The sequence below is a fragment of the Natronomonas salina genome, assembly GCF_013391105.1.
GTDB lineage: Archaea > Halobacteriota > Halobacteria > Halobacteriales > Haloarculaceae > Natronomonas > Natronomonas salina.
The window spans coordinates 1,648,762-1,706,432 of the sequence record NZ_CP058335.1 but is presented as its reverse complement, the minus strand read 5'-3'; the positions used below and the strand labels follow the sequence as shown (position 1 = coordinate 1,706,432).

The following is a 57,671-nucleotide window of genomic DNA, read 5'->3' as shown; positions in this document are numbered from 1 at the left end:
GTACCTGGAACGAAGTCTAGAACTTTTTCGTAGCAAGTCAGCTAACCAAAACCTCGGCAGACTCAATCGTCTGCAGTCTGGGAGAACTCGTCGGGGCGGGACATTGAATCCATCTGCTTACCATGGAAGGCGTAGGCCGCCTCAAACTTTGCGTCCACTATTTCCCAGACACGCTCTTGGGTCGCCTCGTCTGTCGCGAAGCGCGCAAGCATCTTCTTACCCAGGTTGATGTGGTTCCCCTCATCAATCTTAGCCTTGTGAATCACATCCTTAGTCCGCGGATCAACGATGTCCTTCTCCATTATCGCTTTGAACGCCTCGGCCAATGCCGGTTCTCCGGCGCAGTTCAAGGCGGTGATGATCTCAATCGGATCATCCCAGTCTGCCGTCCGTTCAAGCAGGAATAGGTCCTCGTCGGTTGGTTCATAGTGAATCACATTAGGATCACCGCCCAACTCTTCAACCCGTCGCGAAAACAACTTAGAATGTTTGACTTCGTCGCGAATCTGGTCGCCTAGCCCGAGCATGATGTCTATGTTCTCCACGTCGATTTCGTATGCGCCATCATACATCATCGACATTACCCGCATCGGGGGGATGACGCCAAGATAGAACTCCGACCACATGAAACCCTTGAGCATCGGAATGAGGTCGTCGCCGGTTATCGTGTCGTCGGCGTTGAACACTTTCTCAGCGAGTTCCTTCCCGCGATGATTTGACTCGCTAATCACTTCTTTGGCGAATTTGCTGCTATCCATAGCCATGACGAGTAGATTAGCTCATAGATCTACTTATGGTTTGTGGTGTGTTGTCACATACCTTCGACTGCGATCGTAGTCCGCCTTGATCAGTATGCAACCAGATAATCGTCCAGAAATCGAAGGTGGATCCCCTCTATGGCAATATCGCCCGTGACACGCTTATAGTTACCACGATCCACAGGCTCTACGCCCTCATCTCAAAAAGGAAAACGAGCTTCGTTTGTTAATTATTCACAAGGTGAACGACACCAGAGACCAATCAACCGTAAATTGAGAACGGTTCAGCAGCATGGCTTAGTCGAACTGATCGTCTGCCCACTCGGCTTCGGCTTCTGTAAGCTCACCTGATTCGACCCACTCCTCAAGGTGAGGTACGATTGCCAGGTCGTGTTCCGGGCTCTCTTCGGTTATCTGGACCCACTCTGGTTCATCGATAATCTGGAGATAATAGAACTCTGTGTAAACATCGCTCTCTTGGTAGCCGTATCTAATTGCGTCAATCCGATTCCGAACAATGACGCTTCGTCCATAGTGTACGTCAACTAGGATGGGACGCTCACCGCCGGGTAACGCCAATAGCGGTCGATGGTTTGAGTTATCCAGCCGCTGTACTAGGTATGAGTTCTCGTCAAGCCGTTCGGTTTCAGCATTGGTCCAATCCGGAGGTAGTGTAATCGATAGCTTTGACGCTGCATCAGAGTTGGAATCCTGTGACATTTGGTCTCAGCGTTAGTGGCCTGTGTAATATGTGTTTGGGGTGCGAGCGATTCCCCATTGGCTCGAAAGCTCGCCAACCTTGGTTGGCTTACCTATCAAAAGATTATGAGAAAATACATTGGTATTTCTCTGAAGGTGCTCTCATTGTCAAGGTATACTGCCAAGAATCTCTTCGATGTAGTATCAACGAGCGTTGAATCTCCAGCGAGATGAAGTATGGAGGTGGGCATAGATGGAGGCGCTCAGAGGCTGACGAAGAGCGTGAATGGGGGCCCGAAGCTACGAATTACTCAAGCGAGCTGGTCCTGTTGCCGAGATATGGGACCTTCATATTAATGCTCAAGAGAAATTTCCTCCTCTAGTGGGTATGCAGGATTTTTGATTATAATATTACTGCCACTGCGTCTAGAAGATAAGGTGTCAGATTAACGAGGAGATTTCTGGGAAAAAACGCTTCGGATGGGTGATTGGCGATAATTATAAGCAACCGGCTCAACTTGAGGTTGGTATGGGTCAGCAAGAACCAGTCGAACGACCAGCGGATACTGGGCAAGACGCGCCAGACGGTCCGGTAGGCGAACGGGAAGCTCGGGTAGACGCGCTTGGGAAGGTCACAGGCGAGATGGACTATACTGCCGACATCCCGTTCGATGACTTAGCGCATGGTCAACTGGTGCGAAGCACCATTGCGCATGGCTACGTAGAATCCATTGACGTCGACGATGCCCTTGAAATAGAAGGCGTAATTGATGTAATTTTCGCCGATCAGATTCCAGGCGAGAAACGCATTGGATCAATTATCCCCGACCAGCCGCTCCTTAACGACGAGAAGGTCCGCTACCTCGGTGATCCAGTTGCCCTGGTTGTCGCCGAAAATGAAGCGACCGCTAGGCAGGCGGCAGACAAAATTGTAATTGAGTACGATCGCTTGCCGAAAGCCCTCGATGCGGATGAGGCGTTAGCAGAGGATGCGGAACCAATTCATGAAACGGGGAATCTCATCGATGAATACGGCTTTACTCGAGGCGACCCCGATGCAGCCTTTGAGGATGCGGACGTGACTGTTGAGGAGTCATACCAGAGTTCGATGATCGATCACGTCCCACTGGAACCCGAAGCGTCGACGGCGAAGCGATGTTATGACGATACTGTCGAGGTCTGGACGAGCACTCAGCATCCCCATGGCGACCGGCAGAGCATCGCCCGAGTTCTCGATATCCCAGAACGAGACATTGAGGTCAACCGCCCGGCTGTTGGCGGTGGATTCGGATCGAAACTTGAGCACAATCAACCCTGCTACGCTGCGGTTGCAGCCTGGATAACCGACCGTCCTGTCCGAGTCAAGTACAAGCGCGACGATGAGTTTCGCGGAACGGTAAAGCGGAATACTCTTACACTCGATTACCGGATTGCAGCCGACAAGGACGGTAAATTGCGAGCAGTTGAGGCCGACATCACGGTAGACGGCGGCTCCTATCTCTCCTTCTCCAGTGGAGTCGCAGTTCGGTCTTTAGTCCACTGTACTGGGCCGTACTACGTCGATGCAGTCGATGCTAGTGGACGGGCTGTCTACACGAACAAACCCTGGGGTGGGGCGATGCGCTCTTTCGACATGTTCCAAACGACTTTCGCTATCGAGTCTACACTGGACGTATTGGCGGAGGAACTCGGCTTGGATCCAGCCGAACTCCGCGAGCGAAACGCTTTCGACGGTTCAAAGCCCGCATCAACGACTGGTCAAGAGATTGAGGCCGCTGGGCTACCCGAGACCATCAAGGACGTTCGGACTGCGCTAGAAGATATCGAGATCGAACAGCCCGAAGACCCAGCCAAGCGCCGCGGAGTTGGACTGGCATCAATGTGGTACGGATGTGGAGAAACCGGCCATCACCATCCTTCGAGTGCATTCTGTGAGATCCATTCCGATGGCACGGCTACAATACAGTGCGCTGCTGCCGAAATCGGACAGGGTTCCGACACCGCACTCAGTCAGATTGCAGCGGAGACTCTTGGTCTCGATATTGATGACGTGAAATTGGTCACCGACAGCACGGTCGCACCTAACGCTAACGAAACATCGGCCAGCAGGCAAACGTTTGTCTCGGGAAATGCTGTCAGGTTAGCAACTGAGGACGCCCTAGGGACAATCCTAGAGAAGGCCGCTGGAATTTTTGAAGAACAGTTTGATGTGCGTGTCGCACCAGCAGACCTCCGTGCTACCGAAAGGAAGATTGTCGCCCCCTCAACTGACGAAACAATACCATTCGAGGAAGCAGTTCTTGCCTGCAATAATGATGGCCTCCTCCTGACCGGGACCGCTTCTTACACGCCCCTCTTCGACTTCGATATCGAGACTTTCAGGGGAAGCCCCTATCCCACCTTCTCCTTCGCTACTCATGGAGTTGTAGTTGAGGTTGATGTTGAAACCGGAGTTGTTGAAGTCGAACAAATCATCACTTCCCACGACGTAGGGACGGCGGTGAATCCGGCTCTTGTTGAGGGGCAGATCGAGGGGGGTGCGGTAATGGGCATGGGCCACACACTGATGGAGGAAGTCGAACTAGACGACCAAGGCCAAATTCTGAACGCCTCGCTTATGGATTACCACATCCCTCAGAGCCGTCAAGCTCCGGATATCGAGACCCACCTTGTTGAGTCAGCTAGTGACGAAGATGGACCATACGGCGCCAAGGGTGTCGGTGAGTCCGCCCTCATTCCGATCGGGCCGGCAATCGCCAATGCCGTAGCCGACGCTACCAACTCGCGAATCACCGAGTTACCTCTCAAACCTGAACGGGTCGTCCGTTCTCTCCCTAAGGACATTATCTACCAATAAGGACCTCTACTCGGCCTATTTTCACAAAACACGGTATTGATTCACATCTGGAGACTCTCCTCCCCATCTCGACTAACGGCTAACAACAATAATGAGAACCGCCGAAAGTCGTATTTTATCGCTGGTTAAATGCGCTCAACCAGTTCTACTTGGAACCCTGCAGTGTGTCGCTCCTCAACGAATATAATTCGGGTATCACCCGCGCCGGGCATGGGTTCATCGCTCTGGAATACAACTCCGTCTTTACGGAGATATTCGACGGCCGCCTCGATATCGTCAACTCGATAGGCTATGTGCTGATAACCCGGCCCATGACGCTCGAGAAACGTCTTTACGTTTCCTGGGCCGGCCGGCTCGAGAAACTCCAGATATACTCCATCGAAATCTAGGAAGACCGCCCGGATGTTGTACTCCGGAAGGTCCTCGTCTATGACTACCTCCTTGCCGAAGCGTTGGTAGAACGCCGTCGCCGCATCGGCGTCCCAGACTGGAGCACCGATATGGTCGATATCCTGCAATCGGATGTCGTCGTCGCTCATTTAGTGTCTCTGATTTTCAATCCAAGTTTTCACTCGCAGCGCGAATGGTCTCAAACTCAAGCAGCGCCTTCTCTTGACCACCGTCAACATCAATGACGCCACCGTTAACGAAACTCGCCTGCTCGGAGGCCAAGAACGTGACAACGTTGGCGACTTCTTGTGGTTCACAGATACGACCGAGCGGGATGCTGTTCTCCGCGACCTCCATCGCCTGATCAAAGGTAAGGTCCTGTTCGTCGGCCATAATCTCGACAAGATAGTCCCACCGGCCCGTCGCAACTGGGCCCGGGTTAACTGCGTTGACCCGAACGCCCTTCCGGCCGTACTGCTTTGCCAGTGCCTCCGTCATGTTGATGTCACCCGCGTTGGCTGCACCGGGTGCTAGCTCGCCAGGGCTGGGTTTTGTCCCGTCATTGCCCACCAAGTTGACCAATACACCTTCGCTCTCAACAAGATGAGGCATTGCTTCCGTCGCTCCGCGGACGTGTCCCATCAGCTTCAGATCAAGCGCCTTGTACCAGTCGTCCTCGTCAAGGTTCTCTAATAAGCCGCCTGGTGCACTACCGGCATTGTTCACGAAGATGTCAATCTTGCCGTAGTGATCAACTACTGAATCAACGAAAGCCGCCACGTCATCGCGGTCCGTAAAATCGGCGGTCTTCGGCAAACATTCAACACCGTGTTTAGATTCAATCTCTTCGGCCGCCTCTTCAAGCGGCCCAGGACTCCGAGCACAAATCGCCAGATCTGCGCCCTCTTCTGCTAGGGTGTTCGCAATCGCATTCCCGATTCCTTGACTTGCACCTGTAACGACCGCAACTTTACCATTAATTCCTAGGTCCATTGTGCTACCACGACCTTGGAAACACGCTGGTACTACAAAAATCATAGGGTAGCTAACAGGATTATGATATATTCTGGGGGCCGTAGGAGGGCCTAAGAGGGCCAGATATGATTGCTTTACTGACGCTATGAACCTATTGTGTCACTTTCAAGGCTAATTTGTAACCATTGCTATCTCAGTCGTCGCCTGATAGTTCATTTGGTTCAAGAGACGTATCTTCAATCTGCTCGGCGGCACCGAGGACTGCATCGTATATCTTAGCATAGCCGGTGCAGCGACAGAGGTTCCCTTTAATGCCGTGCTGGATTTCTTCCCGTGTTGGATTGGGATTCTCCTCAAGCAGAGCAACTGACATCATGGCGATGCCCGGCGTGCAATACCCACACTGCATCCCGAATTCATCCACGAATCCCTGCTGGACGGGGTGGAGTTCGTCGCCTTCTTCGGCCCGATCAGCGAGGCCTTCTATCGTCAGCACATCTGTGCCCTCGGACTGGCCGGCAAGACGTTGACACGACTTTGTGGCCTTCCCGTCGACGATTACGGTACAGGCTCCACACTTACCGGTCTCGCAGCCGCGTTTAGTCCCTTTTAGTTCAAGCTCCTCACGTAATAGCTTTGAGAGTGGAATGGTCGGGTCAACATCGATCTCCTTCTTCTCGCCGTTAACGGTGAGTGTAATAGTCATGCGGTCCCCTCCATTGCGCGCTCCGCGGCAGTCTGCAACGCCTTCTCTGTCAGCCGTTCGGCCAGGCGGTTCTTATATTCTACAGAGGCATGCTCTTCACCTACTGGTTGGGTGAATTTATCTACGTGTTCTGCTACTGCGCGTTGGCGTTCGGTGTCGTCTATGGACGAACCAACCAGCGCTTCTTCCATCTCCTCCATTCGAAGTGGGGTAGGACCCATGCATCCGACAATGATTCGGGCCTCAGTGATTTCGGACCCTTCGACGCTCAGCCGCACGGCGACGTTGACCAGTGACATATCACCTTTTCGCCAAGCGAATTTCTCGAAAGCAACGCCGGACCCTTCGGGGGGACGCGGGATGCGAACTCCCGTAACAAGCTGGTCCGGATCGAGGACAGTTACGTACTCGGCCACATAGAAATCCTCGAGTGGGACGTACTCGGTGGTCTCTCCGTTTGAGCACTCGACTTCGGCGTCTAACGCGATCATTGTCGGGGGATAGTCGAGAGAGGGGTCGGCATGGGCGATTGATCCTCCGATTGTGCCCCAATTGCGGACTTGGCGGTCGCCGATTTCTTTCGCAGTTTCCACCAGCGCGTCCCAAGGAGTTTCAGCTAGATCGCTTTCTATCAACTCTCGGTGAGTCGCGAGCCCGCCGAGATATAGTTCGGTATCGTCGGTGTCGATTTCGTTGTGGCCTTCGATTGCAGAGACATCCACGATGGCCTCCTTATCAATCACGCCCTGCCGGAGGAGTGGCATCAGGCTCTGTCCACCAGCGATAATTGCGGCATCGTGCTCCCGTAAGAGGTTCGCGGCTTCTGCGAACGAGCTCGCTCTGTAAAACTCGCTGTTGTTACGCTGCTCTATCGCCATGTTGAAAGTGTATTTTGAGGCACGCACTATAAAGGTATGTCCTGTGGTAAGACACAGCAAGGCCAAATAGTAGTGAGGGCTGTCCGGTGGGTGACAGAAACTTCCCTTTCTCGTGGCTCCTCTTTACAAAGTCTCGACTTGCCAGATAGTGAGGTCGTCAATGGTTCATCAGGACGAAATTATATATGCAACACCTCGCAATAGACGCATGGCATGAGTAAGCACGAATCCGTCCCCGAGGAGACGGTCGACCGGGATGCCGATGAGGATACTGACGTCGTCGGGTCCTCTGAGGAGCGTCTCGACGCAGTGAGCAAGATCATCGGCGAAGCCGAGTATACGTACGACATCGAGAAGCCCCGGATGCTACACGTTGAACTCGTCCACAGCCAGCACGCTCACGCAAAAATCATTGATGTAGACACTAGCGAGGCTGAGGATATGTCGGGTGTCGCCGCGGTGGTCACTGGCGAAGATGTCCCCGACAATCGCTTCGGCTCCGGGATTGACGATGAGTACATCTTGCCCAAGGCGAAGGTCCGATTCGTCGGCGAACCCGTGGCTGCTGTCGCCGCTGAGACTGAGGAAATTGCTCGCAAAGCAACCGACGCAGTCGAGGTTGAGTATGAGCCACTTGACGCGGTGTTCGATACTCAAGAGGCACTCAAAGAAGACCCACCAGCCGTCGTCCATGAAGACCTCCATGACTATGGGACAAGCGACGTTCTCAAACCTCGACTGGATCCCAACCGACCAAATCTTTACGCAAACCACCGAATCCGGACTGGCGACATAGAGAAAGGATTTGATGAGGCAGACCACGTTTACGAAGGATCTTTCGACACAGAGATGATGCACCACGTCCAAATGGAGCCTCATGTTAGCGTCGCCAAGTGGACGCCAGAGGACGAACTCCGGATGTGGACGTCCACGAACACGACCTACCGCGTGAAGAATATGCTCGCAGCCGCCTTTGACGTGCCCTCATCGTCGATCAACCTAAAGGTCCCCTACGTTGGCGGGAGTTTTGGTGGCAAAGAGGGAGTGACGGAACCGATCGCGGCAGCAGTCGCGAAACATACCGACCACAGGCCGGTGAAATTGGCCTTTTCGAGGCAGGATCAGTTCATCGAGGGGACATACCGAACACCGTTCGAGACGGAGGTGAAAATCGGTGTCACGGATGATCAAGAGATTACCGGGATGAAGATTAAGACCTATCTCGGGGGAGGGGCCTATGCCGGTACGGGATTTCTGGTTACTAGAAACTGTGGATTCGCTGCAGTTGGGACTTACGATATCCCGAATTTGAAGTTCGATTCATACGGTGTCTATACGAACCTCCCCATTGCGGGGTCCTTCCGTGGTTTCGGCAACTCACAGCTTATCTTCGCCATTGAGTCGCTAATTGAGGACATCGTCATGGACCAAGGTTGGGATCCAATCGCCTTTCGAGAGCAGAATACAATGGAGGAGGGCGACGAGAACCCAGCTGGCGAGGTGATGAAAAGCATGGGGGCGAAGGAGTGCCTTGACCGTGCGGCTAAAGCCATCGACATGGACGCGCGCCAACGTGAAGCAGATGATGACGATTGGCTTCGCGGGGTTGGGCTTGCGCAAGGAAGTAAGTATAGTATGGCTCCAACAGCTTCGAGCGCGTTCGTGAAGGTCCACGGCGATGGCCGTATTGAGGTACGGACCACAGCCGAGGAAATTGGTACTGGGTCGATGACTGTTCTTGCACAGATTGCCGCTGAAGAATTCGGAGTTGACCTTAGCGATGTGCGTGTCCTCCGTGGAGATACTGAGGTTACTCCATATGATGACGGGTCAATCTCCAGTAGACTCACGTTCAACACAGGTAATGCTGTTCGGAAAGCTTGCTTTGATGCTAAAGAGCAACTGTTCCAGCACGCTGCTGCGAAATTTGACGTAGAACCAGAGGACCTTGCTACTACCGGTGGCGAAGTGTATGTCAAGGGTGAGGATGATGAGAGCCGGATGCCTTTCGCGGACCTGTTTGAGCCGACTGTATTCGCCGGCGGCGGGTTCTTAAAGGAGGGGGGCGAGATTCTGGGGAAAGCGACCTGGCACTCCCCAGTAAAGAATGTTGATCCGGAGACCGGGCGTGGCGACCGCCTTACAGCATTCTATACACATGGTGCCCAGGCATGCGACCTTGAAATTAACAAGTACACCGGCGAAGTCCGGTTCAACAAGTTCGTCTCGGTTTACGACGTCGGCAACGCGATCAACCCCAAAATGGTTGAGGGGCAGCTTGAAGGTGGTATTAGTATGGGTATTGGGTCCACGCTATATGAGGCGCTGACACACGACAATGGTCGCATTAACAACGCGAATCTTTTGGATTACAAGGTCCCGTTTTCGACCGAGCACCCGTTGAATATCCACACCGAAATAGTCGAATCGGCCCATGAAGACGGTCCATACGGTGCAAAAGGGGTCGGCGAAGCGGTCCTGATTCCTAGCGCTGCGGCCATTGGGAACGCTATCAAAGACGCAACTGGAGAACGACTAGGGAAGATTCCATTCACGCCAGAAATGCTACTTGAAGCCGTCGAAAACGGATCTGGCGCGTCGTCCGAATAATAACGGTATCGGCAATCACCGTTAGACCGTATTGTGGTTGTCTCGGTCTCGGACGGACTGTTCCGCGTATTTTCCTACTTATGAAGTCTCGAACTATTCAGCCTAGGAGTCCACCAGACTCCTCTTCCTCTTTCTCCACCTCCCCGAGTTCTTCTTTGACGTTTTCTATTGTCTTGTTGGTTTGACGCATACCGACACTTTTGACGATCCGGCTGCCCATGTTCATGATGCGACCGGTGACGTCAACGTTGTTTTGCCAGTAAATGTCCGTTATTCCGGGGTCCTCCCCCTGTGACAGACGGACTGTAACGTTCGATTCCATTCGGCTGTCGCCTTCTTTGGCGTTACCTGTAAGTCGGAACCTTAGCAATTCTTCCTCTACTGCCTCAACGATCTCTGCATTCACATTGAATGTCACTGAGATGTGGGACACCGAAACACCAATCTCCGCGGTGTAGTGTGTGTCGTCGACAACTTTGATATCTTGGCAGTTGGGGATGACCGACCCGATTTTCTCGGGATCCTGGAGGAAGTCCCACGTTTCCGAGGGACTGCTCGCTACACTGAACTCTCCTTCAAATTCCATGCAGGTATGCAGAGACGAACAAACGACTTAATTCTTCTCCTGATTTCCATCTGTTGTGACAGCTCCGACAGAATTAATGTAGGATTCATTATAGAAATACACGACCTAAGGGTGTGTTGAAGTGTTGGTTCTATTACAATAACTCCAGCCGAGTCACAGTGACTCGAGGTCTGGAAGTAACTCTTTTCTGATGTCGTTTAGATGTTTCGTAGTACGCCTGACGTTGGTAACTATTGACGGGGATACCTCGGTAACCAGGGTATTAGGGTCGTTACCAAGTGTAGCGAGCTCCTCGCCACGAGGGTCGATGACGGTTGAGGCACCGAAGTGCAGTTGTCCATCCTCGGTGCCCGCGCGGTTTACACCAACTACGTATATGGAGTTCGAGACAGCTATACCGGTGAGTTCCTTTACCCAAACTTCGTCACGATTCTCTTCACCGAAGCTGCAGGTCGGAACGAACACCACGTCGGCCCCGCGGAGTGCTTGAACACGAGCGATTTCCGGGAAGTGTCTATCAAAACAGATCATCACCCCGACAGTCAGATCACCGATATCAAATACGGGCGCACCGAGGTCTCCAGCAGAGAAGTAATAGGTCTCGTTATAGCCGGGCCGCTGGAACGGGTGGAGCTTCCGGTACTTCCCAGCGAGATCGCCATTAGCATTGATAATCAGTGCCGTATTGTAATAACGGCCGCCTGGATATCCTTCCTCGAATACCGGAGCAATGACTGCTGTATTGGTCTCGGCTGCTGTCTTGCGGATTTGGTCGACGAACTTGCTATCGTCGCGAACAGCGAGATCGAAATTCTCAGGTTTCTGTTCGGCCGGGAAATACGGGGTTGCGAAATACTCGGGAAGACAGGCGATATCGACGTCAGCGGCTGTTTCACGTATTATGTCCATCCCCCGGTCGAGATTTGCCGCGGGTGTTGCATCCGGTCCAGCCTCAAATTGAATAGCGGCGACTTTTGGAGTCATTCGTCCTTAACCACGAAAACCCGTGCTGGGGCTCCATCACCGTTAGCCAATCGCATCGGAATGACGTAGGTACGGAACTCGTCAGGCAATCCCTCACAGTTGACGACGTTCTCAACAATCACTTTGTCCGCTTCGAGGAGGGTATAGTGATTCCGGTAGCCCTCATCGCCTGGGTCAATTGCAGCATCAGTAATTAGGCCGCGAGCGCCGCTCTCAACCACGTATTCTGCGATTTCCTCTGCATAATAGGGGTTCTCCTCATAGAATGTCTGTGTCCCCTCGTGTTCGTCACTCCAACCGGTGTGGACAAAGAGGAACTCTTCCTCTTCGAGCGAGCTTGGCAGACGATCTTTCACCTCTGCAAGCGTAATTTCCATATTCGGTTCGGCTATGTCGCGAACGTCGGCGCGCTTGGTTGGTCGAATCGTCTCTGTTAGCGGAATATCACCAATTTTGCGTCCGTTAGCGTCAAAATGGTAGGGTGCGTCCATGTGCGTACCGATGTGAGTCGTCGTCGCCATGAAGTCACTCTCATAGTCCGATTCCTCATGTCTTACGACCCTCCCTTGCCGGAACGTCGGCAGCTTCGGTGGGACACTAGTCTCCTCATCAACACGGATAGATAGGTCTTGAATCTCCATCTCCGCCTCGAAGTCTACTAGCGAGATATAAATAGATTCCCTCCGACCATAACCGGCATAGAACATCCATCGTCCCACAGGAAAGTTCAGTAATTACCACCCACTCTGATGTCCGTCCTGGTGGATATTTACTCGTCGTACGCTTCAGCAGCGTGCTCTACAGCGTCGAAAATCTTGGTATACCCCGTACATCGACAGAGATTTCCTTTCAAGTACTGTTTGATCTCTTCCCGACTCGGATTTGGGTTTTCCTCTAGTAGTGCGACTGAAGAGATGATGAAACCCGGAGTGCAGTAGCCACACTGGAGACCGAATTCCTCGATGAAACCCTCCTGAACCGGATGGAGATCGTCGTCGGCAAGGCCTTCAACAGTTGTGACTTCCTTACCATTGGCTTGGTGGGCTGGCACCAAACACGACTTGACTGGTGTGCCCTCGATGAGTGTCATGCAGGATCCGCACTCGCCGACTTCGCATGCCTCTTTGGTCCCCGTCATCTGTAATTCGTTCCGGATAGCGTCCCGGAGTGGGACTCCGGGTTTGACCGAGAACGTCTGTTCCTCTCCGTTCAAATCAATCGTAATCTCGTTAATTTCACTCATTGTGAAGCCTCCACGAGTGGTGGCGCCTCTGACCGCTCAAGCGCCGTTGAAATCGCGCGTTTCGTCATAACACGAAACAGGTGTTTCCGGTATTCAATATCGTCGCCAACATCGTCTATTAATTCGAGATCGCTGATTATTGCCGTAGCGACTTCGTCAACGATTTCCCGATCAATTCGATTCCCGATGAGCGTCTCCTCTATTTCGCTAGAAACGCGTTCCGGTACTGGGGCGCCTGCACAGTAGGCCAGGCGGGCATCAACGCACGTCTCACCATCGTCCTCGTCTGGAATGATTAGCGCAGCGATACCGGCAGTTGACCAGCCGCCCGGTGCTTCGGTATCGCTCGCATATGTGCCGCCGGAATGGGCAGGCGGCATCTCGAACTCAATTCCGGTGACGATCTCGTGAGGCGCAAGTTCGGTCAGGTAGTAGTCAAGGAAGAACTCCGTCAAGTCGTGTCGGCGCGTCTCCTTGCCATCAAAGCTTACGACCTGGGCATCAAGACACTGGAGTGCCGGGGGCAGATCCTGTGCCGGATCCGCATGAGAGACGCCGCCGCCGATCGTCCCAGCATTGCGTACAGGGACGTCGGCAATTGCCTCTATAGCGTCTCGGAGCAGGTCAAGCTCGGTACACAAATCCGTCTCTAGCAACTCAGAGTAAGTCACTAGGGCACCAATTTCGACGCTCCTGCCGGATATCGTGACCTGATTTAGATCAGGGATATTAGTGATGTCTACAAGCCTGTCGGGTGAAATGAGTCCCTGGCGCAATAGGGGCATCATGCTTTGTCCGCCGGCGACGATTTTTGCTTCATCAGCCTCCTTCAGGCGGTCCACCGCATCTGAGAGCGAATCGGGTTGATAGTACTGCACTTAATCACCCATGTGATTGCGTCTCAATACTGGAACGTAAATGTACCGGCTAGGCTGCCTGCGATATTCTCCATGTGGATATTCCTCCTCCTCCTCGACCGTTCCACAGTGGTGAAGCGCCTTATCAGTACAACCTGGCGGCAAGATGTCAGCGAAGGATACTTTCCTTCGATGGGCCCACAAACTATAAATAGATGCATAATATCTCTCTTTACAGAAGTATGAGTGAGAATCACAACCCTCGGGTAGAGGGACATAATCGAGACGTTACACGACGGTCAGCACTGAAAGGACTCACTGCACTCGCCGGGGCTGGCTCTATCAGTCTCGCCGGTTGTACGGAAGGAGGAGGTGACGACGATGATTCGATAAAGATCGGGTTGCAGGCTGATCTCACTGGTGCACTGTCGATTTACGGGTTCTGGCACCGTCGTATACTCGAAAATTACGTCGAAAGTATTAACGAAAACGATGGGATCGATGGACGCCAGGTTGAACTGCACGTTGAGGACACAGAAACTGACTCAGAGGCGGGCGGCCAGGTATTCAGGCGATTAGTTCAGCAAGAAGATGTGGATTTCGTCATCGGGTCCCAATCGTCCGGGGTTTCAATCGCGACGAATCCGTTGGCCAAACAGATGCAAGTCCCGTATTTTCCGCTGGGCGAGGCACCCTCTATCACCGGCTCGGACGGTAACCGTTGGGTCGTCAGGAATAATCACAGTACGGAACACGCTGCTGAAATTGCTGTCGAACACGGAATGGATAGTGGGTCACGGTGGACAATTATCTACCAGGACTACGCATTCGGACAGCAATATCGGGACACGGTTTCCGCTGCCGTTGAACGACGTGATGGTGAGGTATTGACCTCCATTGGCGTTCCAGTCGGTGAGAGCGACCTGACCTCTTATCTAAATAAGGTTCCAGACGATACGGAGGTTCTGTTCAATGCACTGATAGGTGCCTCATCGTTGAATTTCCTACAACAGAGTGCTGATCTCGGAACACCAGGCCAACGACTTGGCGCGATTGCCTCTATTGAGGGCGTGGACATCAGTCAAACCGGTGAGGGTGCACAAGGGGCGGAGTATGTGACCATGCTCCCGCGTGAAGCGACAAATACCGACGTTGATGGCGTTGATAGACTCCGTGAGATGGCTGATCCATCAGGAACGGATAACATCTATCTTGGTGGCCACATTAACGCCTCCTATGAAGCCCTCTCATGGATAGAGGATGCCGTGATGGAAACTGAATGGTCTGGGGAGGACGATAACCAAGCGTTCATTGAATGGTTTGAAGAAGGCCCCTCCGTTGAAGGAGGGGATCGCTATCCCCAGGGACCGAAGTTTTTCCGCGGAGAAGACCATCAGGCATTCATGGATATGCACATAGAGCGAATTGAGGGTGGAGAGCTGGTGAACGCCACGCGTGTCAGCGTTGATGAACCTACCTTTGAAGCGCGTGCGAATTTGGCAGGCCAAGAATTCTAAGGGGTCTTATTTGAAAGCTGACTTCCTATAGTGAAGGGCGGAGGGTATTCGGTAGACCAAAATAGCTGAAATTCGCTTTTCTGCCTGAGTTTGCTATACCACCATCAGAAGAGTTATTGCACCTTAGATACGCTATGTGATGAAGGCACATACCACGGGGTGTGTGACCTAATCAAATTGAGGGTCAACAAAACATGAAGAGAGCACGAGAATTCGTTAACAGGCGTAGCGTTCTCCAATCACTCGGTGCAGGCAGTGCCATCGGACTGGCTGGTTGCCTCAGTGGTGGTGATAGTGATACTGATGACGGAATTAAAGTCGGATTGCAGGCCGACCTTACTGGATCACTGTCAACCTATGGGTTCTGGTTCAGACGGGTTCTGGAAGGCTACATTGAGGAGATCAACAGTAACGGTGGAATTGATGGCCGAGATGTGGAACTGTTTGTAGAGGACACAGAAACCAACTCGGAGGCTGGTGGTCAGGTATTTCGACGCCTCGCTCAGCAGGAAGGAGTTGATTTTATTATCGGCTCATTCTCCTCAGGCGTGAATATTGCATCGATTCCACTTGCCAAACAGATGCAGGTTCCGTACTTTCCAAGCGGTTCAGCCCCATCAGTTACCGGCGAGGATGGGAACCGCTGGACAATTCGGACCGCACATGACATAACACAAAACGCTGCATTAGGTGTAGAGTGGGGGTTGGAGAATCTCGGATCGAACTGGACAATCATGTATCAAGACTACGCGTTCGGCCAGCAATGGCGGGACGCGATAAAAGAGGTCATGGGTAACGAAGGCCAGATTCTTGATACAATTCCAGTCAGCGTTGGTGAGACAGATCTCACACCGCACCTAAACAGCGTCCCGGATGAGACAGATGTCTTGTTCACGGCACTTATCCTCCCATCTTCGATCAGCTTCCTGAAACAGAGCGCCGATTTGGGTATTCCAGGGGAGCGATTTGGTGACATATCTGGAATCGAAGGTACGAACATTGAAGATATTCAGGACTCCGGGCAGGGGGCCTCCTTCATTACTGGACTCCCACCAAACCTGGACACAGAGGGGAATAATCACCTTCGGGAGGTTGCGGACGTTGAGGGCACAGATAGGGCTCTTGTCCGCCAGTACTGGGTCGCCTACGAGGCGCTCTCGTTCATCCGAGACGGAATCGAAGCATCGGGCTGGTCAAGTCAGGAGGACCATCAGGCATTCATTGAGTGGTTCGAAACGGGGCCGTCAGTCGAAGCCGGAACGGCCTACCCACAAGGTGATAAATTCATCCGTGGCGAAGACCACCAAGCCTTCATGAACCGCTACATTACTAGGGTCTCCGGTTCGGAACTCGAAACGGTGTCGAAGATGGAGCTAACGGAACCGCCACTACCAGCGAGGGCGAACCTAGCTGATCAGGAGTTCTAATCCAGTACTTCGATTAGCCGATGGCCATAAGATCTACTCGATGAGGAGTTGTTCGCTCCATGGGAACGTTTCGCAGCTACCAGATGGCTCACCCCGATTGACTCCCAAGGGGATTTCCGACGGAAAGTGAGTAGTCGTTACCTCGTGGACATTCATATTATAAGAACCGATAAAACAAAAATGGGTCTCTGTGATTGAATAAATGAATGGTTGATTTAGTCGGTGCTGGACTCGCGGTATCAGCCGCGTTATTCCTCGCAGTACAAGTAGGCTGCGTCCGCGTGGGAACAGATAGTGGTCAGTCCAACGATGCACTGATCGTCGTCTTACTCGTGAACATCGCCGTGCTTGTTCCAATCGGAATTGCCGTTGGTTATCCGGATTATACCCTACCTCAGAATGCATTGCTCGCCTTCACTGCTGCCGGGCTGGTCGGTACGATGATGGGTAGGGCCTTCGAGTACGCAGGTATCGAACGGATAGGGGCGAGCCGATCAGAACCGATTAAAGCCTCTCAGCCGATTCATGCAGCTATCCTCGCAGTCCTCGTCCTCGGAGAGACGCTGACGCCACTCATGGGTGTCGGCACAGTATTGGTCGTAATCGGCGTTGCCATCATTTCGTTGGAGAGCCGCAGTTCTTCGGACGGACTCGATTCACTCTCTTGGTCTTACCTTGCCCTGCCGTTGGCGTCCGCTTTCCTGTACGGCATTGAGCCGATCTTCGCAAAAGTTGGCTTGGCGACGGGAACTTCTCCTTTCGTCGGCCTCGGCGTCAAGACGCTGACCGCGACCGTAGCCTTCTACGCATACTTGCGGTACCGGGGGACGTTACCTAGCCGGAGCGCGTTTCAATCGACGAACACGAAGTGGTACGTGGCGGCCGGGCTCGCGAACTCGGCGTTCCTACTCAGTTACTACGCGGCGCTTGCAGTCGCCCCTGTGGTGCTTGTTCAGCCAGTCCTGCAGACGAGTCCGTTGTTTGTCATTGTTATCTCGTACGTGTTCCTTCAGCGGCTTGAACGGGTCACTTGGAAAATCGTTGTTGCGGGTGCAATCGTTGCTCTGGGCGCTGCTCTCGTCGCGCTTCAGGTCTAATGCTTGATCAGTCTTCGAGCCCGTTTTTCTGTAGCCCGCCGATGCGTGGGTGTGGCCGCCCGCCGTCGGTTACAACGATAATCAGGACAAGCTCATCGGCCGCAGGCGCATCCTCAATTCGGACCGGCATTGCATCGTAGTGCGTCCGCACATAGGCCTCATCCTTGTAATGGGTCGGCACGTCAAGCACCGCACCGGGTCCTCCACGTTTCTTTGCGCTGGGGATGATTGCGTCTCCACCGCCAACGACTTCTCGTAACGGCGCCCCGAGTTCGGGGTGGAGCATCGCCGCAACGTGCTCAAGCTCACCGTCGCTGCCGACAATACCTCCTTTCCCATAGCTCTCGACGATTTTCGCCCCGCCGAGTCGATCGACGGCAGACTCGGTTAATCTCTCACCAAGGTCGGCGCCCCACTTGGTAAGTAGAGACAGGTCTTCTTCTCACGTTCCTGAGTAAGGGTTATCGAGGACGGCCACTCCGGCAACTTTCGTGATTGGGTTATCAAGCGCTCTTTCCCCGTCACGGTACGTTGTCAATTCAACCATCGCCTGTGTCCGAATACTTGGTTTCATCATGTTCCTTCGATTGTTGTCGTCGTTTTTGCAGGAGCGGTGTTTCGACTCCCATGGACCAAGACCTCTCCATCAACGAACACCGTATCTATTGCTGGATACGTCCCTGCATTCAGTGTCTCGAGAGCTGTCTCAGCCTGACTCCCTTTAGGGGCTCCCATCAATATCATGTCTGCTGGCCGCCCCTTCTCTATCCTACCAGTGTCGAGATTGTGATGTCTAGCTGTGTTTCCGCTAGCCAAACAGATGACAGATTCGGGGGCTATATCGGTCATGCCGGTCAAAAAAGCGGCTTCCAGCAGGACTCCGAGCGGAGTTACACCGGTTCCCGAGGGTGTATCGGTACCGAGTTGTACGCGATGGAGGTCATTCCGTTCGTCAGCCATCTTCAGAACATCGACTGCGACCCGCTGGTTCCCCGCAAGTACCAAGTCTAGAACGATGTCTGTCTCGATGACCAGCTTTGCAACCTCGTCGTCAGGAATGGGTGTTGGGCCACCGTTGACGTGGGCGGCGATATCGGGTTCAATGTCGACGAACATCTCCGCGTTCGTAGATTTCACGCCTGGAAGGCTCGTGCCACCGCAATGCATGAGAACTATCATGTCCCGCTCGTGCCCCCAGGTCACCAAATCTCGAGCGCGATCGCGGTCTTCAACTGGCATAAGAAATTTCAGTCGTTCGACACCCTCACGGTAGACGTCCTCAATGTCTGCTTCGGTCATATCTCCGTTGAGAATCAGGGTACCACCTCGGACCTTCACACCCCCCGGCCTCTTCTTGGAATAGGATTTTCGGGCGAGTGTAGCGAGTGACTTTGCGCTCTCGATGTCGTCGGGGCGGCCAGGGAGGTGCGGCTCTCCATTCGAAATCATGGAAGTAATCCCACCGTGAAGGTAGCTTTCGCACCATCCGACCGTCTGCTGGCGGGGCGTGTAGTCGCCGAATACGGGATGGACGTGTGAGTCAAGGAGGCCCGGTGTCAGGGTGAGGCCGTTTGCGTTGATGGTGGTTTCAGCCGTTGCTGTCGTCGTACCCAGCTCCCGAATCCTGCCACCTTCGATGTAGACCGTCTCCACATCGAGTATAGGTTCCTCAAGACGTCCAGTGACGACTTGGCCGATGTTCGTCACAAGTGTGCTCATGATCCAGTTACCTCTCGTTCGCGGATGTCTTTTTCTGGTCCTTGTGGAGCGAATATCCAGAGCTTTCGGAGCGGCTCAGTTCCGGCATTCACATGTTTGTGATACACACCGGGCGGAATCACTGCTGCTTGTCCCCTCGTGAGCCGGTAGGTTTCGTTGTCGGTGATAATCTCGGCTACACCGTCGAGAATATATACAATTTCCTCAACTTCCCGAACGTGTCGTGAGCCTTCCGCATCAGGTTCGAACGTTACGACGCCAACACTCACATTCTCGACGCCAATGGTCTCATCGGCCAGTATCTGGCTTGCAAACTTTTCGTTTCCGAACTTCGGCAGTTCATCAGTGTTCTGCACGACGATTTTTCCGCCGGTTAAATCTGTCATGGTCGGTCAATCTCCTGGGACTTGCATTGGTAACTCATGCCACGGTATGGCTTTAGAGAGATGAAATATATAGCTTGTTCATGTCCTCCATGAGTCCGATCATCGGTGGTCCCCAAGTGGTATAGATGTCAAAATCTTCCATTGTCCAGTGGTCACAGTCCATCCAGTTGACCGAATTTTCCAGCAACCTTTATACCAATAGCGTTGAAACTACTCGACCAGGTCATGAGTGTGAATAACAGTGGCAGGTGTATGATTACCAAGCTTGGCGTAATTTGGCAGGTTCGAAATCTATTGTCGAGATATGGGCTGCTGATTGACGGAAATCGCGTTGTAAGTCGCTCAGACGGGGAAATCTACTAAAGATATGGCGCTGGAAAGTGACCTCGCAGTGGCGCTTCTGAACGGCGTCACTTGGGGATTGATTATTGCATTAATTGCCCTTGGATTAAATCTGATTTATGGGCTGCTCGAGATCGTGAACCTGGCACACGGGTCGCTGTATATGTTGGGTGCGGTCATCGGATGGTTCACCATTGGTGCTACAGGGAGCTTCCTTGCCGCGCTATTGATTGCACCCCTCGCCGTCGGTGTGATTGGGATGACAGTCGAGCGTGGAATCCTCCGGCCCATTGAGGACGACCTCACAATCACGCTAATCGCAACCTTCGGTCTCTTATTGATCCTCGATCAACTAGCCTTGATGACATTCGGGCCAGGCACTCGGTCGGTGGCGGCTCCGATTGCCGGTACGATCTCGTTTGCGGGCATCTCCTACTCACTGTACCGTCTAGTGGTGGGTGGCGTCTCAATCGGACTAATGGTTTGTCTATACCTGTTTCTCTTTCGGACTCGATACGGTACTTGGATGCGCGGAGTCCGCCAAGACCGCGACACTGCTAGTGCGCTCGGTATACCAACCTCTAAGGTATACATATTCACGTTCGGCCTCGGTGCATTCTTAGCCGCGCTAGCCGGTGTATTACTGGCACCCATCGTCAGTGTTGGCCACCTGATGGGACTGGATGTCCTTGCCGTCGCTTTCATGGTTGTGATTGTCGGCGGACTAGGTTCCCTACGTGGTGTCCTCGTCGCCAGCTTAATATACGCGGTAGTTGAGAATGTGACTACTATATTCATGACGCCAGTTGAGGCGCGCATCTTGACCTTCTCGCTGATGATCGCATTTGTGTTGGTACGCCCAGACGGTATCTTCAGAGGTGCTTCAGCATGACACGTACGTTCGATACCCCTCTCGGTACGCTGACGCCAAAACACGGCGGCTGGATTCTCCTCGCAGTAATCGCCATAATCTATCCCTTTACGGTCGGGGACTTTCTGTTATTCTTGGCCGCATCAATCCTCGCGTTGGGTCTATATGGGGCATCATTTGATTTGATATATGGTTATACGGGGCTGTTGAGTTTCGGACATGCCGTATTCTACGGAATCGGAGCGTACGCAGCAACGTTCGCAATCCAAGACTACGGCCAGGGACTCCTTTCTGGTCTCATTGTTGGATTCCTTCTCACAGCGATAATCGCTATAGGCATCGGGCTCATTGCGATTCGAGTGAGTTCGCATGGGTTTGTGATTGTCACAATCCTGATTGTGTTGATCGCGAACCTCGCCTCCGTGAGCATGACATCCATCACCGGTGGCACAGACGGGATTAGCGTCCTACTCCCCGAATTCACACTACCATTACTCGGAGAATATTCGATGTTTGATCCGATGTTCCGGTACTTTTTCGTACTTACTGTAGTCGCCGTCTCTCTTCTAGTCATGAATCGACTGGTGAACTCGCCGATTGGACTCGTCTTCCGGATGATTCGAGACAATGAACAGCGAGTGCGGATGCTCGGCTACAACGTCACAGCCTACAAACTGATCGCATTCAGCGTCAGCGGCGCATTTGCCGGCCTTGCCGGCGCGTTGAGTATGTACGTTACTGGTTTCGTGAGCGCTTCACACTTTGACCTGATCGTTTCCGGAGATGCGGTCGTGTACACTCTCGTAGGTGGCCGTGCAACCCTCATCGGGGCTATCTTCGGTGCGATTCTAATTGAGGGTGCCTCAAACTACGTGAGTGGTCTCACAGACGCCTATCCATTGATCATTGGTGCATTGTTACTGGCAACAGTGATTTTCGAGCCGGAAGGCCTTGTCGGCGTATACGAAAGAATCCGCGATCGGTTGACGGAATTCGGTATACTGCCAGGCTCCGATGAGGAGGAGCCACCGGCCGAACCTGATAGTGATTCGAACGCGCCAAAGGAGGTGACAACCGATGAGTGAGACCATACTTCGGACAGACGGACTTACCCGAAAGTTCGGTGAATTGACCGCCGTCAACGACGTTGACCTTGAGATCCATGAGGGCGAAATTCGTGGAGTTATCGGCCCGAATGGGGCCGGTAAGACAACTGTGTTCAACATGCTTTCAGGAATGCTTGACCCAACGTCTGGCAAGATCTTTTTCCGCGATGAGGAGATTACAGATATGCCACCTCACAAAATCACCAATCGGGGGATGGCGTTAGCATTCCAGATCACCAGTATATTCCCCGAACTGACGGTCACCGAGAACGTCCTGGGAGCGCTCAACGGACAGAAGAGCTTCCTCAATCCACTGGAGCGGTATGGGGATGACGAGGAAGGAATCAAACGTGTTATGGAGATTCTTACCCGCGTTGGGCTTGCTGAACACGCTGATGAGACTGCCGAGAATCTCTCACATGGTGATCAGAAGGTCCTTGAGATGGCACTGGCGCTCGCAAGCGACCCCGAACTGCTCCTACTTGACGAACCGGCCGCTGGGCTTTCAGCCAGCGAGACGAGAACCGTCGTTAATCTGCTTGAGGAACTTCGCGGGGAAATCACGATAATGCTCATCGAACACGACATGGATCTCGTAATGGAATTAGTTGACAATCTGACCGTGCTTCACCACGGCGAGATTATCGCTGAGGGGTCGCCAGCGGATATACAGGCGAACGAACAAGTTCAGGAAGTCTATTTCGGGAGGGACTACTGATGCTCGACGTCGATTCTATCAATACTTATTACGGGAAAAGCCATATACTCCATGACGTGACCTTCGAGGCGGGCAACGACGAGGTCGTAGCGCTACTGGGGCGCAACGGCGTCGGAAAGACCACGACCATGAAGTCCATAATTGGACTGACGCCGCCGCGAACGGGCACGATCAGGTTTGACGGTGAAGTGATCTCTGGCGACTCGCCAAGCAGCATCGCAAACCGAGGGATTGGCTACGTCCCGCAGGACCGGGGTATGTTTCCCGATCTGACCGTAGAAGAGAACCTCGTAATGGGCCTAGGTACGGCCTCTCGCGACGACGAGATTCTCGAACAGATCTTCAAACGGTTCCCTCGTGTTGAAGATCGTATGCACCAGAAAGCCGGAACCCTCTCTGGTGGCGAACAACAGATGGTGGCAATGGCCCGCGCACTAATGCGGGACCCGAAACTTGTGCTGATGGACGAGCCCACGGAAGGGCTGATGCCATCCTTAATCCCCGAGATTGGTGAGATCACCGAGGAGATTGCCGAATCGGGGTACAGCATCGTCATTGTTGAACAGAACGTTGACCTGGTGCTGGACATCGCCGACCGCATCTACCTGATGGATAACGGCCGAATCCACGAACAAGCGACACCCGCAGAATTGCGTGAAAACGAAGCGATACTGGAAAACTACCTTGGAGTTGGAATCTAATGATTGACTTAGAACTCAGTCCGATATCGAGACGCATCGTCGAAGAATTGGCAACCGTTACGGCCGACGAGGAGGTACTCGTCATCTCTGACCCCGAAAAGGTGAGTGTTGGACGCGCCATAACCAACGCGGCTCGCTCAACTGGCGCGAATGCGACACTATCGATAATGCCGAGGTTGGACGCACACGGAAATGAACCGCCGGGTCCCGTGGCCGCTGCGATGAAGGAAGCCGACGTGGCCTTCACCGCGACGACACATGCAATTACTCACACTCAGTCTCGACTAGCGGCCTCAGATGCTGGTACTCGCGTTGTCGTTCTCCGGGGCGTCACCGAGGACATGCTGATTGAAGGAGGCATGAACACGGACTACGACCAGCTTAGGGAAGTCACCGCCGCTACCAGAGATGTCCTTAATGCTGCAAGCGAAGGACTTGTCACTAGCCCTGCCGGGACAGATATCCACCTAAACCTTGACGGCAGTTCGGCATTCTCACTAGACGGCTACTTCCATGACTACGGGTTCTCAGCGCTGCCCGGAGGCGAATCGCCGACCTGTCCTCAAAAGCCGGACACGAACGGGACTGTCGTTATCGACTACTCGATGGATAACATCGGCCAACTTGAAGACCCGATTGAGCTAACCTTCGAGGATGGCACTTGTACTGACATCGCGGGTGGTAGCGAGGCCGATCAGCTGCAAGAAATCGTCGACGGTGCCGACGAAAACGCTAGGAATCTCGCTGAATTCGCCATCGGGACAAACCCTGATGCTCGCCTCATCGGTAATCTGGCCGAAGATAAGAAGAAAAGCGGTACGGTCCATTTCGCTATCGGTGACGATACTAGCCTCGGGGGCACTCTGGAAAGTGAAATCCACTTCGACGGACTTGTCCTTGAACCGACGGTCGAACTTGACAGCACCGTCATCCTCGAAAACGGAACCCTAGATGTTGACGGCATTCTCGAACTCGCTGAAGAGATTCGGGATTAATTCGTCAACTAACGCGTCCGTTTCGTCGTCCTGTTGTCCCTGACATATTCGCTATCGAGATCTAGATTCGAGGTTATTTGTCGTCTGAACGGCTATGGATTGCGCCCTCGCGATCCGAGAGATGTTTCGGGTCACGGTTGTTCGCCACAGCCATCAGTTCGGCCACAATACTGTGTGCGATCTGGTATGGTGTGCCACCACCCAAATCGAGGCCAATCGGTGTGTATATTCGATCGAATCCGGTCTCCGTAGGTGGTTCTATAGACTCCTCGTCGGCCATAGCTTCCTGTAGTTCCCTGAACCGCTTACGCGGTCCCATGAGACCGATATAGGGAACTGGCGTCTGGAGAAGTTGCTCAAGAGTTATCTGGTCATCTACGAAGTTGTGAGTCATAACGACAACGTAGGTATTCTCGTCGAAGGAAATCTCGTCACCAATTTGGGCAGGCGATGTTGTACTGACAGTGTCTGCAGTAGGGAACGAATCTGAACTCGTAATCCCGCGATAGCTGATGACGTGGACCCGGAAGTCGACGTTTGTGGCCAGTTCGGTAACAGGCCGTACATCGTGCCCTGAACCTACGATAACGAGCTTGGGAGCAGGTGTGAGTGCATCAATGAATACCTCCACCCTTCCTTCGTCGGTCTCAATACTGACGACTCCGCTACGTTCTTGATCGAGGTAGGACCGGGCCTCGGGTTCAACTGCCGAATGAAGCCATTTAGGGGTGTCCTTGTCTGCTGAAATTCCGTGGCCAGGGCGATAATTGATTCTGCTTCCAGTCGGCACATCGCCCTTGAGGACCGTTACAATGCCCACGGGTTCGTTAGCTTCTATGGCATCAAAAGCTGGCCGATGCCTCTCTGTCAGAGGTTCAAGGAGGACGTCAATAACGCCGTTACAACCGACGCCTAGGCCCCATATATCGTCATCGTCCTCCATCATATCGTAGGTCTCGACGCGTGGCTGGCCATTCGAGAGAACGTCAGCTGCGAGGCGACTAATCTGATCTTCTAGGCACCCTGCAGTCACACTTCCAACACCATCCCCGTCTGGTGTGACGAGCATCTTCGCACCTGGTCGTCTATAGGCATTTCCCTCCACATCAATCACGGTCGCGAGAACTGCTCGTTTCTCAGCGTCAAGTAGTTCCCGAGCTCGCGCATACACCTTCGACTCAGGAACGCTCCACCTGCTGTCCGTCATTCAAACTCAAATTGTTTCCACAGACTGTAAGCGTTTTCCCCTCTTCCTGGGTACGACTTAAGAGATACAAACCGGTTGTGATAGGCTCTTAGATACATCATGGGTTATTATCCGCGTGACAATCGAAGGCATCACATTTGGTATCCCCCACCATTATTACCGGTCGAATTCAAGGGGTTGCATGCTCGACTACGTCGGCATAGAGTCGGATGTGTCCGCAGAAGAGCGGATGATACAAGAGACGGCCCGCGACTTCGTAGAGGACAAGGTCCGCCCCGACATCGGCACCCACTGGATAAAGGGAAGCTTCCCGACCGAATTGATCACTGAAATGGGCGAAATGGGCTTTTATGCGCCAAACCTGCAGGGTTACGGTTCACCCAATATCTCAGAAAAAGCGTATGGCCTGCTAATGCAGGAACTGGAGGCATGTGATTCGGGTCTTCGCTCAATGGCTAGCGTCCAAGGTGCGCTTGTGATGTATCCGATTTACGCCTACGGCAGCGAGGAACAGAAAGAAGAGTGGCTACCAAAACTCGGTAGCGGTGAATCAGTTGGTTGCTTCGGTCTCACGGAGCCAGAACACGGATCAAACCCAACGGCGATGGAAACCCGCGCCGAAGATTCCGACGGCGGCTATCTGCTGAATGGCTCGAAAACTTGGATCACAAATTCTCCCATTGCGGATGTGGCAATCGTCTGGGCGCGAGATTACACTGATTCTGACAGACCCATTCGCGGCTTCCTAGTTGAGACAAATCGGGACGGCGTCTCAACGAACAAGATCGAGGAGAAGCTTTCCCTCCGCGCCTCCATCACTGGTGAGATTGGCCTCAGCGACGTGTACGTCCCAGAGGAGAACGTCCTCCCGGACGTCCGGGGGATGAAGGGCCCGCTCTCCTGTCTGTCGCAGGCGCGCTTCGGCATCGCGTGGGGCGCCGTCGGCGCCGCCCGCGACTGCTTCGAGACCGCACGCGGGTACGCCCAGGACCGCGAGCAGTTCGGCGGCCCCATCGGTCGCTTCCAGATCCAACAGCAGAAGCTCGCCGAGATGGCCACCCAGATCACGCTGGCCCAGCTGCTCGTCTACCGGATCACCGACCTCAAGGAGCGCGGCGACCTCCGGCCCCAGCACATCTCGATGGCCAAGCGCAACAACGTCCGGATGGCCCGCGACCAGTCCCGCATCGCCCGCGAGATGCTCGGCGGCAACGGCATCACCGCCGACTACTCGCCGATGCGTCACATGGCGAACCTCGAAACGGTCTACACCTACGAGGGTACCCACGACATCCACACGCTCATCCTCGGCGAGGACCTCACCGGCCTGAAGGCCTACAAGTAACAATGGTTGGAGAAGCGAAAGACGCCGAGACCAATACTGGACCGCTTGATGGACTGACGATTCTTGACGCCTCCCGGGTCTTGGTGGGTCCATTCTGCACGATGCAGCTTGGCGACCTCGGTGCAGATGTTGTTAAAGTTGAACGCCCCGACGGAGGAGATCAAACCCGCGGTTGGCACCCACCAAAATATGGTGACAGTGAGGAGAGTGCCTATTACATGAGTATCAATCGAAACAAACGCTCGATCACGCTCAATTTAGCTAGTGAAGACGGTCGAGATTTATTCCGCGAACTCGCAGCGAAGGCGGATGTGGTCGTCGAAAATTTCCGCGTGGGTCAAATGGACAAATGGGGATTGGGTTATGAAGACCTTCGAGCGGAGAATCCCGAATTGATCTATTGCTCTCTTTCGGGCTACGGCGAGTGGGGGCCAGACTCCTCCCGGCCAGCCTATGATATCATAATGCAGGCCGAAGGCGGCATGATGTCTATAACCGGTCCGGAGGACGGGCCGCCGGTCAGGGTCGGAGTCGCAATCGCTGACATCGGGGCGGGGATGTATGCCGCACAAGCAATCCTTGCTGCACTCCTGGACAGAGAACTCGGAGATGGTACCGGCCAAAAAATTGACGTCAGTCTCCTTGATGGACAGGTCGCTTGGATGACCTACATGGCTTCAAATTACTTCGCAACTGGCGATCCGCCAGAGCGAATGGGGAGCAAACACCCAACGATCGCGCCCTACCAAGCGTTCCCTACTACCGACGGTTACGTCGTGGTTGCGGTTGCCTCCGAGAATATCTGGCCGCGGTTCTGTGAAGCCATAGACCGGGCTGACCTCCTTGCGGACGAGCGGTTTGAGAGGAATAGTGACCGAGTCAATAACCGATCGGCACTTGATGCGATTCTTGAAGCCGAACTCTCGGAGTACACGACGGAAGAGCTTCTCAACCGGTTTGACGATCATGAGGTGCCAGCCTCGGACGTGAAGGATATGGACGAGGTCTTCGACAATCCACAAGTTCAAGCAAGAGGGATGCACCGGACTGTTTCCCATCCGTCGGCTGGTGAGGTTGAGATGGTTGGAAGTCCTATGCACTTCTCGCAAACGCCGACGTCAATCAGGCAGTACCCGCCTGAATTAGGCGAGCAGACTGCAGCTATCCTCCGAGAACTCGGTTACTCGGATGCGGAGATTGAACGATTCCGTGACAACGACGTGTTATGAAGTCCGTAGCTGATCCGCCCAATGCGAGGACCCATCTTAATCGAGATAATGGTCAAGTTTATAGTTTTGATGCTTGTTGATTTTCACAATGACACAAGCCCAGTGCAAAATCGATATCGTTTGCGATCGATACGGTCTTGATAACTCTGGGAGCCGATACACCTCTGTTGACGATCGACTCCTGAACCGCTGGACCGGTGGTGACGGCCGCAGTCCAGATGGGTATCGAACTTTGACGGAATGGTTCAATAAGCGACTATTGAAATCCGTATATGACAAACACGGTCGAAATACAACAGGCAAGCGGATAAGTAGCGATTATCAGGCCCTGAGGGGCGACGACGATCTTCTTCGGGAGGAGGTCATGGATGACCTCCGAGCTGATGGAATTAATCCAGAACGAGTCTGCAGTGACATGGTGTCCTATAGCACAATGCGCGAACACCTCAACTCCTGTCTTGAGGGGGAGAAACAGGTTGACCAATCTAATTCCGATTGGGAGCAACGAAGCCTTGAAATGGCGAAAAATATCACTCGATCAAAGGTACGAGAAGCGCTTTCGTCGCTAGACACAAAGGACGTACTTCCAGAAGGCGACGAAGCGGACATTGAGATTCAGATTCTCCTTAGTTGCCCGGAATGCCCAATCCGTATTCCGATTGCGGATGCGGTTGAGCGGGGTTTCGTCTGCAAGGATCACTTCCAAGAAGCGCCGTCAGTGGAGGTGGAGGGCTGAGATGACTTGGAACCTCAATTTCAAGAACATTGCGGGGATCCGGTCTGGGAGCGCGACCCTTGAACGGGGAATAAACGCCGTCCGCGGGACCAACTGGCAAGGGAAATCTAGTTTTGTCACCGCAATCGAAACGGTGATGGGTACGGAGAAAGTTCTAACGGAGGGCGAATCAAGTGGAGAAGTTGAACTCCGGACCAATGCCGATAGCTATAGAGTTGAACTCGCCCGCGAAAATAACACGATTACTCGATCGGGTGATCCGTACCTCTCCTCTGAGAAAGCGCGAGTGACCGCATCTTTGTACGCATTCTTGGACGACAATAACGCCGTCCGTGATGCGGTCCGTCACGAGGATAATCTCGAATCGGTGCTCACACGGCCGCTCGATTTTGAGAACATTGACGAACAGATTGCGGATCTCAAACAGGAGCGTAATAGTGTCGAGACGGAACTCAAACGCGCGGAAAAGGCGGCCGAACAGTTGCCGGAAGTGGAGACAACAATCCAGCAGCTGAAAACCCAGCTTGAAGATCTCGAAGCGGAGCGCGATGCCATCCGTAAGGGGGATGATGATCAAGGGGCAGTCTCCGATAAACGCGACGAACTGAGCGACGCAAAAGCAGAGCGAGATGAAGTCGAACAGCGAGTTGAACGGCTTGAGCAGACTATCAAACGAACCGAGGAAAAACTCGAGGAGAAACGATCCGAATTGGCCGCCATAGAGGTTCCTGAAGAAGAAGAGGATTTATCCAGCAGGATTGCCGAACGCAAGCAGCGCCTCGACAAACTTGAACAGGAAGCGGAATTGCTCCAGTCTGTGTACGCTCCGACGAAGCGCCTCATCGATGAGGATCGTGTTGACTTAATCACAGATGTCGACCGAGACCTCCTAGAGGATAACATCCGTTGCTGGACGTGTGGATCAAAGACGAGTAAAGCGGCAGTTGAGGAGAATCTCGATCAGCTCAGTGATCGCATCTCGGAGCTTCAGTCAAAGGCGGAGGAGTTCCGAAACGACGTAACCGATCTTCAGGAGCGGCAAGAGGAAATAAAAAGAACTCAACGTCGTGAATCCGACCTTGAAGACGAAATTGCGTCACTTGAATCCACGCTTGAAGAGAGGAAAACGAGTCTAGGTGAAGCGCGAAAACGTCGAGAGAATCTGATAGATCGAATAGACACCCTTTCGGAAGCCGTTGAGACTCAGGATTCTGAGTTAACGGATATAGAGAGTCAGATTAAGTACACTGAGACACGGCTTGAGGAGGCCCAAGAAGAGATGAAGACACTCGAATCACGGGCTGAACGGCGTGAACAACTTGAATCCGAGCGCGAAAATCTAACCGAGGAAATCAACCGTCTTCGCGACCGCAAAGCAGAGATAAAACGCCGTACTCGGGAAGCTTTCGATGACGCCATTCAGGAGATCATTGACACATTCGACGTCGGGTTTGAGATGGTCCGTCTTACTTCCGACTATGAACTTGTGGTCGCGCGAGAGGGTCGTGAAGCGGACCTGTCTGCTCTGAGCGAGGGCGAACTAGAGTTGATCGGAATCGTAGCAGCGCTAGCTGGCTTTGAGGCCTTTGACGTGACAGACAGAATCCCTGTCATGCTGTTGGACGGACTTGGGGGTCTCGCAGACGAAAATCTCGTGACGCTCGTCGAATACTTAGCTGACCGGGTTGAAATCCTAGTCTTCACCACCTATCCCGAAAACACTACGTTCGAGGCTAATACAATCAATCCGCAAGATTGGTCTGTTGTCTCGCCCCCAGTCTCGCAGTAACTCACCGTCTGTATCCGAAATCTTGATCATAGTCAATGGTTGAGACGTTCATTATTGCTCCAAAGTAATGGCACAGTCAGATTTCAATAATCATGATATCATGATATTAAATATAACGACATAGTTACTGACTGGAACAATTTAGCTGGTATCTCGGAAATGGAGAATTGATTACATTCATATCAGGGAAGCTTTCCCGGTTATCCTGAAGGATTCACTAGAAACTATCAAAATCGCTTGTTTCGATGTGTTATTTTCTCCCCCCTGGTGATATTGACACCAGTCCACTCGGACTAGAAATAGAATTAGTGTGCTATGGTATAACACTATCTGCCGGTTCTAATGGACTTCCCCAGGTCTCAACGACCTTTGACATGATCTTCTAGAACAGACGGGTTGAGATGGATATCACAAAATTCTCCTCTATCTGAATATTTATTGCAGATATGATAACAATCAACGATAGACCCATCTGTGAGCAAACCTATGAACCAAAGTCCGTGTGTGATTGCCACGGCTACATTGTATTTTTCAAACAGCTGCAATCATCACACTCTACCCGGTGATGAGACGTGATAATTGGAATCCCAGGAGAGACTGCAAGAGATGAGACACGAGTTGCACTCATACCATCCGTAGCAGAAAAATTCCTTGAAGATGGCCATGATGTATGCGTTGCTGCGGGAGCTGGCGTGGCATCCGACTGGTCTGATGCCGATTACCGCGAAGTCGGTTGCGACGTCGTTAACGACCGGGAGACCGTGTTCGAGCGCGCCGACGTCGTCCTGCAGGTCCGCGGGTTGGGCGCTACGCTGGGCGACGACATCGACCCCTACCGGGAGGGCCAGGTCGTCGTCGGACAGCTTGGCCCATATGACCTCGACGAGAAACTAACTGTCCTTGCCGACCGCGGCGTCACGGCGTTCGCCCTCGAGCTTATCCCCCGGATTGGCCGCGCCCAGAGCATGGACGCCCTCTCGTCGATGGCAAGCATCGGCGGCTACAAATCCGCTATTGTCGCTGCCGAGGCACTGCCGAAGATGTACCCCTTGCAGATGACCGCTGCCGGCACCGTCCAGCCTGCAGAGGTATTCGTCATCGGCGCCGGCGTTGCGGGACTGCAGGCCATCGCGACCGCCGACCGTCTCGGCGCCTCCGTCCGCGGCTACGACATTCGCCTGGAAGTCAAACAGGAAGTCGAGAGCCTCGGCGCTGACTTCGTCGAACTCGACCTCGAGACCGAGGGCTCCGGCGACGATGAAGGATACGCTCGTGAGATGGACGACGAGTTCCTCGAACAACAGCGCAAGGAACTCACCCGCGTCGTCGGCGAATCCGATGTCGTTATCACGACGGCTGCCGTCCCCGGCAGACCAGCACCGGAGTTGGTCACCACGGAGATGGTCGAGGGAATGGATTCCGGCTCGGTGATCGTCGACCTGTCGGCGGCGACCGGCGGGAACTGCGAGCTGACTCGCCCCGACGAGACCGTCGAGCACGACGGCGTCACAGTCTTCGGGCCGACGAACCTGCCAGCCACCGTTTCCCACCACGCCAGCCAGCTGTACTCGAACAACGTCTCGAACTTCCTGGAGAACCTCTTCGACGATGATACGAACGAGATCAATACCGACGACGAGATCGTTGACTCGACGATGCTCACCCATGACGGCGAAATCCGCTGGACCCACCCCGCGGAGCGAACGGAGGACAACGATGACTGAGCGCACATCGCCGGTCGACCCGGCGACGGCCGAGGGAGGTATGTAACCGTGCCCGACGTCATCACCCACCTGACGCTGTTCGTCCTCGCGGCGTTCCTCGGCTACTCCATCATCACGAAGATTCCGGCGACGCTTCACACGCCGCTGATGTCCGGCGCCAACGCCATCACCGGCATCACGCTCGTCGGCGCGGTCGTCGTCGCCGGGTCGGGCTCCTCGACGCTGGCGACGGCGCTGGGATTTCTGGCGGTCGTCATGGCGACCATCAACGTCGTCGGCGGCTACCTGGTGAGCCACTTCATGCTCGAGGACTTCCACGGAGGGGGTCGCTGACATGGCGGAGCTGTTCTCGGAGGCCGTCCTGCGGCTGATCTACCTCGTCGCGGCGATCCTCTTCATCCAGGGGCTCCGCGACATGACCCACCCGCGGACCGCGGTCCGGGGGAACCTCACGTCCGCCGGCGGCATGTTCGTCGCCGTCGCGGCGACGGTCCTGTGGTTCGAGATCCTCTCGCCGGCGGTACTGGTCGGCGGGCTGGCGCTCGGCGGCCTCGTCGGCGCTGGGCTGGCCGTCAAGGTCGAGATGACCGAGATGCCCCAGCTCGTCGGCGTCTTCAACGGCTTCGGCGGCGGCGCGTCGGCGCTGGTCGCCGGCGCCGAACTGATCGAGGTGCAGGCCGCGACGTTCCCCGCCGACATGGCCGTCGCGGCGGCCGCCTCGGGCATCATCGGCGCGGTGACGTTCACCGGCAGCATGGTCGCCGCCGGGAAGCTCCACGGCGTCGTCACCGGCTCGGCCATCCGGTATACGGGTGAACAGGTCGTCAAGGCCGTGCTGCTGCTGACCGCCCTGCTCGCCGGCGCGTACCTCGTCGTCCAGCCCGACCTCCTGGCGTCGACCCTCCAGGGGGAGTTCGTGCCGGCCTTCTGGGTGCTGCTCGCGGCCGCCTCGGTCCTCGGCGTGATGCTCGTCATCCCCATCGGCGGCGCCGACATGCCGGTCGTCATCGCGCTGCTGAACGCCTACTCGGGGCTGGCCGCCGCCGGAACCGGGTTCGTCCTGAACAACACCGCCCTGATCATCGCCGGCACGCTCGTCGGCGCTGCCGGGATGATCCTCACTGTCATCATGTGCGAGTCGATGAACCGGTCGCTCGCGAACGTGCTGTTCGGCGGGTTCGGCGAGGAGGCCACCGCCGAGGAGATGGACGACATCTACGAGGGGAACATCACGGAGACCTCCCCGGAGGAACTGGAGATGCTGCTCGATACCGCCCAGCGGGTCGTCATCGTCCCCGGCTACGGGATGGCGGTCGCGCAGGCCCAGCACGCCGTCGCGGAGCTCGCGGAGCTGCTCGACGAGGACGGCGTCGAGGTCGAGTTCGGCATCCACCCGGTCGCCGGCCGGATGCCCGGCCACATGAACGTCCTGCTGGCTGAGGCCGACGTCCCCTACGACATGATGAAGGAGCTCGAGGAGATCAACCCGACGTTCTCCCAGACCGACGTCGTCATCGTCACCGGCGCCAACGACGTCGTGAACCCGCGAGCCAACGAGTCCGACGGGAGCCCCATCTCCGGGATGCCGGTCCTCAACGTCGGCGAGGCCGGCACCGTCGTCGTCAACAAGCGGAGCCTCAGCCCCGGCTTCTCCGGTATCCCCAACCCGCTGTTCGCCCAGGACAACACGGTGATGCTGTTCGGCGACGGCAAGGCGACGATGCAGGAGGTCGTCGGCGAGTACAAAGAAAACCGGTGATCTCGCTAGTTAAGCCATATTACAGATAGCCTCAAATGCTTTCTCTTGACAGTTTTAGGAGACGTTCCTTGTAGTCGATTTGTGGCTGCCACTCTGAAATATGGCAGTGCTGGCGCGTCGTGTTACACTGGCCCTGCCCTGGTATCAATTAATGAGGATTTCGAGGATACAAGGTTACATCGGATTCATACAGCAAATCAATTAAGTGAGGGCCAGCGGTACCATGCGATGACGACACTTAATCCTGCAAGAAAGATACCAACTAGTATTGCAAATATTGGATACCATCCTCGCCGAAATGAGATTGATCCAGTAGTGTATGATGGCCCATATAACGTAACCGATAATACTGTCGCGCCGAATGCTATCAAAGCAAAACCAACGATAATTCCATAAAGGCTGACCGATGACGACATGTAGCCTATCTGTCGGGAGATGAATATCCCGCCGAGTACAAAGAAACCGCACAGAAGTACTATAATCCCATGATTGAGCGTTAATTCTGTACTTAGAGTTGGACCAATCTCTGCCGAAGCATTTGTAATTTGGGGGGATGGAATCAGGAAAACGACGAAATGAAGTAATGTAGACATAGCGGTCTTCTGATCTGGTTGGAGTAGTATATCTCGAATCTGATGGTTAGCCCAGACTGTCTGCATTAGTGAATATAGTCCACTGTAGGATTTTATACCCTTTGATTGGTTCTCAAAAGGAACAAAAGGGAATTTGATATTAACACTAGATGTAAAATTCATCCCGCCACCTACATCTCGGAAATCGTTTCAACTAGGTTGTCAAAGAGAATCCCGACCAATTACTTATCATCGTGTCCAAGGTCTCTATACCCTCCACAGCAAGGGTTTCGTCATGAGGGAAGAACAGGAACAAGTCAATGGGTGCCGATGCCCTGAGGTGGTTTTGATGTCCTTATCATGGATTGAGACAGGCTCCTTGATATCATTGCTAGGCGCAGATCGTCGCTCTTGGAACCCGCGAAATCTCTACTAACACCTAACATCCGGCCATTAATAGAGTTGGTCGAGACATAGCACGCGGTCGCGACCGAAGCTTATCCGCGATTTGTACTGTCATCTATCTCCAGTAGTGCATTCAGCGAGCGGTTGAATAGCGTCGCCATATCGGGGTATCGCGTTCACATCGGATGAAATTACCCGTGTCTCACCGAATAAGACACGTACGAGGGGTAGTTGCGGTCGGCTCACGTAGGTAGTCACTTGGCAGTGAATGATGCAGATGTACAGCCTGTGACGGACCGAATGCAGGACAATTCGTGGTCGGCGAACCTCGAGTTCCCGCAGTACGCGGACGACCAGGCATTGCTCGTCGAGCACGCCAAAGACGCAATCCGGCAGACGACCGCCGGCCAGCACGTGAACCTGGTGACGCACAAAGCCCACGGCCACCCCGACGACTATCTCGTCGACGCCCTGCAGGCCGAGTTCGACGCGGTGACGCTCAGGTACGTCGAGCAATGCGGGTGTGGTGGCCAAGTCATCCGCGCGACCCCGTGACTGGGACGGTTATCACGCCGCCATCTACGATTGCCGGGCCGCCAAGAGCACTGCCCCGACCAGTATAATCAGTGTCGTCAGGCCCGTGAAGCCAGGGCCGTCGCCCACTACTCCATCTCCGTCCTCGTCCTGATCGGTATCACTGGGCGTGACGGTCTCGGTATCCGGCTGTCCGGCAGGCGACTCCGGATCATCGGTCGGGGAATTCGCAATCGTATTGACTTGGTTGCCCCCTCCCGTCGTGTTCGAACCCGGAGTCGACTCGGTGTCGGGGGACAGAGTATCGGAATCAGCTTGCATACCCGGACCGTTCGTCCCACTGGTCGCTGTGTCCGTCTGACCGGCCGCCTGGGGACCGCCCCCACCCGAAGGAGAGGTTTGGGTCGTCCCCGACGACTGAGGGCCGCTGGGCGTCGCTGTCGCGTCCTGCGTTGGTGTACTATCCGGGCTATCGGCCGTCCAGGTGCCTGCGCCAATGGTCGCCTCGAACCGCCCGTCCGACGTGCTGTACTCGCCCTGTTTATTCCAGGCGTCGTCCGTCTGCTGCCAGAGCTGGCCGTTCGCACCGCCAACGTCGAAGGTCGCGTCGACGGCTGTCTCGGAACTCCCTGTGATGTTCATCGTGTCCGTCGCCGACCAGTCCGTCTTCTCCGTCTCGATCGTCAGGCCCTGTCGTTCGAAGTCGACGGCCAGCCCGCCACCAAGCGTGACGTTCGTCGCCTGGACGACGGCAGGGTCACCCTGCTCGCCATTGCTCGTGTCGGACGTCGAGATCGCTCGCCCGGCGTTCTCGTCGATGTGGACGTTGGTCAGGTCGACCTGGTCGTTGCTGCCCGAGTAGTAGACGGCCTCGAGGCCGTCCTCGGCGTTGGCGGTGAACGAGCTGTCCTCGAAGGTGGCCTGCGTGCCCATCGAGGAGCCGGCGACGAGAACGCCGTTCCCGCCGTTGCTGGACGCATCCACGTTCGAGAACGCCGCATTCATCGAGTGGCCGACTGAGATGCCGGCGCCGTCGTTGGCGGTGAAGTGCGAGTTGGTTACCTGGACGTCGCCGCCGTCGATCATTTCGATCCCGACGTCGTTTCCGGTCGACTGGACGTCGTCGACGCGGAGGTCGATGATCATCTCGGTGCTGATTCCCGCGCCGTCGTTGCCGGTGAACGTGACGTTCCGCAGTGTCCCGCTGTTCATCCCCTGGGCTCGGTAGCCGTCGCCGTTGTTGGTCACGGTCGCATCTCTGAGCGTAAGGTCGCCGTTCATGTGCTCGATACCGGTGCTGCCCCAGCCCGCGACCGTGATGGCGTGGATCTCGACGCTGCCAGCGTCCTGGCCGGGGTCGACCGCGATTCCGGTCGTACCGTCCATGCCGGGGCCCTGAAGCGTGTGGCCGTTGCCGTCGATCGTGACCGATGACTCGTTGTGTTCGATGGTGAGGCAGGTCCCGTCCGTACTGGCCTCGAAGTCGCTGCTCAGGTGGTAGTTCCCCGGTTCGGTGATCGCCGTACATCGCTGGATCTCGCCGTCGGGCCCGATAGCGCTGTCCTGGGGTGTGGGCGTCGATCCATCTTGGGCGCTCACCACGGGCACGCCCAGCGCCACCGTGAGGACGATGGTGAGGACGATCGTGAGCCGTCGGCTCAGCGCTGGTGTCCGCTGGCGGGGGAGTTGGCTATTGGGAGGCATGGATTCGAGGAGGCGTACTGGCCGTCGGTTACCAGGTTAGATGTGGTCTGCTAGCCGTATAAGCGAATTTGACTGTTAGTTACGAATTCATCTGGTATGTTTGTCTGTGCGATTGGTAACCACGGTCGGGTGTTGAGGTGCGGGAAATGAGGGAATTTCGTCCGGCTAGGTGACTCAACGAGGAAGGCAGACGAGGGAGTGACCGAAGACTGCGAGGAGGGGCGAGGAGAGGCTACGTAGGGATGGAGAATCCGACCGCACGGATACGCTCTCTCGGCTCCGGGTAATGCGCCCCTCACCTGTTGCAGTTCGATGGCAAACTCTGGATCACGTAATGTTGAGGAAGGGAGGTTCTCAGCCGTCAAGAGCTCTCAAACCTGATTCTGGACCTTATCGATCTTGCATTGGACACAGAGGTCGTCTGCGAAACACGCGACGTTATCGTACGGGCATTCCCGTTCCTCGACATCCACGGAGAGTCGCCGCTTGGCGTGTTTCCATTCGACCTCCCAGTCTTCGATGTTCATATCGACCGAGTTGAATACGGCCTCGTTGTCCTTGTCGACGATTTCGACGACATCGTGGGAGTGCCGTAACTCCTTGACCGTCTCGATCGCTTCCTTGAACGATGCACACTTCTCTCGCTCTCGCGACCCGTCGTCGTCGAACGTCCGCACTATTATCGACCCATCGTACTCCTCTGTCGGATCCAGGCCGTTTGCCATATCTCTAAGAGTGGAATCGTCTACAAAAACATTCGCGACGGCTGTAGTCCGCTTCCGTAGACCTGAGACAGACCCTTCAGAGCCCCTTCTTTACCGTTGATTGACCAAGAGCTGCCAGCGGATCTGATCACCGTCGATATCGATACAACGAGACGCTGGAGTGGTGGTAACCCACGAGGCATCTGTCCGCGGATTCCGCTGGAGTGCTCGCCCAAACTTTCTTGCTCGTTACCTGCGACTCCGTGTTATTCATGGATTCTCGGCAGCTGTATACCGGGCCGCGATATCCTCGACTCGAATCTACTGCGTTCGACGCGCTCGCGGGCACGGTGGGCGACCAGCCCGAGAGTGTGCTCTATCTCGCGCGGAGCGACCACACCGAACGACTGACGCGCGAGCGCTGGCGTAAGTACGGATCGCCGCTGTCGCTGCGGGTGGCGACGTTTGAAAGTATCGTAAACGGCTGTTTCGAACGAGATGCGTACATCGGTCATAACCAATATTTGGACGCAACACTACGCGATCGCCTATTCGAACTGGCTGTTGAAGGAATCGATGATCCAGAAAATCCGCTTGGATGTAGCAATCAGTTGGCTTCAGAGGGTCTCTGCACGAACGTCAAGGATCTACTTTCACTCCTAAAGTTCGCCAATCTTCAATCACCAGAGGAAATCCGTTCTAGACTGCTAAACGAGGGGTTGGAATCCCATGCTGAATCTATTGCTCAGATTGCCAAAGCCTTCGAGAATATTCGACAGGAAATCAATAGCGGCTCCGACTGGACAGATCTAGCAGACCGATACCGACACACCCTCGAGAGCGACACCGACCTCACCGAGTGGTTCCCTTCGGTCGAGGCGGTCGTCCTCGGCGGGTTCTCGCTGTTCTCGCCGCTGGAACGCCAACTCGTCGAAGCGATCACCGACGCCTGGCCGACCGTCGCGCTCCTGCCGCAGGTGACCGACACCGACGAGGCGGTCGGCGTCGATCGGGGTGCTGACCGTGGGCTTCGTGCCTATCGGGAATTGGCCTTCGAGCGGGAGTACGTCCCACCGGGCGACGCCGAACGTGGCCGAACCGCAACGCCACGACGGATGTACCGGCATCGCGGAGCCACTGAGTCCTCTGATGACCCGGAAAACGTCGACCTCGTTCAGCCGGAGACGGTTCCCCAGGAACTCCGATACGTGGCCTGCGACATCCGGTCGCGGATCGCCGATGGGACGGACCCGGGCGATCTCGGAATCGTCCTCGTCGACGGCGGGGCGTATCACGAACGCCTCGTCGAGACGCTCGCGAAGTACGACGTCCCGGCGACGCTGGCCATCGAACGCCCGTTCGGTGCGACGGCGCTCGGCGAGGTACTCTCGGAACTCTTGTCGCTCGGCCAGTCGGACCCGACGGTCGACTCCGTGACGTCGCTGCTCTCGAATCCGCTCGTGACCATCGGCCAGGATGACGACGCTATCGACCACCGCGAAATCACCCGCGTAGCGCGACGCCTGACGTCTCGCAGACTGGAGACCGCCTACGACCACCTGGACGCCGACACGGCACAGGCGATCCAGGAGATCGTCGACGACGCGAAATCGCTTCGCGCCACGTCGCTCGCGGACCTCCCGTTGGCGGTCGACGAACTTCTCGACCGGCTGGGCGTCGTCGATAGCATCGAGTCACTCCCGCAGTCGCCGCACGGCCGGACAGAGACGGATGCCGCGAACAAGCTCGATCGCGTGCTGGAGACGCTGGCACTCACCGACGGCGTTGCGGACACCGACCGAGGTGATGCCGTCGAGCGCCTCGACCGCGCCCTCAGCGGCGTCTCCCTCGACGCCGAGACTGGCCGCGAGGACGACACCGTCCTCGTCTGCGACCTCGATGACGCTGCACCCCGGGAGTTCGAGCACGCCTACGTCCTCGGGCTCACCGAGGGCCATGCGCCGTCGAATCCCGAGCGGCCGTTCTACTTCCAGCCGATAAACGAAGCCCACGAGGACTTCGAGCAAGCCGACCTCCAGCAGCGGGCTCGCTACCACTTCGGCGTCCTGCTGGCCAGTGAGGCTTCGCTCACGCTGTCGGTCCCCGAACGCTCCTTGGAGGGCGACCCGTACGTCGAGGCCGACGTGATCACGGAACTGCGCCACGTGACGGACCTCGACCCCGAGTCGGTTGCCTCCGAGGAGACGCCGCCGGGCTGCTGTGAGGACGTCCAGCGCTCCCTCGGTTCGGTCTTCGCCCACGACGGGACCGACGAGTATGCGCCGCTCGTCGATCAGGCACGCGAGACGGGCGCGTTCGACGATGCCCAGCACAGACGCTGTCAGGACGGCGTCGCCTGTGGGGCCGCCCGGGCGTGCGACGAGCTCACCCCACACGACGGCCAGTTGAGTCCAGAGACCGTCGCGAGCCTACACGGGCCGGCCGTCCGGGAGCCGTACAGCCCGAGCCAACTGGAAACCTACGCCACGTGCGGCTTCAAGTACTATATGGGGACGGTGCTGGACATCGAGGAGCCCGACGACATCGGCCTCGAGCCGGACGCCCGCGACCGCGGTGGATACGTCCACGACGTCCTCGAACACTACTACGCCGACCTGCAGTCGGCGCCGGGTGAGCCGGTCGAGATCGTCGCCGACCGCGAGACACGCGAAGCCCACCTCCTTGACGTCGCCCTGGAGCGCCTCGAGGAACGCTTCGACGAAGAGGCCACCGCATTCCAGTACGAGTGGCTGCTCGGCGTGCTTGCCGGCCTGAGCGACCCGGACAGCAATCCCTACTACGGGACCGGCAACTACGACGGCGCCGAACGGGGCTTGCTGGTCCGGTTTCTCGACCACGAGTTCGAGGAGGTGGCGAAGGCGACGGCCCGTCCGGCGTGGTTCGAGGCCCGCGTCGGAAAGTCGGAGTATGGCCCAGCGCTCCGTGAGAAGCCTGTCGTGGTCGATACGCCGGCCGGCCCAGTCCCGATCCACGGGATGATCGACCGTGTCGATGTCGTCCCGGGGACCGACCCGACCCAGCTGGTCGTCCGCGACTACAAGACCGGCGGGACGCCCAGCGAGACCGACACTCTCGGCGGCTTCAGTTACCAGCTCCCGATCTATGCGCACCTCATCGAGGACGTCCTCGATGACGTAGAGGTCGTGGGCGGGGCGTACTACCAGGTCAGCCCGCCGCGTGACGTGAACCACCGGAAGGGACTCGTCGCCTCCCAGGAGCACGCGGCGTGGCAGGGCAGCGACGGGGTCGACACGCCGTTCACCCGGTTCAGCAAGCCGACCTTCGAGACCCACCGGGCGTACCGCCAGTTCGTGGAGTCAGTACTGCCGGGTCGACTCGGGGAACTCGCCGACGGGATGACGGCGGGCCACTACCACCCGACGGTACTCGACCCCGACGATGCGGGCTGTCGGTACTGCGGCTACAGCGATACCTGTGACGTCCGGCCGCATCGTCGCCGCGACGTTATCGACGAGATCGACGACCGCGGCGTCGCCGCGTACGTCCCACTCGCCGCTCGCGATGCGGACTCGAGTGACTCCCTGGAGGTGCAGTGAGATGGTCGACTTCGAGGACCTCACGGATGAGCAACAACGCGCAGCAGATGCCCTCGACCGGAACGTCTCGCTCACCGCCGGCGCCGGGACGGGGAAGACGACGACGCTGACCCAGCGGTACGTCCGGATGCTGGAACGGGGACTCGACGACGAGGTACCGGAGGACCCGGAGGCGCCGCTGACGCCCGACCAGATCGTCACGACGACGTTCACCGAGCGGGCAGCGAACGAACTGAAGGCGAACGTCCGCGAGGCCATCAACGAGCGTGTCGAAGACTCCGATGCGGCGACGTATCGACAGTGGCGGGAGATCGCCGACGGTCTCGACGAGGGATACATCCACACACTGCACGGCTTCTGTGCGCGACTGCTCCGCGAGCACGCCCTATCAGCCTCGACGGTCGACCCTGGCTTCGACACGCTCGAGGAGCACGAGACGCGGGCACTACTGGAGGACACGGTCGCGGCGGTGCTAGAGACCCACGACGACCACGAGGCGGTCCGCACGCTCTCCCGGCAGTTCGACCGGAACGGCCTCCAGGCCGTCCTCGTCGACCTGCTCCAGGAGCGTCCGGGTTGCGTGACGTGGGCCAAGCGATGGGCGGATGCGACCGAGGCCGACTATCTCGAGTTCGTCAACGAGGAACTGCACCCCGTCTCGCCCTCCGTAGCTGCCGAGCGGTTCGCCGACCCTACATTCTGCGAGGCGGTCGCCGCGGTCGAGGCTTTGGTCAACTCGCCACCGGCGGCACTCGAGACCGGCGGGCAGGCCTGGGGCCGTGCGCTGGACGTCCTCGAGTGCCTCGACGGCGTCGACTACGCTTCCGGTCGCGAGACTCTCGAGGTCCGGGACAGCTTCGTCATCCTCTGTGACCAGCTGACGACGGGCTCCGGCGACGAGTACAGCAGCTATACGGGGGCCAAGGGGCGCTGGAGCGGTGCGGACGAGGAGAAGGCCGTCTTCGACGACGCCATGCAGACGATCGTCGACGTCGTCGAACCCGCCGACCACCTCGTCTCTGGCTCCATCGAGGCCGACAAGAACAGCGTCCCCTTCGTCCGGGCGCTCGCCCAACTCGCGCTCATTGCCCACGAGGAGTACACCGAGCGCAAGCGCCGGCGGAACGTCGTGGACTTCACCGACCAGATCGAGTTCGCCTTACAGTTCCTGTGCGAGGAGGCCTCCGAAGACCTCCGAGCACAACTCCGCGAGCAGTTCGCCTACCTGATGGTCGACGAGTTCCAGGATACCGACCCGCGGCAGTGGGAACTCGTCAAGCACCTCACGGCGCCGAACCCCGAAGCGTTCGATGCGCAGAACGTGTTCGTCGTCGGCGACGCGAAACAGAGCATCTACCGCTTCCGGAACGCCGACGTCACGCAGTTCGACGCGACCGAAGCGGAGCTCGAACGGGCGAACCCACCTGGCGCAGTAGCTGGCGAGGACGATCAGCTCTCGACGAACTTCCGGACGCTCCCCGACGTCTTGGCGTTCGTCAACGAAGTGTTCGACGAGGTGTTCGAGGCGGACGGTCCTGCGTACGAGGCTGCACCGCAGCGACTCGAAGCCCACCGGGACGACCCCGCCGACCTCGCAGGGATGGAATACCTCGCGGTCCCGACCGATGAGGACTATCGGGCGCGGCGGTTCGCCGACGACCACGAGTTCGCCACGGCGCGCGTCGAGCACGATGCGGAACTCGAGGGGATGGCCCTGGCCGCGCGCCTGACCCAGCTCTTCGACGAGCCCGCACAGATCTACGACGAAGACGGTGACGTCGACGATTCCGAGCCGCGGGACGTCGAGCCGGATGACGTTGCGATCCTGCTCCGCAGCCGAACCCACCTCAAGCGGTATGAGCGGGCGCTCGAGGCGGAGCATATCCCGTTCACCGTGGCCTCCGGTGTCGGGTTCTACGAGACCACGGAGGTAACCGCACTGGTGAACCTGCTGAAGGCACTCGCCGACCCTGCCGACGAGCGGGCGCTGTACGGCGCGCTCCGGTCGCCGCTGTTCGGCCTGTCCGACGACACTCTGGCGCTCCTGAAACGGGATGGCGAAGCGTTGTGGGACGCTCTGGGCGAGGCTGACCAAGAGGAACTTGCGGACGCCTACGGTCTGCTCTCGGCGTGGCGGTCGCGAGCCGGACTCGGCCCTGATCCCGAACAGCACCTCGATGGATCGTGGGCCGCGTTCCTCTCGCAGATTATCGCCGACACGGGGTATCTCGCGAGCGTCAGCGCCGACGAGCGAGGGCGACAGGCGGTCGCGAACGTCGACAAGTTCCGCGAGCAGCTCCGGGCGTACACCGAGGACGGCGTCACCAGCCTCGCAACGCTCGTCGACCGCATCGAACGGCAGCGCGACCTCGGCGGTGGCGAAGGCGAGGCCACCATCCAGGGCGGCGGCGACGGCGTTCAGATCCTCACCGTCCACGACGCCAAGGGCATGGAGTTCCCCGTGGTCGTCGTCCCGGGGCTCGATAAGGGCTTCAACATGCGTGCCGCGGTCGGCGACGGCCGTGTGGAGTTCGAGGAGGTCGACGACGAGGCGTACGCAGTCGGGCTGAAGGCGCCCGACCCCGACGACCCCTTCGACATGACAGGGACGATCGCCCGAGAGGCGCTCAAGGAGCGACGCCGGGCAGAGGAGCGCGCCGAGGAGAAACGCGTCCTCTACGTGGCCTGTACCCGGGCGCGCGACCGGCTGCTCCTCTCCGGGACGCACGACCTCGACGGCGACGGTGACGAGGTCCTCACGATGACCGATGTGAAGGATGGTGACCCGGAGGAGGCCGGCAGCTGGCGTGATTGGGTGCAACCGCACGTTCTGACGGACACCGTCCTCGAGGCGCTCGAGGAGCGTGACCGGATTACCAAGACCGTCGGCGACGCGAGCGTCACGATCTCGCTGCCCACGCCTGCTGCGGACTGGACTGGGAATGCCGCCGCGCCAGACCTGCAACTGGAGCTCTCCGAAACGCCGTCGCAGCCGCCGCGGCAGTTCTACCTCACGCCGACGGATCTCGCATCACTGTTCGACGGGTGGGGGTCGCTCGTCGTCGACGAATGGACGAACACCGTCCGCTACCAGTCCGAAGAGGAGACCGATGCGTCGGGTACGGGTGAGGAAGCGGGGCCGCCGGATGACCTTGAGTCGACGGTCTTCGGTGAGATGGTCCACCGGCTCTGCGAGCTCAGGCCACCGTCCGACCAGTGGGATGCGGTCATAGAGCGGACGCACGAAGCCGAGGACTCCGAGGTGGAGCTCACCGACGCTATGCGCCAACGAGTCCGCGACCACGCCAGTCGGGCCATGGAGTTCGTCGATGGACTTCACGAGCGCCACGAGGTGGCGTACACGTACGACGAACTCTCAGTCACGGCGTCGTTCGACCACGGGGAGGTCTCGGGGCTGATCGACCACCTCGTGGTTACGCCGGACGCCTACCACGTCGTCGACTACAAGACGAACGACATCACAGAGGCAGAGGTTGAGGAGAAAGCTGAGTATTATCGGACGCAGCTTGAGGCCTATGCGATCGCGCTTCATCAGCAGGATTCCAATCGGGACGTTCTGGCAACGTTGTACTTCACCTCGCCGGAGGTACCGCACGAGTTCGAGTGGGACGCGGATGAATTGAACGAGTTACGCTCGAAGACGGTCGATCGAATCGCTAGTGAGCTCGACACGTTGGAGTCGAGATAGTGGCTCCGCTTCACGGTGTATCCGGACTCGTCTCATTCCAAACTCGACTACGGTCGCATCGCGGAGCGTGAGGTCGCCGTCCACATGCTCGATACCAGAACTACTCCAGCCCGCCCCTGTGATGGCAGGAATCTCGACGCTACCAGCGTTCTGTCCGGGGTTGACCCTGATTCTGGTTGTACCGTACTTCCCCTTGGACTAAACTTTATAACAGAAAACGGGGCCAGAATGTCGTGTCCCGATAGACAGAGCCACGCAGGTTGGTGCTGGTCTGTACCTTATACGACCTGCTGGCTGTGGATATTGGGGAATACCAACCATGTCAGAGCAGCCGACGATACGACGACCTAACGACCATCGGAATCGAAATATCCATCAGCACATCCTTCGAGTTGAGGTATAGACCAAATGGCAAACCGACTGCAGCCGTTCCCGTGGTACGGTGGGAAGTACAAGTGGCTCGACTTCCTGCTACCAAAGCTCCCCCACAGAAAACGGTACGTGGAACCGTTTGGCGGGAGTGCCACCGTGCTGTTGAACCGCGAACCGGCGCCTATCGAGGCGTTCAACGACCTCGACGAGTACGTAATGACATTTTTCGAGGTACTTCGCGACAACCCTGAGGAGCTTATTAACTCGCTTCAAAAAACGCCGTACCATGAGAGTGAGTTTGAGCAGGCAGTCGACACTGATCCCAGTGAGGTTGACAACATTGAGCTAGCTCGTCGGTTCTGGCTCTCTTCAACGATGGCATACAACTCGGCGGCCGGCAGTGGGAGCTTCTCGTACTCAACGACTCAATCTCGCCGCGATATGGCGCAACACACCTCTCGATTCAAGAGCAAAATTGAGCACTTGGAAGCTGTTGCAGACCGACTTCAGCGAGTCCAGTTTTTCAATAGAGACGCACTGGACGTTATCGAGCGATTTGATAGACAGGATACGATAATGTATCTTGACCCACCTTACCCGCTGGGCACGCGGGGTGGGAGCGCGTACCGCCATGAAATGGCAGCTGAAGAACATAAAGCGCTGCTGGACGTGCTGCATGACTGCGCTGCAGATGTCGCGATTTCTACCTATCAGAGCGACCTCTACGATTCGCTGTTGCTAGGAGGCTGGAAGAGACTTGAAAGTGCGGAAAAGAAAACTGCAGCCTCGAACTCGAACCAGGGACGTGTCGAGTCGCTTTACGTGAACTACGAGATACCTTCCGAGGGTTTCGAGAACCCCGAGACACCCGTTCAGGCGGGTGTCGAACAATTTACGGAAACTTGAGAAGCACAACTAGGGGATAGACCTTAGTAGCGTTTTTTCCGCTGAGATGACGCAAGGTACTATATCTGGAGGACCTGATGCACCCTATATGTATGTTCGCCAGTCGGAGCCACCGACTGATGACTTTCTCATTGAATTCTTTCGGACGGCTCGGCCGGGGTCGATTCCCGATGATGCATTTCTCGACTTAGAGACGATACGGTCCGACTTAGAGTATCACGGGTTCGCCGACCAGAGCCCTTTTGAAACCATTGACGCCTTACCGACGACCGAGAATGAGTTCGTCAATGAGCTTGCCCGGAATATAGCTGAGCACAGTGCACCAAAGGAACTCGTCAAGACATGCTTCCTCCTGGTCGGACACAGTACGAAAAAGGACGTGTACGTTTCCACAAACCGGAGCATTCCGATCGCCGAAGACGCGGCTGTTGCGAGTGGGAACCTCGATCAAGCGCGTACAATCGCTGAGACGCTGTGTGACATTGGGCTCCATAAGGTCCTACAGTCTGGGGCTGATGCACGAAGCATCGCGCTTGGCGTTCGGATAGGCTTCCAAACCGATGCACGAAAAGGGCGAAGTGGTACATTGTATGAAGATGCCGTTGAAGAGGCGTTACAACCGATTGTTGATTCACTCACGGCCGATGGGTATGATATTTGGCTCGATACACAGTACACAACCGGGTATAAACCAGAAAACAAAGACCAGGAGAAGCAAGTCGACTTCGCTATTTTCCACAAGGAAACGCTGCTTGTTGCTTTCGAGTCGAACTGTTACACGACTGGTGGAAGTAAAGTGAGCTCAACCGAACGTGAGTACGACGACCTCTCCTCGAAGATGCGTGAGAATGAAACGGCGTTCGTTTGGATTACCGACGGCTATGGCTGGGAGTGGAAGGAATCCTCGACGCTCAGGGAGGCCTACGAGGACGTCCACGACCTGTATAATCTTGCAATGGTGGAGGAATCTCTCGAAGACGACCTCCGGACCTACTTCGGCGATAAGTTCCAGGAGAACAACCAAAACACGCTGGATGGCTACTGAACAGTTGAGGCAAAGCGGTTCTTGAAATACGATCCTATTGCTACGCACTGCCGAACCGGGAAACTTTGTTGGCCAAGCGTTGTTGACTGCGTTCCATACCAGTCCAACTCCGATACTGCTGGCATACCCCCTCAAAAGTTTCCTCAGGCCTCCCCACTTCACGGTATAGGTGTATCGCGCCACCTATACCGATTTACGTGCCATACCGTGCGGAGTAGTTTACACCGGAATCAGGGGGCGACGAGAGTATAACTGGAGAGGAAGCGAGCTGGTCGTGATCATAGTCCTCACTGGGGTTTGGGCACTCCCCAATCATGTAGTGGTTTTCTCGCTGAAGGTATCCTCCTCCCTTTATTGCAGATCTCGAAGTCATCCTATCGTTTTTCACCCTAATGCGAGTCGCTCAACGGTTCCCATCTAGTCCATTAGACGATGGGATACGTTGTATAGTCCTAGCCACCGATGTGGGTGTACCAAATAATGAGCGCCGAGGAAAGTCCCCCTTTACAGCGTAGACACCTGCGTCAAGTGGCCTGTTACGACGGTTGCGGTGTGATTACACAAATAGAGCACGAGCTGTTCTGTTTTCCCCACCCTTCGAGTATCTCTCCGGAGGATATATTTATTAACAAGATAGTGACTACAAACCGATTCAGGAAGCACAGCACCAATATACCCTGGCTCTAAAAATCCTTTAATGGCCGATACGTCCCCTATTCCGCCTGTTGATAGCGAGGTTCCAGAGGGCTACGGACTCTATCACGCTGACACTCGGTCTCACTACGATACACTTACTGAGCAATTCGGTGATGTCGATGGCCAACTCATCGACACGACGATTACGTCACCACCATACGGCGATGTGAAGGACTATGGATACGATGAAGAGCTACAGATTGGTCTTGGAGATGATTACGAAGATTATCTTGAGGAGCTCCGCAGGGTTTACAAGCAGACGTACGACCTGACGAAGCCGGATGGCTCCCTGTGGGTCATCGTGAATACGTTCAAGAAGGGTGGGCGGACTATCCGACTTCCGACAGATATTGCTGATATTTGTGAAAACCTTGAGAACAAAACCAACTGCGACAAATGTGGAGCCCCACTAACAAAGGATCGTGAAACCGGGGTCCACTACTGCACTGATGATGAGTGCTCCTTCGAATACGATTCGATCGCTGACTCATGGGTGCTGCAGGATATCGTTATCTGGGATAAGGTTCGCGCACTGCCGTATAGCGGAAAGGGCAAGTTTCGAAACGTTTTTGAGTATATTCTTTGCTTCAGTAAGCAGAACGATTTCCACTTCGACCTAGATAAGATCCGTATCGCCGATGCTACAGAGTTTAAAGACTGGTGGATTAATTATCCAGAGCGGTATCACCCCCGTGGAAAAGTCCCGGACAACATATGGGAGATGGTGACACCGACTCAGGGTGGCTGGGGGAATATGACGATAGACCATCCCGCCCCCTTCCCGCGACCGCTTGTGGAGCGAATTATTCAATTAACAACTGACCCTGGCGATGTCGTCTTTGACCACTTTGCCGGTACTGGGACAGTACTTGCTCAAGCTGAGGCAATGAATCGTTGGCCCCTCGGCTTTGAGCTAAGTGACGATTACGTCGGAGCATATTCGACACTTCGCGAAGAGATAATCGAAGAGTGGAAAGAGCGACAAGCTGAGGGAAATACTCTCGAGGAAGAGCAAGCACGCCTGGCACAGAAGATATGGCGGCTACGGCAACTCGTGTTTCCACGGAAACTCTTGCAGTCGCTGCCAGGGTCGTCTGAAGAGCGGGACTTGGGTGAATTGAACATCAACACGGTGTTCCTGGATGGCTGTGCAGATGACGAACTGCTGGCGGCTCGTGAGACAGAACGCGTTCCGCTAAAGACAGCCATCATTGTCGACGACGATACTTCGGAAGCAGCACGTGTCGAGCTCACAGAGTCACTCGCTGCGGCTCAAGAGGAAGACCCCTGCAGTGCAGTCCCTGTCGATGCTGATGTGTCCGTCCAGACGGTGAGTGAGTTCGTCGGCGAGACCGCGAACGAGTTTGAAGCTAGCCCACTGTATCTCTACGACAAAAACGATTACAACTACCCCGCTGGAACCATCACTATTGAGACGTGGGATGCGATGGTACAAACACCGGATGGCTGGCGGCAGAACCACGTTGCATACGAGTATCCACCGGTTATCTCCAATCTATACCTGAATGTTGATTCTGACGGTAAAGAAGTTGTCACTGATATCGAAGAGGTCCGGGCAAGCGAGGGTGGCGCCACGCTGACTGATTTTTAATCTTCTAATCACTAACCTCAAAAGCGTCGCTGAATCGGGGCACGTCGTGTGCAGCACGCTGTGAGGCAGCCCCCCAAAGTGCGTTCAGCTCGATACCCGTCGCCCGTCCTCGTTTTGCGTTCTCGAGGCCAGTTGCAGCAGTAAAAAGTTCCATACAGCCGCTCATACCGATCGACCATCCACGCTTTTCGGCGTAGTCCAGTGTGGGGTGTGCGTCAGGGGCTACGCGGGATGAGCGCGGAGATTGACTCGGATTATCACGGTCGTATCCGCCTCCGTGTTTCGGGCAGGTCCCGAGTAGTCGGGTGTGCTTCTCGCTGGGTGTATCGCCGTCGAGAATTCGTTGCTTGCAGATTTCAAAGTTTGACTGGAGAATCTCTGACCAGTAAGGATCAGTCATCGGCTCCCACAGTGTCCACCAGACAATTGGGTAGGTCGAACGATCCTGGCCGACTATGTGGAGATACCAGATGATAAGCACACGACTGAGCTTCTTGCGTAACGCGGGGACGTCAGTCCAGTGGTTTGCATCCACAACCTCGTTATAGTCGCACATACACAGTACGAGCCGCTCCTTCGGTCGCACGAGATCATTATTGCCAGTCAATCGGAGTGGCGTGACCTTCAGTTCTATACCGGTTTTGCTAAAATCTGGTCCCGCGTCGGAGTTGATTGGGATATTAAAATATCCTTCTTCGATAACGTTCGCAACGCCGTGTTTTGAGCTTGCACGACTGTCATCAGTCATACCGTGAATCTGCTCGTCAATATCTCCAAACGTTCGCCCGAGCAGGGCATTCGTCGCGCGGAGAATATCGTCTTCATCTGCATCGGACCCTGACGGCAAATTCATCATCGTGGCTAGCACTGGTGGCTAGACAGTACATTAAAATAGCTTTTCTCTAGCACATATGTTTCCAAAGGAATTTATCCTCATCAGTGAGGCTGGCTTTCTGCGTCTGCTGCATAGAGAATCCCGGTGGTTCATATCTCTGATTTTGTTGAAATCCTCTTTATGCCGTGGGGTTTCACAAAATGGATAATCGCTATCGCTTCGGTCGCGAGCCGAAAGAAGAGCGACATTCTCCCATGTCAGAAGCGGAGGGTTTCAACAGAGCCATAACTCCGGAATTCAACTTACTGGCTATGTCCACAGAAGGCCTTCCAGACGACTACTACCTCGGCCTTCTCGATTCACTCCTTCGGGTGCGATTCCATATCAGAACCGAACCTGAGCTGCAGTTTCGCCCACAGCCCTCGGTCCGAATCGGGGGGCACGGAAATGACCAGGTGATCGCACTCATTGGAGAGCTACTCGAAAAACATAAAATTGACTTCGAGCTTGTTGCGCCAGACGGGGGCCATGAGTATTTCAGTATCTACAGACATGCAGGATTTGAGAAACTCTACAATTTTGTCGAAGGACGCTCGGCCAATGCCGTCAGAGAGCTCGGATTTCTCGTTGGTACGTATCGAGACGAGATTGCGCCTCGGGACTCTCTCTCAGTCGATGAAATGTATCGCCTCGCACGAACAGTCAACGAGCTCCACTACGGAACGACGAGTTCAGGTCGGGCCTCTCTCACTGACCCGGAGCAATTTCGCGATAAATATGATGTCAGCGACGTACAGCCGGAAACGCACGTGATTCCGAACACTGGGTTTCGAGACGGCTATCCAGTTGAGTATATCGGCGGGATCATAGATGCTCTGGCCACCTTTCGTCCCTCTATCAGCCGTTCAAGCTACGGCATGGGTTACGTGATGACTCCGCAAATTCGTCTTTACCGAGGTGGTGTCCACCCGGCGTTTGGTTTATCAGTGCAACAGTTTTGTGAACAGCAAAACCTACCCTGCACTACGACTGATGAAATGCAGTACCTCAATACCATAATTGATGGTGCCGCAGCAATCGACGAGTTCGCACCTGTTGTTGGACCGTATCTTGTCGCGAAACGTGACGAATTGGCCTATCTGCATGGTGAGCTAGTCCCCCGATTCCTCAATGAATCTCACCACACGAAACAAAATTTCTATGAGATTGTCATTGATTTTGAGCCACTAGCTACCCGCGGTAGCCGTCGTCAGAGAAATCGAAAGTATACACCAGAACACTTCGAGGACGTCTGGTCGGAGGATATCACACCCGTTGACCGAACTTCATCGTCTGATGAGTCAGCCGACTAACTCTTGGCGGAGATTTCGATCAGCATCTGTCGCAAGCTGGACATCGTACTCGTTTTCTAAGTTGAACACACGTTCGATATCGTCTACTGCTGCGGCATAGTTGCCCCGCTGTTTGTGTAACCGTGCACGGAATCGGTAGCACTTTGCGAGCTGCTTTTTTGCGTCATACCATGGCAGGCCCTCTTCAGCCAGGGTAATTGCCTGACCGAGTGCATCTAGGCAATCTTGGGTTGGCTTATGACGTTTATATGCACGAGCCATGCGGTATTTCGCATCCGAAAGCGGAATCGCAACCGCTCGTTTGTGATCGTCACCCTTGACACAATCATAGAGACGCCTCAGTGCGTTATGAGGGGGCTCAAGCTCAGATTCGCTCTTTAGATTCGCGAGGGACGTGTCCAATATCGTCTCTATAATGCGTTGTTGCATGTCCTGGTCGCCGCTCTCATAGGACTCTATCAATCGGTCTGCCGTCTCAGCCCATTCTATCCCTGCTTCCAGCTCTAAGGAGCCTATGAAGCTATGTTTGTCAAATTCCTCACTCCGCCAGACGATCTCGTCATCCAGTGTAATCCCATATGCTGGTTTGTCACCCGTATTACGCCCAAGATGAAGTTCTGGGTTATCGCCCACAAAGACCGGCTTTTCTCGGTTATCAAGTTTGTTCGAGTGAAGAGTTATTAGCTGTTCTGTATCGACTGCAATGACACGAGTCTCGCCATTGTACGGTGACACAGCGATGTATTCACCCCCTGCCGAGATAGCGACGAAAGGTGAGCTCGCGTCGTATTCTTTCTGCCAGACGACAGTACCATCGGGATCGTATACGGACACTTTAGAGCCAGTTGACTCGCCATATTCCCGCCAATCAGCGACTACCGCGCGGCCGTTATCGGTGATAGAGGTACTGCGTGGATTGATGGGCCGATTGTGGAATATCGGTTTTCCGTCGCGGAGTAAAGCGACATGGCCAGGGTCTTCTGGTGAGCCGTAGCAGTGGCCAATTTGGAATGTACCATTGGCTGGTCGTAGTTCCAGTTCCACAGTGGTGCCGTTGAGTGCAACGGGCTCACGACTACTCGTATCGAATTCGCTCATACCTTATATGTCGGATTTTTTGATGATGTTCTTCGAGAGGCTGCTAAACATGTCGTTTGGGCCGGTATACTGTGTGTACAACTGGTCGATACCACCGTTTGCAAATTCGCGAACGACTTCGTATAATTCAGCTCCGTCTTTCAGCGTTTCCGGTGACTCGGTCTCTTTGACCGCAATGGATTTTAAAATCCAGACCTGGTCATCACTCAGGGAGGCTCGATTGAATAGCGCGTGCCTGGTATCTTCCAACTCTGTACGAAGCCCACGGTCGTAGCCGTAGGCAGCCGAGAAAACGAATAGATCCTTCATATCCTCATTGAAGAATGGAGAGTCCGAGTTGGAAGTCAACTCCTTAAACATTGGCTGTTTTTCTTCCGGGATGGTAATGTCACGTGGGGCGTTTTCTAGGTCACCCACGGGGCTTCACCTCCGTTGTCCCACCGTCGAAATCAAGTAGGTACTCGTTGGCCACCCTGTGTTTCATCCGATTGCGAACATCATCATCATATTCGGTGTCTGTCATGAGGAACGTGATCTGCGTGTCTTCCAGATAGTCGGGAAGATTTTGAGCAATGAGCTTCCGGTTCTCGCTTGAGATACGGCCGAGTGGGGTGTCGATAACGATCGGCGCTTGAAAGCCACTGATATCCGAAAGTGCCGCCATGAATGAGAGAGCAAGTACTTGGCTTTCCCCTGCTGAAAGTGCCCCAATCCGGTTATCAGTGCTATCTGGGCCACTGATCTCGATGCCATAGTCATCAGTTAGGACAATATCGTAAGTCTCGTTCTTCCAGATGAGCTCGTTGAAGTATTGGTTGAGATTCTCTTCGGTGTTTGACCGGATACGCTCTAGGATTGTCCGGCGAATCTCTTCCATCTCCTCGAGTGCACCGTCAGCGAAGTCAACCTGGCTAAGGATGTCCTCGTGGCGGCCCTGCTTTTCAGCCTCTTTGCGGAACTCCTTTTCTTTGGAATCTAACGTGCTTTCTTTAGAATCGATTTCGCCCTTGAGACGTCCCACTTCCCCGACCAGTTCATCCTTCTGTTGCTCTAATTTGTCCTGTTGTTTGGAGAGCTCACTGACATCGACTTCATCGGGTACATCAAAACCTTCTAGCTCGGCTTTGACTTCGTCAAGCTCACGGTCTGCTTTGTCTATCTGGTCCGCCAGGTCACGAATCGTGCGGCGCTTATCGCGCAAGCTGCTGGCTGCCTCATTACCGTCCTTGATTATATTAGGAATCTGGAATTTGCCTTCCAGATTGTCTGTGGAGACTTCCGACACCGTTTCTAGCATCTCATTCAGGTGGGCACGTGCCTCGTCGTCACTCCCCTCTTCGAGATTTCGGCCGCAGATGCAGGTGCCTTCATCCAATAGTTCATCAATAAAGCTTTCCCGGATTTTGGGCGGGAGCTGGCCTTTTTCCTCCATCTCGGCAAGCTGTTTTTGTGTGTAATCCAGCGCCGACATCGAGAAAATGCTGGGGCCAGCTTCATTGAGCAACTTTCGGGCCTCTGTGCGTTGCTCCTCTCTGTCCTCCTTCAGATCCTCAATCTCTTCTTCGAGTGACTCTCGTTGCTCAACGAGTTGGCGAGCCCGGTCATTCGCCGCGCCTCGGAGCTTCTCTTTAATCTTCGCGATCTGAGATTCGTATTCCTCGATAGTTTGCTTTTTTTCTGCCTTCTCGGTGCGAAGCCGGTCTAAGTCGGCTTTGATTGAATCTATCTCTTCTTGAATCTCTTTGGGACGCCCTTCGAGATTACTCGCTTTGCGTCGAATCTCTCCTTTGACCGTCTCAAGGTGCTCTATCGAAACGTTTAGCAGGCCGATGTGCGAGACATCGACGATTGCATCCTCTACTCGGGTTTTGTATCCCTCGCTGAAGAAGTCTGTCAGCGCTTCGCCGTCGAAGAGAAAGTAATCCTTCACCCGTGAAGGCAAGATCTGTGTGAGCGTTCGATTGGGATTCTCTACGATAGTGTACTGATTATTGGAGCGACGCTGGAGCTGAAGGTCTCCAATATCGTCGTTGAAGGACGTCCCAACTTTGTATGTGGTAAAGTCTCGCTTAAAAATATATTCGGGCTTCCCATCGCCCATCTCAATCTTGACATGCCCACTCGCTGCTTGACCTGTAGAGAGCTCATCCAACTTGTCTTCCGTGAGCATGGGAAGCTGCTCGACATCATCGCCCCGGGCTTCTTGATGAAGCTCGCGTCCATAGAAACAGAGTGTAATCGCGTTTAGAATATTCGACTTCCCGGCTCCGTTTTGACCCTCGATGATATTGAGGTTCTTTTTATCTGATGTCTGCAGGTCAATTGTTTGGGTTCCCTTATACTGTCGGAAGTCATTTATTTCAAGTGAGAGTAATTCCATTAGATTTCCTCACCTTGGTTGTATTCTTTAATTAGGTTCTTATACGTCTGTTTGTATTCATAGTTATTCTTATCTAATTTACCACGTTCAAACTTGAGGATTTCTCGGACAAACTGCTTTCGCTGCGCATCTGGTATATTTCCAACTTCATCTGTGATGATTCGGTTGACTTCATCCGCATCCATGAGTGATGTAAAGGTACTATCGTGGTACCTACTTGAATTCATCGCCGAGTACTGATTACCGAATATATCAACTAACGGCTCTGTCTCGATATCGTATATTCGAACCGAACTATCGTACCGACTACACTCCAAATTCGCGGCGTAAATCCTGTAGTGCCAACCTGGCTCTATCTTCATTGAGAGCGGTCGCAGCGAACTCTTCGAATCTGTCGAGCTCACGCTCCAGGATTCCTTTTTCTGAGGCAACAAGGTCGGCGTCCGGATCCGTGGTTGGGACAACGACCATATCGTAAATAATCGCTTTCTCTTTTCCACTCTCTGGGTGCTGCCGAAGGACGCGCCCCCGTCGCTGGACGAATTCCTTTGGATTCCGACTGTTGGCCATGAGGATTGCCTGTCGAGTAGAAGGTACGTCGACTCCCTCATCGAGGCACTTCATAGCAACAAGTGCCTCATAGCTGCCATCCGCAAACGCATTCAGGAGTTGTTGTCGCTCTTCATCGTTCTCTTCTGCGGTGAACCGATGTTGGACAATTCCACGGTCGGCCATTCGCTCTTGAACTTCGTCGATCTGCTCGTAGTTCGTGTACACGAGCAGGTGGTCAATCTCTATTTCATCGAGAATCGCCTCTAATTCGTCATATTTCCGGCGAGCACTTTTGAGGATATTCGCACGCTTGTTGAGTAACCGTTCGCGGGTTTCCTCAATATCAGGACTCTCGCTGTTACTGAGCCGAGCAATCTTCCGCGAAATACTCCGGTATCGTTCGAGTTCCTCTTCATCCATCTCGACGACCCTCGGATAATACTCGTAGGGTGTGAGATATTCCGGGATGGCGTCTTTGAGAGTGAACTCAAAGACGGTCTCGTCGAAGTAGCGAAACAGGAAATCTGTCCCCTCTTCGTCGTAGAATCGCTCCGGTGTGGCTGACAACCCTAGTCGATAATCGAATTGCGGTACAAGCCCTTTCCGCTGGTGTTCAGCCCCGAGGTTGTGCACTTCATCCGCGATGACGAGTGCGTCGCAGTCCAACTGCTTCAGTCGCTCGCGGAAGAACTCGTGAGAGCCTGTCGCGTGGGTTGTGATGATTATCTCCTGTTCACTGAAGCCCAATTCTACGTCATCGAGCAGCGTCGACAGTTTCCCCTTCCACTCTGTGTCGTATGACCCATATAGGAGTCTCGGTGAGTTATAGCCGAAGTCAGCCAGACTATCTGCCCACTGCTTGGCCAGGTGTGTCATCGGGACAGTGATGACCACGACGAGTGTGTCGTCGCGCGCCCTGTATTCATCCAGTAAGTCCCGCATTGCTCCGATTGCCGTGTACGTCTTTCCTGTCCCCGTCGCCATCTCGAAGAGCCCGTGGCGACCGTTTTCGACCCAGTTATCGACAGCTTGCTGCTGATAGTTTCGGAGTGTTATCCCCTCGTCTTCGTCGTCATCCTCTGGCTTTTTGCTGGGAGGTCTTGGATACGGCCGTTGGTCAGTGGTACGTAATTGTTGGAGCTGGTTGGCAATCGTCTCTGGCAGTGTGAACGTTGTCACGTTCGGCTTCTCGTTGTTCCAGAGTGCATCGAACCGAGCCTCGTGCATACCGACTGCCTCGGCCTCTCGATCGCTCACCCAATCGCAGTCGACAGTGTAGGCCTCATAATTCTCAAACGCGTTCTGGCTATCATTCTGTGAACCATGAAAAGCAATCCGATTGCCCTCCTTGTCACGAGCAATGCCAAACTTATCGTGGAACTGCCCGTGGAGTTTTCCGTCTGGTA

46 protein-coding genes (1 of these 46 running past the window's edge) are annotated in these 57,671 nt (G+C 55.2%); 24 read left to right on the top strand and 22 right to left on the bottom strand.

Annotated features, from left to right (window positions below; all coding sequences use genetic code 11):
• Positions 1–62 precede the first annotated feature (62 nt).
• Entirely contained in the window at positions 63–764 is a 702-nt protein-coding gene (locus HWV07_RS08935) for a ferritin-like domain-containing protein (protein WP_178333968.1), read from the bottom strand.
• 291 nt (positions 765–1,055) lie between these two features.
• The gene (locus tag HWV07_RS08930; protein WP_178333967.1) at positions 1,056–1,478 is read right to left on the bottom strand and encodes a hypothetical protein; all 423 of its coding nucleotides are present in this window, start codon (positions 1,476–1,478) and stop codon (positions 1,056–1,058) included.
• Positions 1,479–1,986: 508 nt separating this feature from the next.
• Between HWV07_RS08930 and HWV07_RS08925 the strand changes: the two genes are divergently transcribed.
• On the top strand, positions 1,987–4,314 hold the full coding sequence (locus tag HWV07_RS08925; RefSeq protein ID WP_178333966.1) for a xanthine dehydrogenase family protein molybdopterin-binding subunit: 2,328 nt from the start codon (positions 1,987–1,989) through the stop codon (positions 4,312–4,314).
• A 125-nt stretch (positions 4,315–4,439) separates the two neighbouring features.
• Here the strand turns inward: HWV07_RS08925 and HWV07_RS08920 are convergent, their stop codons facing one another.
• The 4 genes from HWV07_RS08920 to HWV07_RS08905 form a co-directional block, all read right to left on the bottom strand.
• Positions 4,440–4,853: a VOC family protein gene (locus tag HWV07_RS08920; protein ID WP_178333965.1), complete on the bottom strand. Its 414-nt coding sequence runs from the start codon at positions 4,851–4,853 to the stop codon at positions 4,440–4,442.
• 16 nt (positions 4,854–4,869) lie between these two features.
• The gene (locus HWV07_RS08915) at positions 4,870–5,697 is read right to left on the bottom strand and encodes an SDR family NAD(P)-dependent oxidoreductase (RefSeq protein ID WP_178333964.1); all 828 of its coding nucleotides are present in this window, start codon (positions 5,695–5,697) and stop codon (positions 4,870–4,872) included.
• Positions 5,698–5,872: 175 nt separating this feature from the next.
• Positions 5,873–6,385, bottom strand: coding sequence for a (2Fe-2S)-binding protein (locus tag HWV07_RS08910; RefSeq protein WP_178333963.1), 513 nt, complete (start codon positions 6,383–6,385; stop codon positions 5,873–5,875).
• Complete coding sequence (locus HWV07_RS08905) at positions 6,382–7,263, bottom strand: FAD binding domain-containing protein (protein ID WP_178333962.1); 882 nt, start codon at positions 7,261–7,263, stop codon at positions 6,382–6,384. Before HWV07_RS08905 ends, HWV07_RS08910 begins: the two co-directional genes overlap by 4 nt.
• 213 nt (positions 7,264–7,476) lie before the next feature.
• Here HWV07_RS08905 and HWV07_RS08900 point away from each other — a divergent pair, with 213 nt between their 5' ends.
• Positions 7,477–9,873: a xanthine dehydrogenase family protein molybdopterin-binding subunit gene (locus HWV07_RS08900; protein ID WP_178333961.1), complete on the top strand. Its 2,397-nt coding sequence runs from the start codon at positions 7,477–7,479 to the stop codon at positions 9,871–9,873.
• A 97-nt stretch (positions 9,874–9,970) separates the two neighbouring features.
• On the opposite strand, the gene HWV07_RS08895 is transcribed toward HWV07_RS08900, so the two are convergent.
• From HWV07_RS08895 to HWV07_RS08875, 5 genes are all read right to left on the bottom strand, one after another.
• Positions 9,971–10,459: an SRPBCC family protein gene (locus tag HWV07_RS08895; protein ID WP_178333960.1), complete on the bottom strand. Its 489-nt coding sequence runs from the start codon at positions 10,457–10,459 to the stop codon at positions 9,971–9,973.
• A gap of 153 nt (positions 10,460–10,612) precedes the next feature.
• Positions 10,613–11,443, bottom strand: coding sequence for a carbon-nitrogen hydrolase family protein (locus tag HWV07_RS08890; protein WP_178333959.1), 831 nt, complete (start codon positions 11,441–11,443; stop codon positions 10,613–10,615).
• Positions 11,440–12,084 carry a cyclase family protein gene (locus tag HWV07_RS08885; RefSeq protein ID WP_178333958.1) on the bottom strand — a complete coding sequence of 215 codons (645 nt, stop codon included), beginning with the start codon at positions 12,082–12,084 and terminating at the stop codon, positions 11,440–11,442. Before HWV07_RS08885 ends, HWV07_RS08890 begins: the two co-directional genes overlap by 4 nt.
• Positions 12,085–12,212: 128 nt before the next feature.
• Positions 12,213–12,686 carry a (2Fe-2S)-binding protein gene (locus HWV07_RS08880; RefSeq protein WP_178333957.1) on the bottom strand — a complete coding sequence of 158 codons (474 nt, stop codon included), beginning with the start codon at positions 12,684–12,686 and terminating at the stop codon, positions 12,213–12,215.
• Entirely contained in the window at positions 12,683–13,564 is an 882-nt protein-coding gene (locus HWV07_RS08875) for an FAD binding domain-containing protein (protein ID WP_178333956.1), read from the bottom strand. The genes HWV07_RS08880 and HWV07_RS08875 overlap by 4 nt, the downstream gene beginning before the upstream one ends.
• 221 nt (positions 13,565–13,785) lie before the next feature.
• Here HWV07_RS08875 and HWV07_RS08870 point away from each other — a divergent pair, with 221 nt between their 5' ends.
• The 3 genes from HWV07_RS08870 to HWV07_RS08860 all read left to right on the top strand — a co-directional run bounded on the left by HWV07_RS08870 (position 13,786) and on the right by HWV07_RS08860 (position 17,584).
• Positions 13,786–15,060: an ABC transporter substrate-binding protein gene (locus HWV07_RS08870; RefSeq protein WP_178333955.1), complete on the top strand. Its 1,275-nt coding sequence runs from the start codon at positions 13,786–13,788 to the stop codon at positions 15,058–15,060.
• A gap of 194 nt (positions 15,061–15,254) precedes the next feature.
• Positions 15,255–16,487, top strand: coding sequence for an ABC transporter substrate-binding protein (locus tag HWV07_RS08865; protein ID WP_178333954.1), 1,233 nt, complete (start codon positions 15,255–15,257; stop codon positions 16,485–16,487).
• A 206-nt stretch (positions 16,488–16,693) separates the two neighbouring features.
• Positions 16,694–17,584 (top strand): EamA family transporter, encoded by an 891-nt coding sequence (locus HWV07_RS08860; protein ID WP_178333953.1) that lies wholly within the window; start codon positions 16,694–16,696, stop codon positions 17,582–17,584.
• Positions 17,585–17,591: 7 nt separating this feature from the next.
• On the opposite strand, the gene HWV07_RS08855 is transcribed toward HWV07_RS08860, so the two are convergent.
• The 3 genes from HWV07_RS08855 to HWV07_RS08845 form a co-directional block, all read right to left on the bottom strand.
• Complete coding sequence (locus HWV07_RS08855) at positions 17,592–18,017, bottom strand: amino acid synthesis family protein (protein WP_211694314.1); 426 nt, start codon at positions 18,015–18,017, stop codon at positions 17,592–17,594.
• Between the two features lie 140 nt (positions 18,018–18,157).
• Complete coding sequence (locus HWV07_RS08850) at positions 18,158–19,303, bottom strand: amidohydrolase family protein (protein WP_178333952.1); 1,146 nt, start codon at positions 19,301–19,303, stop codon at positions 18,158–18,160.
• Positions 19,300–19,689: a cupin domain-containing protein gene (locus tag HWV07_RS08845; RefSeq protein WP_178333951.1), complete on the bottom strand. Its 390-nt coding sequence runs from the start codon at positions 19,687–19,689 to the stop codon at positions 19,300–19,302. The genes HWV07_RS08850 and HWV07_RS08845 overlap by 4 nt, the downstream gene beginning before the upstream one ends.
• A gap of 367 nt (positions 19,690–20,056) precedes the next feature.
• Between HWV07_RS08845 and HWV07_RS08840 the strand changes: the two genes are divergently transcribed.
• From HWV07_RS08840 to HWV07_RS08820, 5 genes are read left to right on the top strand one after another with little or no spacing between them, the layout of a single operon-like run.
• Entirely contained in the window at positions 20,057–20,923 is an 867-nt protein-coding gene (locus tag HWV07_RS08840; protein WP_178333950.1) for a branched-chain amino acid ABC transporter permease, read from the top strand.
• Entirely contained in the window at positions 20,920–21,987 is a 1,068-nt protein-coding gene (locus HWV07_RS08835; RefSeq protein WP_178333949.1) for a branched-chain amino acid ABC transporter permease, read from the top strand. The genes HWV07_RS08840 and HWV07_RS08835 overlap by 4 nt, the downstream gene beginning before the upstream one ends.
• Positions 21,980–22,726, top strand: a complete 747-nt coding sequence (locus HWV07_RS08830) for an ABC transporter ATP-binding protein (protein WP_178333948.1) — start codon at positions 21,980–21,982, stop codon at positions 22,724–22,726. The genes HWV07_RS08835 and HWV07_RS08830 overlap by 8 nt, the downstream gene beginning before the upstream one ends.
• Positions 22,726–23,427, top strand: a complete 702-nt coding sequence (locus tag HWV07_RS08825; protein ID WP_178333947.1) for an ABC transporter ATP-binding protein — start codon at positions 22,726–22,728, stop codon at positions 23,425–23,427. The genes HWV07_RS08830 and HWV07_RS08825 overlap by 1 nt, the downstream gene beginning before the upstream one ends.
• On the top strand, positions 23,427–24,422 hold the full coding sequence (locus HWV07_RS08820) for an aminopeptidase (protein WP_178333946.1): 996 nt from the start codon (positions 23,427–23,429) through the stop codon (positions 24,420–24,422). The genes HWV07_RS08825 and HWV07_RS08820 overlap by 1 nt, the downstream gene beginning before the upstream one ends.
• 73 nt (positions 24,423–24,495) lie before the next feature.
• Here the strand turns inward: HWV07_RS08820 and HWV07_RS08815 are convergent, their stop codons facing one another.
• A complete protein-coding gene (locus HWV07_RS08815) occupies positions 24,496–25,629 on the bottom strand; it encodes an XdhC family protein (RefSeq protein WP_178333945.1) in 1,134 nt (377 codons plus the stop codon).
• Positions 25,630–25,810: 181 nt separating this feature from the next.
• Here HWV07_RS08815 and HWV07_RS08810 point away from each other — a divergent pair, with 181 nt between their 5' ends.
• From HWV07_RS08810 to HWV07_RS08775, 8 genes are all read left to right on the top strand, one after another.
• The gene (locus tag HWV07_RS08810) at positions 25,811–26,974 is read left to right on the top strand and encodes an acyl-CoA dehydrogenase family protein (RefSeq protein ID WP_178333944.1); all 1,164 of its coding nucleotides are present in this window, start codon (positions 25,811–25,813) and stop codon (positions 26,972–26,974) included.
• A gap of 2 nt (positions 26,975–26,976) precedes the next feature.
• Positions 26,977–28,203: a CaiB/BaiF CoA transferase family protein gene (locus tag HWV07_RS08805; RefSeq protein ID WP_178333943.1), complete on the top strand. Its 1,227-nt coding sequence runs from the start codon at positions 26,977–26,979 to the stop codon at positions 28,201–28,203.
• An 88-nt stretch (positions 28,204–28,291) separates the two neighbouring features.
• The gene (gene rdfA / locus HWV07_RS08800) at positions 28,292–28,939 is read left to right on the top strand and encodes a rod-determining factor RdfA (protein WP_178333942.1); all 648 of its coding nucleotides are present in this window, start codon (positions 28,292–28,294) and stop codon (positions 28,937–28,939) included.
• Position 28,940: 1 nt separating this feature from the next.
• Complete coding sequence (locus HWV07_RS08795) at positions 28,941–30,728, top strand: archaea-specific SMC-related protein (protein ID WP_178333941.1); 1,788 nt, start codon at positions 28,941–28,943, stop codon at positions 30,726–30,728.
• 572 nt (positions 30,729–31,300) lie between these two features.
• Positions 31,301–32,452 carry a Re/Si-specific NAD(P)(+) transhydrogenase subunit alpha gene (locus tag HWV07_RS08790; RefSeq protein WP_178333940.1) on the top strand — a complete coding sequence of 384 codons (1,152 nt, stop codon included), beginning with the start codon at positions 31,301–31,303 and terminating at the stop codon, positions 32,450–32,452.
• A gap of 48 nt (positions 32,453–32,500) precedes the next feature.
• Positions 32,501–32,785: an NAD(P) transhydrogenase subunit alpha part 2 gene (locus HWV07_RS08785; protein ID WP_178333939.1), complete on the top strand. Its 285-nt coding sequence runs from the start codon at positions 32,501–32,503 to the stop codon at positions 32,783–32,785.
• 1 nt (position 32,786) lies between these two features.
• A complete protein-coding gene (locus HWV07_RS08780; protein ID WP_178333938.1) occupies positions 32,787–34,211 on the top strand; it encodes an NAD(P)(+) transhydrogenase (Re/Si-specific) subunit beta in 1,425 nt (474 codons plus the stop codon).
• Between the two features lie 1,277 nt (positions 34,212–35,488).
• Entirely contained in the window at positions 35,489–35,743 is a 255-nt protein-coding gene (locus tag HWV07_RS08775) for a CGCGG family putative rSAM-modified RiPP protein (protein WP_178333937.1), read from the top strand.
• 24 nt (positions 35,744–35,767) lie between these two features.
• Here HWV07_RS08775 and HWV07_RS08770 read toward each other — a convergent pair whose 3' ends face one another.
• Positions 35,768–37,426, bottom strand: a complete 1,659-nt coding sequence (locus tag HWV07_RS08770; protein WP_178333936.1) for a right-handed parallel beta-helix repeat-containing protein — start codon at positions 37,424–37,426, stop codon at positions 35,768–35,770.
• 371 nt (positions 37,427–37,797) lie between these two features.
• On the bottom strand, positions 37,798–38,151 hold the full coding sequence (locus HWV07_RS08765) for a hypothetical protein (protein ID WP_178333935.1): 354 nt from the start codon (positions 38,149–38,151) through the stop codon (positions 37,798–37,800).
• Between the two features lie 698 nt (positions 38,152–38,849).
• Here HWV07_RS08765 and HWV07_RS08760 point away from each other — a divergent pair.
• The 5 genes from HWV07_RS08760 to HWV07_RS08740 all read left to right on the top strand — a co-directional run bounded on the left by HWV07_RS08760 (position 38,850) and on the right by HWV07_RS08740 (position 50,048).
• A complete protein-coding gene (locus tag HWV07_RS08760) occupies positions 38,850–41,708 on the top strand; it encodes a PD-(D/E)XK nuclease family protein (protein WP_178333934.1) in 2,859 nt (952 codons plus the stop codon).
• A gap of 1 nt (position 41,709) precedes the next feature.
• The gene (locus tag HWV07_RS08755) at positions 41,710–45,417 is read left to right on the top strand and encodes a UvrD-helicase domain-containing protein (protein WP_178333933.1); all 3,708 of its coding nucleotides are present in this window, start codon (positions 41,710–41,712) and stop codon (positions 45,415–45,417) included.
• A 408-nt stretch (positions 45,418–45,825) separates the two neighbouring features.
• A complete protein-coding gene (locus tag HWV07_RS08750; RefSeq protein WP_178333932.1) occupies positions 45,826–46,695 on the top strand; it encodes a DNA adenine methylase in 870 nt (289 codons plus the stop codon).
• 88 nt (positions 46,696–46,783) lie between these two features.
• The gene (locus HWV07_RS08745; RefSeq protein ID WP_178333931.1) at positions 46,784–47,740 is read left to right on the top strand and encodes a DpnII family type II restriction endonuclease; all 957 of its coding nucleotides are present in this window, start codon (positions 46,784–46,786) and stop codon (positions 47,738–47,740) included.
• 697 nt (positions 47,741–48,437) lie between these two features.
• Positions 48,438–50,048, top strand: coding sequence for a DNA-methyltransferase (locus HWV07_RS08740; protein WP_178333930.1), 1,611 nt, complete (start codon positions 48,438–48,440; stop codon positions 50,046–50,048).
• Positions 50,049–50,052: 4 nt separating this feature from the next.
• Here HWV07_RS08740 and HWV07_RS08735 read toward each other — a convergent pair whose 3' ends face one another.
• Complete coding sequence (locus tag HWV07_RS08735; RefSeq protein WP_178333929.1) at positions 50,053–50,904, bottom strand: MutH/Sau3AI family endonuclease; 852 nt, start codon at positions 50,902–50,904, stop codon at positions 50,053–50,055.
• 233 nt (positions 50,905–51,137) lie between these two features.
• Here HWV07_RS08735 and HWV07_RS08730 point away from each other — a divergent pair, with 233 nt between their 5' ends.
• Entirely contained in the window at positions 51,138–52,235 is a 1,098-nt protein-coding gene (locus HWV07_RS08730) for a hypothetical protein (protein ID WP_178333928.1), read from the top strand.
• Here HWV07_RS08730 and HWV07_RS08725 read toward each other — a convergent pair.
• The 4 genes from HWV07_RS08725 to HWV07_RS08710 all read right to left on the bottom strand — a co-directional run.
• Positions 52,224–53,333, bottom strand: a complete 1,110-nt coding sequence (locus tag HWV07_RS08725; protein WP_178333927.1) for a hypothetical protein — start codon at positions 53,331–53,333, stop codon at positions 52,224–52,226. The genes HWV07_RS08730 and HWV07_RS08725 overlap by 12 nt on opposite strands.
• Positions 53,334–53,336: 3 nt before the next feature.
• Positions 53,337–53,750: a hypothetical protein gene (locus tag HWV07_RS08720; RefSeq protein ID WP_178333926.1), complete on the bottom strand. Its 414-nt coding sequence runs from the start codon at positions 53,748–53,750 to the stop codon at positions 53,337–53,339.
• Positions 53,743–55,713, bottom strand: a complete 1,971-nt coding sequence (locus HWV07_RS08715) for an AAA family ATPase (protein WP_178333925.1) — start codon at positions 55,711–55,713, stop codon at positions 53,743–53,745. Before HWV07_RS08715 ends, HWV07_RS08720 begins: the two co-directional genes overlap by 8 nt.
• Positions 55,714–56,019: 306 nt before the next feature.
• Positions 56,020–57,671: the 3' portion of a DEAD/DEAH box helicase family protein gene (locus tag HWV07_RS08710; protein WP_178333924.1), read on the bottom strand. The gene runs 397 nt beyond the window's last position; only the last 1,652 of its 2,049 coding nucleotides appear in the window; its start codon lies off the right edge, out of view; it ends in the stop codon at positions 56,020–56,022.

Coding starts and splice junctions, on each gene's coding strand:
- HWV07_RS08935 (WP_178333968.1), bottom strand. CDS start 764: ATGGCTATGGATAGCAGCAAATTCGCCAAAGAAGTGATTAGCGAGTCA.
- HWV07_RS08930 (WP_178333967.1), bottom strand. CDS start 1,478: ATGTCACAGGATTCCAACTCTGATGCAGCGTCAAAGCTATCGATTACA.
- HWV07_RS08925 (WP_178333966.1), top strand. CDS start 1,987: ATGGGTCAGCAAGAACCAGTCGAACGACCAGCGGATACTGGGCAAGAC.
- HWV07_RS08920 (WP_178333965.1), bottom strand. CDS start 4,853: ATGAGCGACGACGACATCCGATTGCAGGATATCGACCATATCGGTGCT.
- HWV07_RS08915 (WP_178333964.1), bottom strand. CDS start 5,697: ATGGACCTAGGAATTAATGGTAAAGTTGCGGTCGTTACAGGTGCAAGT.
- HWV07_RS08910 (WP_178333963.1), bottom strand. CDS start 6,385: ATGACTATTACACTCACCGTTAACGGCGAGAAGAAGGAGATCGATGTT.
- HWV07_RS08905 (WP_178333962.1), bottom strand. CDS start 7,263: ATGGCGATAGAGCAGCGTAACAACAGCGAGTTTTACAGAGCGAGCTCG.
- HWV07_RS08900 (WP_178333961.1), top strand. CDS start 7,477: ATGAGTAAGCACGAATCCGTCCCCGAGGAGACGGTCGACCGGGATGCC.
- HWV07_RS08895 (WP_178333960.1), bottom strand. CDS start 10,459: ATGGAATTTGAAGGAGAGTTCAGTGTAGCGAGCAGTCCCTCGGAAACG.
- HWV07_RS08890 (WP_178333959.1), bottom strand. CDS start 11,443: ATGACTCCAAAAGTCGCCGCTATTCAATTTGAGGCTGGACCGGATGCA.
- HWV07_RS08885 (WP_178333958.1), bottom strand. CDS start 12,084: ATGGAGATTCAAGACCTATCTATCCGTGTTGATGAGGAGACTAGTGTC.
- HWV07_RS08880 (WP_178333957.1), bottom strand. CDS start 12,686: ATGAGTGAAATTAACGAGATTACGATTGATTTGAACGGAGAGGAACAG.
- HWV07_RS08870 (WP_178333955.1), top strand. CDS start 13,786: ATGAGTGAGAATCACAACCCTCGGGTAGAGGGACATAATCGAGACGTT.
- HWV07_RS08865 (WP_178333954.1), top strand. CDS start 15,255: ATGAAGAGAGCACGAGAATTCGTTAACAGGCGTAGCGTTCTCCAATCA.
- HWV07_RS08860 (WP_178333953.1), top strand. CDS start 16,694: ATGGTTGATTTAGTCGGTGCTGGACTCGCGGTATCAGCCGCGTTATTC.
- HWV07_RS08850 (WP_178333952.1), bottom strand. CDS start 19,303: ATGAGCACACTTGTGACGAACATCGGCCAAGTCGTCACTGGACGTCTT.
- HWV07_RS08845 (WP_178333951.1), bottom strand. CDS start 19,689: ATGACAGATTTAACCGGCGGAAAAATCGTCGTGCAGAACACTGATGAA.
- HWV07_RS08840 (WP_178333950.1), top strand. CDS start 20,057: ATGGCGCTGGAAAGTGACCTCGCAGTGGCGCTTCTGAACGGCGTCACT.
- HWV07_RS08835 (WP_178333949.1), top strand. CDS start 20,920: ATGACACGTACGTTCGATACCCCTCTCGGTACGCTGACGCCAAAACAC.
- HWV07_RS08830 (WP_178333948.1), top strand. CDS start 21,980: ATGAGTGAGACCATACTTCGGACAGACGGACTTACCCGAAAGTTCGGT.
- HWV07_RS08825 (WP_178333947.1), top strand. CDS start 22,726: ATGCTCGACGTCGATTCTATCAATACTTATTACGGGAAAAGCCATATA.
- HWV07_RS08820 (WP_178333946.1), top strand. CDS start 23,427: ATGATTGACTTAGAACTCAGTCCGATATCGAGACGCATCGTCGAAGAA.
- HWV07_RS08815 (WP_178333945.1), bottom strand. CDS start 25,629: ATGACGGACAGCAGGTGGAGCGTTCCTGAGTCGAAGGTGTATGCGCGA.
- HWV07_RS08810 (WP_178333944.1), top strand. CDS start 25,811: ATGCTCGACTACGTCGGCATAGAGTCGGATGTGTCCGCAGAAGAGCGG.
- HWV07_RS08805 (WP_178333943.1), top strand. CDS start 26,977: ATGGTTGGAGAAGCGAAAGACGCCGAGACCAATACTGGACCGCTTGAT.
- rdfA (WP_178333942.1), top strand. CDS start 28,292: ATGACACAAGCCCAGTGCAAAATCGATATCGTTTGCGATCGATACGGT.
- HWV07_RS08795 (WP_178333941.1), top strand. CDS start 28,941: ATGACTTGGAACCTCAATTTCAAGAACATTGCGGGGATCCGGTCTGGG.
- HWV07_RS08780 (WP_178333938.1), top strand. CDS start 32,787: ATGGCGGAGCTGTTCTCGGAGGCCGTCCTGCGGCTGATCTACCTCGTC.
- HWV07_RS08775 (WP_178333937.1), top strand. CDS start 35,489: ATGCAGGACAATTCGTGGTCGGCGAACCTCGAGTTCCCGCAGTACGCG.
- HWV07_RS08770 (WP_178333936.1), bottom strand. CDS start 37,426: ATGCCTCCCAATAGCCAACTCCCCCGCCAGCGGACACCAGCGCTGAGC.
- HWV07_RS08765 (WP_178333935.1), bottom strand. CDS start 38,151: ATGGCAAACGGCCTGGATCCGACAGAGGAGTACGATGGGTCGATAATA.
- HWV07_RS08755 (WP_178333933.1), top strand. CDS start 41,710: ATGGTCGACTTCGAGGACCTCACGGATGAGCAACAACGCGCAGCAGAT.
- HWV07_RS08750 (WP_178333932.1), top strand. CDS start 45,826: ATGGCAAACCGACTGCAGCCGTTCCCGTGGTACGGTGGGAAGTACAAG.
- HWV07_RS08745 (WP_178333931.1), top strand. CDS start 46,784: ATGTATGTTCGCCAGTCGGAGCCACCGACTGATGACTTTCTCATTGAA.
- HWV07_RS08740 (WP_178333930.1), top strand. CDS start 48,438: ATGGCCGATACGTCCCCTATTCCGCCTGTTGATAGCGAGGTTCCAGAG.
- HWV07_RS08735 (WP_178333929.1), bottom strand. CDS start 50,904: ATGATGAATTTGCCGTCAGGGTCCGATGCAGATGAAGACGATATTCTC.
- HWV07_RS08730 (WP_178333928.1), top strand. CDS start 51,138: ATGTCAGAAGCGGAGGGTTTCAACAGAGCCATAACTCCGGAATTCAAC.
- HWV07_RS08725 (WP_178333927.1), bottom strand. CDS start 53,333: ATGAGCGAATTCGATACGAGTAGTCGTGAGCCCGTTGCACTCAACGGC.
- HWV07_RS08715 (WP_178333925.1), bottom strand. CDS start 55,713: ATGGAATTACTCTCACTTGAAATAAATGACTTCCGACAGTATAAGGGA.